The organism is Mycolicibacterium anyangense, assembly GCF_010731855.1.
GTDB classification, from domain to species: domain Bacteria; phylum Actinomycetota; class Actinomycetes; order Mycobacteriales; family Mycobacteriaceae; genus Mycobacterium; species Mycobacterium anyangense.
In genome coordinates this window covers 2631549-2689219 of the sequence record NZ_AP022620.1, presented here as the reverse complement: position 1 = coordinate 2689219, position 57671 = coordinate 2631549, and the positions used below count along the sequence as shown (strand labels likewise).

Below are 57671 nucleotides of genomic sequence, written 5' to 3'. Positions count from 1 at the left end.
GTGCCCACGACACAGCTGCCCAGGAAGATCAGGCCGCCGATCCCGTTGACCAGGGTGTTGCCGACCAGAATCAATCGGGGATCGGTGGTGACCAGTGCGACGACGAGGCTCAACCCGAATGTCAGCAGCAGGTAAGCGGCGAACGGGTCCAGGCGTCGGGCTCGCACCACGCCATAGATCACCCGAAGTCCCGACACGACGGTCGCCGTCAGCAGCGCGACGTATTCGGACGCCCCCGCCGCGCGCAGGCCGTAGTAGGCGGCCAGTGGCGGCGCCACATCGACCAGGATGGTCTGGAACAGAGGGCGCATGGACGGCCGCTGTGGCTGGTCAGCATCGGTCGCGTCGCCATCGGTCACATCGGCTGACGCTACCGATGCCGGCTGTCGGGATCCTGTGCTAGCTGGCCGGTCCGGGCAGGGCGCCTCGGGCCGGCGGAAGCGGCGCGGCAGGCGCGGCAGGCGCGGCAGGCGCGGATGCTGGAGCCGGCTCAGCTGCCGGTGCGGGCGCCTGCGCCGGGAGCAGCCACGGCGGCTGCCAGGGCTGCGGGGTATCGGCAGGAGTCTCCGGGTTGGCCTCCGGTGCCTGGGGGGCCAGCTGTGAACCCATGCAGATCACCTGGCACGGCTGCTGCGGCAGCATGCCTGCCGGTCCGGGTAGCGGACCGGTGGACAGCTGGCCCGCGGTCTCGGTGTTGCCGAAGGTCATCGGCATCTGCGACAGCGGATCGGTCGACGGCAGGCCGATCGCGTTCAGCGGCATGCCGGGGCCCAGGCCCTCGGGGTTCTCCAGGTGTGCGTCGGCCAGCGCGGGGACCGGCCCGGTGATCGGCGGCAGCGCCACCGGTTCGACACCGGTGGCGTACGCACCGGCCCAGCCCATGACGTTCTGGGCGTAGGCCATCGAGTTGTTGTACCGCAGGATCGCGGTGAGAACCTGCGACTGGTTGCGCAGGTTCAGCCCGCCGCTGCACAGGTAGCGAGCCGCAGCCAGCGCCGCGTCGTAGATGTTCTGCGGGTCGGCTTTGCCGTCGCCGTCGCCGTCGGAGGCGTAGCGCGACCAGGTGCCGGGCAGGAACTGCATCGGCCCCATCGCCCGGGCGTACTCGGCGTGGCCGGCCTGCACGGTCTGCACGATCACCTCGTTGCCGGGCAGCGTGCCGTCCAGCGCGGGTCCGTAGATCGGGGTGACGGCCGTACCGTGGGCATCGGTGGCGCCGCCGTTGGCATGGCCGGACTCGATGCGGCCGATCCCGGCCAGCAGGTTCCAGCTGATCCCGCAGCCCGGGGCGGCCTTGGCCATGATCGACTCGGCGTTGCGGTAGGCGGCCAGCGCGACCGCCGGAATGCGCATGGCGCCAGGGGAATTGACCACGATCGCCGGCGGCGGCGCCGAGACGGTGGCCTCGGCAACCCGGAAGTTGGTGGGCGCTTTGGTCAGCGCGACGACGGTGACGCCGGAGGTGTCCTGCGGTGAGGGTGACACGGCGGCCAGTGGGGTCACATCCGCGCCGTACACCGGCGCGCTCTGGCGCCCGGGGGCGGCGGCGACGGCGCCGGCCAGGACGATCGGTGTGAGCATCGCGATACCGAAAGCAGGGGTCCGCACCACCCTGCCCACGCGGTTACCTATGCCCACTCGTCCGTCCTCAACAGACTCGTCCGTCCTTCACCAGAAAAAATCCGTGCTTGTGAACCAAGTCACCATACATACCTTAGAGACCACAGTGGTATCCAATGGTCACCTTGGTCACGAACCGGATTCCTCGTCCTCGGGCTCGATTACCGGTCGGGCCTTCTTGGCCTTGTCCTTCTTGACCTTGCCGCCGTTGTCGGCTTGAGCCGCTTCCAGCAACTCCCGGATCTCCTCGAGTTCGCGCCGCAGGTAATCGCGGGTGGCCACCTCTCCGACGGCCAGTCGCAACGCCGCGAGTTCGCGAGCCAGGAACTCGGTGTCGGCCTTGGTCTGCTGGGCCCGCCTGCGGTCCTCCTCCAGCGCGACCTTGTCGCGGTTCTCCTGGCGGTTCTGCGCCAGCAGGATCAACGGGGCGGCATAGGCCGCCTGGGTGGAGAACGCCAGGTTCAGCAGGATGAAGGGGTAGGGATCCCAGCGCCACTGCACCGCGAACAGGTTCAGCGCGATCCAGACGATGACGATGATCGTCTGCCAGGCCAGGTAGCGCCCGGTCCCCAGGAACCGGGCGATGGACTCGCTGAACCGGCCGACGGCCTCGGGATCGACGTTGAACGCCAGCCGACGTGAGGTGCGCGGGGTGTCGAGCCGCTGACGTGCCGACAGCTCGCTCACGTCGTCCCCTCCGTGCCCGCCCGCTCGAACCGCGGTTCCTCATAGTCGTCGCGCCAGTCGTGGGGTAGCAGATGGTCGAGGACGTCGTCGACGGTCACCGCCCCGAGCAGATGGTTCTCCTCGTCGACCACCGGTCCGCAGACCAGATTGTAGGCAGCGAAATACCGGGTCAGCGCACCCAGCGAGGTGGTCGGCGTCAGGCTGGGCAGGTCGGTGTCGACGATGCCGCTGACCAGGTTGGCCGGCGGTTCGCGCAGCAGTGCCTGCAGGTGGACGCAACCCAGGTAGCGCCCGGTCGGGGTGGCCGTCGGCGGGCGCACCACGAACACCAGCGAGGACAGCGCCGGGGTCAGGTCCGGGTCGCGCGCCCGGGCCAGCGCTTCGGCGACGGTGGTGTCCGGGGCCAGCACCACGGGTTCGGAGGTCATCAGACCGCCGGCGGTGTCGGGGGAGTGGGCCAGCAGGCGGCGCACCGGCTCGGAGTCCTCCGGGTCCATCCGGCGCAGCAGCACCTCGGCCTCGGTCGGGTTCATCACGCCCAGCAGGTCGGCCGCGTCGTCGGGATCCATCGCCTCGAGTACGTCGGCGGCCCGCTCGGTGTCCAACTGCATCAGCAGTACGGTCTGGTCGTCCTCGGGCAGCTCCTGGAGGATGTCGGCCAGCCGCTCGTCGTCGAGGGCGTTGATCACCTCGGTGCGGCGCTTGGCCGGCAGATCACGCAGCGCGTCGGCCACCTCGATGGGCCGCTGCCCCTCGAACTGGTGCAGGAGCTGGGCCACGCCCTGGCCGGGCATCGCCAGCGCCGAGGGCGTGAGTCCCTGGACGTTCTGCCAGTCGACCACCTGCACGGTGGAGCGGCGGCCCAGTCGGCGCATGCTGCGCACCGCGACGCGGGTCACCAACCAGTCGCGGGTGCGGGTCTGCTCGATGCCGAGGTCGACCACCACCACGTCGATGCCGCCGAGCTGCGGCAGCTCCGGGTCGTTGACCCGGACCCGCGAATCCAGCACCTGGCCCAGCACCAGCACCTCGCCTGGCCGTTGGGCGAAGCGGCGCAGCGACACGTTGCCGGTGTTGAGCGTGACGGCGTTGGGTTCGATCGCGGTGACGCGCAGAATGGGAACGAAAATCCTTCTGCGCGTTAGCAATTCGACGACCAGACCGAGCACTCGGGGCTGCTGGCGGACGATGCTCATGCTGATCACGACATCGCGCACGCGACCCAGTGATTCCCCGTCCGGACCGAGGACCGCCATACCTGCCAGCCGCGCCGCGTAGACCCTGTTCACCGACGCCATGCATCAAAGAGTAGGAGTGTAGGCGTGGACAACGCGTATCGACCCCGCAGAACGTGCCTCTCGGTTCCCGGCAGCAGCCCCAAGATGATCGAGAAGGCCAAGGGCCTGGCCGCTGACGAGGTGTTCCTGGACCTCGAGGATGCCGTCGCACCAGATGCCAAGGCGCAGGCCCGCACCCAGGTCGCCGCGGCGCTGGCCGGCCCCGGCTGGGCGGGTCAGTTGCGCGGCGTACGGGTCAACGACTGGACCACACCGTGGACGCACAGCGACGTCATCGACGTGGTGTCGGCGGCCGGCGCGCACCTCGACGTGATCGTGCTGCCGAAGGTGACCGACGCCAGCCACGTCCACGCCCTGGACCTGTTGCTCACCCAGCTCGAACTCACCCACGGATTGCCGGTCGGGCGCATCGGGATCGACGCCCAGATCGAGGACGCCAAAGGGTTGCGCAATATCGACGAGATCGCCGCCGCGCCCCGGGTGCAGGCCCTGGTGCTCGGGCCGGCCGATCTGATGGCGAGCCTGAACATGCGCACCCTGGTGGTCGGGGAGCAGCCCGAGGGCTACGACGTCGGCGACGCCTATCACCACGTGCTGATGACGATCCTGATCGCCGCGCGGGCGCATGGGGTGGCCGCCGTCGACGGGCCGTACCTGAAGGTGCGCGACGTCGAGGCGTTCCGCCGCGTCGCCGGCCGCTCGGCAGCGCTGGGCTATGACGGCAAGTGGGTGCTGCACCCGGACCAGATCGCCGCCGGAAACGAGATCTTCAGCCCACGCCAGCAGGAGTACGACCACGCCGAGCTGATCCTCGAGGCCTACGAGTGGCACACCTCGACGGCCGGCGGCGCCCGCGGTGCGGTGATGCTCGGCGACGAGATGATCGACGAGGCCAGCCGCAAGATGGCGCTGGTGATCGCAGGCAAGGGCCGCGCCGCCGGGATGACCCGCGGCGGGCAGCGGTTCGTCCCGCCGGCCTAGAGGTTCTCGTAGGAGCTGGTGCTGGTCACGATGAAGACCATGAACAGCACGTAGAGCAGTGCCAGTGCGACGATGGCCGCGCCGATCGCCACCCCGGCGACGGCCAGGCCGAAGCCGTCCTGCCCGGTGCGCTTGGTCTCGCGCATCGCGACGATGCCCAGGATCACCCCGGCGATCGAGGGCAGACCGCAGAACACCATCCCGGCCAGCGAACAGACCAGCGCGGCGATGGCCTTGCCGTTGGTGCCCGGCGGCTTGAGCGGCCGGTACGGATCGTAGGGGTCACCGGGATAGGGCGGGTACGGATAACCGGCCAGCGGGTATGGCGCCGGGTACACCGGCGGCGGCAGCGGCGGATAGTTCGCCGGGTAGTCGACCGGCGCATACGGGTCCGGCGCGGCGCCCTCGAACGGCGGCGGGGGGTTGGTCATGGGTCAGTTGATCGCGTAGATCATCCAGATCAGGCTGATGACCAGGCTCGCGACACCGACCACGATTCCGGCGACCGCCAGACCGTAGCCACCCTGGCGGGTCTGCTTGATCTGGTTGAGGGCCACCACGCCCAGCACGATGCCGATGATCGAGCCGACACCGCAGAGCAGACCCACCACCGAGGCCACCAGCGAGCCGATCGCCAGGGTGTTGGTGCCGCTGGCCGGGGCCGGGTAGCCGTAGCCGGCACCCGGGTATGGGGGCGCACCGAATTGCTGCGGCGGCGGCGGGGGCGGCGGGTAGCCCGGCTGGGTGTAGTCGCCGGGCGGTGGTCCGGCCGGCGGCGGATAGCCCGGCTGCGGGGGGTAGCTCGGCGGCGGGTAACTGGGCGGTGGGTAGCTCGGCGGCGGGTAGCCGCCCGGTGCCTCATACCCGGTGTAGGCGGGCGGTGAGGGCGGAGCCTCGAATCCCGACGGGGCCTGGCCGGCTTCGATGGGCGGGGCCTCGTAGGCGCCGCCGGGAACCCCGTGTTCGCCCTCGTTCTGCGGCTTTTCGCCGGAGTCGCCGCCGGAAGCTGTCATGCTGTTCAACCTAGCGTATGTGCTGGTGGCGCGGGGCTGGCTCGCCGGGAGTCCGGTAGCGGAAACCATCGTCGTCCGCACGTCGTTGAACGTGACAGACGACCTGTACGACAGCAGAATGAGGAGTCATGACCAGCCCCTTCTCGTCCGGACCCAATCCTGGCACCACGCCCGCGGGCGCTGCGGCGGGCTCGCGCCGCGGCCCGGTCGGTCTGCCGACGCCCCCGAAGGGCTGGCCGATCGGTTCCTATCCCACCTACGCCGAGGCCCAGAAGGCCGTCGACTACCTGTCCGACCAGCAGTTCCCGGTGCAGCAGGTGACCATCGTCGGCGTCGACCTGATGCAGGTCGAGCGCGTCACCGGGCGGCTGACGTGGCCCAAGGTGCTCGGCGGCGGTGTCATCACCGGTGCCTGGCTGGGCATCTTCATCGGCCTGGTGCTGGGTTTCTTCAGCCCCAATCCGTGGGCGTCGCTGATCACCGGTGTGGTCGCCGGCGTGATCTTCGGGCTCATCACTTCCTCGGTGCCGTACGCCATGGCTCGCGGCACAAGGGATTTCAGCTCCACCATGCAGTTGGTGGCCGGGCGCTACGACGTGCTGTGCGACCCGCAGAACGCCGAGAAGGCCCGGGACCTGCTGGCGCGCTTGACGATCTAGGGGTCACGATTGCGCCGCGTGCGGCGCGGCAGTGTTGCACATCACCCACCTGGGGTTCTACGGTTTGCCCGCGGGACAAACCCCGCCGTAGACGACGGGAGGCGGTGTCGTGGCAAGCCCTGGCGCACGCGCTCGGCGGGTGGGCGCCGCCGCGGTAGCCGCACTGACCACCGCCTCGCTGATATCGGCATGTGGTTCCACTGACGACGGGCTGGTGGTCAGCCTCTACACCCCGGCCAGTGAGACGGCGACGTTCACCGCGGTGGCCAAGCGGTGCAACGAGCAACTCGGCAGTCGCTTCCGCATCGAACAGCGCAGCCTGCCCAAGGCTGCCGACGATCAGCGCCTGCAGCTCGCGCGCCGGCTGACCGGCAATGACCGCACGCTGGACCTGATGGCCCTCGACGTGGTGTGGACCGCGGAGTTCGCCGAGGCCGGCTGGGCGTTGCCGCTCTCCGATGACCCGGCGGGCCAGGCCGAAGCCGACGCGAAGGCCGACACCCTGCCCGGACCGCTGGAGACCGCGAAGTGGCAGGGCAAGCTGTACGCCGCGCCGGTCACCACGAACACCCAATTACTCTGGTACCGAGCCGATCTCGTCGCACCCCCGCCGGACACCTGGGACGGCATGATCGCCGAGGCCACCCGACTGCACGCCGAGGGCAAGCCCAGCTGGATCGCCGTGCAGGCCAAGCAGTACGAAGGCCTGGTGGTGTGGTTCAACACCTTGCTGGAAAGTGCTGGGGGACAGGTGCTTTCCGATGACGGCAAGCGTGTCACGCTGACCGACACCCCGGAGCACCGGGCGGCGACGGTCAAGGCACTCCAGATCATCAAGTCCGTCGCCACCGCGCCGGGCGCCGACCCGTCGGTGACCCAGACCGACGAGGGCACCGCGCGCCTTGCCCTGGAGCAGGGCAAGGCGGCCCTGGAGGTCAACTGGCCCTTCGTATTCGCCTCGATGCTGGAGAACGCGGTCAAGGGCGGTGTGCCGTTCCTGCCGCTGAACGACAAGCCGGAGCTGGCCGGCAGCATCAACGACGCGGGCACCTTCTCGCCGACCGACGACCAGTTCACGGTGGCCTTCGACGCTGCCAAAGAAGTGTTCGGGTTCGCGCCGTACCCCGGTGTGATCCCCGGACAGCCGACCCGGGTGACATTGGGCGGACTGAACATCGCGGTGGCCAAGACCACCCGGCATCCCGCCGAGTCGTTCGAGGCGATCCGTTGCATCCGCAATCTGGAGAACCAGAAGTACACCTCGATCGAAGGTGGCCTGCCGGCGGTGCGCACCTCGCTTTACTCCGATCCGGACTTCCAGAAGAAGTACCCGCAGTACGCGATCATCCGCGATCAGCTCACCACCGCGGCGGTGCGCCCGGCGACCCCGAATTATCAGGCGGTATCGACGCGGATCTCGGCGACGCTGGCGCCGATCACCCAGATCGACCCGGACAAGACGGCCGACGAACTCACCGAACAGGTGCAAAAAGCCATCGACGGAAAGGGTTTGATCCCGTGACCGCCGCCGTCTCGCGCACTCCGGCCGATGCTGCGGCTCGCAGCGATGACAAGCGCTCGCAGCGCCGGCTGGCCTATCTGCTGATCGCGCCGGCCGTCATCCTCATGCTGGCCGTGACGGCCTACCCGATCATCTACGCCTTCTGGCTCAGCCTGCAGCGCTACAACCTGGCCAGCCCCGCCGACACGAAGTTCATCTGGTTCCAGAACTACGCCACCATCCTCACCGATCGGTACTGGTGGACGGCGTTCGTCATCACCGCGGTGATCACGGTGATCTCGGTGGCCATCGAGTTCGTGCTCGGCATGGCGCTGGCCCTGGTCATGCACCGCACCATCTTCGGCAAGGGGTTGGTGCGCACCGCAATTCTCATTCCCTACGGCATCGTCACCGTCGCGGCCTCCTACAGCTGGTACTACGCCTGGACGCCGGGCACCGGCTATCTGGCCAACCTGCTGCCCGACGGCAGTGCCCCACTGACACAACAGATTCCATCGCTGGGCATCATCATCGTGGCCGAGGTGTGGAAGACCACGCCGTTCATGGCCCTGCTGCTGCTGGCCGGGCTGGCGCTGGTACCCGAGGATCTGATGCGTGCCGCCCAGGTGGACGGTGCCGGACCCTGGAAGCGCCTGATCAAGGTGACGCTGCCGCTGATCAAGCCCGCCATCCTGGTGGCGCTGCTGTTCCGCACCCTGGACGCATTCCGTATCTTCGACAATATCTACGTGTTGACCGGCGGCTCCAACGACACCGCCTCGGTGTCGATCCTGGGCTACGACAACCTGTTCAAGGCGTTCAACATCGGCCTGGGGTCGGCGATCAGCGTGCTGGTCTTCCTATCGGTGGCCGCCATCGCGTTCATCTTCATCAAGCTGTTCGGCGCCTCGGCGCCCGGCACGGACAACGAGGTGCGGTGATGAGCGAGCGGATCGGAGCACGCCGCGCCACCACCTGGACGGTCATCAATGTGCTCGTGGTGGTGTACGCGCTGTTCCCGGTGTTGTGGATCCTGAGCCTGTCGCTCAAGCCGACCTCGTCGGTCAAGGACGGCAAGCTGATCCCCTCGGAGATCACCTTCGACAACTACAAGGGGATCTTCACCGGGGACGCCTTCTCCTCGGCGCTGATCAACTCGATCGGTATCGGGCTGATCACCACCGTCATCGCCGTGGTGGTCGGCGGGATGGCCGCCTACGCTGTCGCTCGCCTGGACTTTCCCGGCAAGAAGCTGCTCATCGGCGCCGCCCTGCTGATCGCGATGTTCCCCCAGATCTCTTTGGTCACACCGCTATTCAACATCGAGCGGCGGATCGGCCTGTTCGATACCTGGCCGGGCCTGATCATCCCCTACATCACGTTCGCGCTGCCGCTGGCGATCTACACCCTCTCGGCGTTCTTCCGGGAGATTCCCTGGGATCTGGAGAAGGCCGCCAAGATGGACGGCGCCACCCCGGGCCAGGCGTTTCGCCGGGTGATCGCTCCGCTGGCCGCGCCGGGCATCGTCACCGCCGCGATCCTGGTCTTCATCTTCGCCTGGAACGACCTGCTGCTGGCCCTGTCGCTGACAGCCACCAAGGCCGCGATCACCGCCCCGGTGGCGATCGCGAACTTCACCGGCAGTTCGCAATTCGAGGAGCCGACGGGGTCGATCGCCGCCGGCGCGATGGTGATCACGATCCCGATCATCGTGTTTGTTCTGATCTTCCAACGACGGATAGTCGCCGGGCTGACCTCCGGTGCGGTGAAGGGGTAGGGATGGCTGAGATCGTCCTGGACCGGGTGACCAAGAGTTACCCCGACGGTTCGGTGGCCGTGAAGGACCTGAGCCTGACGATCGCCGACGGTGAGTTCGTGATCCTGGTCGGCCCGTCCGGGTGCGGAAAGTCCACCACACTCAACATGATTGCCGGTCTGGAGGACATCACCTCCGGCGAGCTGCGGATCGGCGGCGAGCGGGTCAACGAGAAGGCGCCGCGCGACCGCGACATCGCCATGGTGTTCCAGTCCTATGCGCTCTATCCGCATATGACAGTTCGGCAGAACATCGCCTTCCCGCTGACGCTGGCCAAACTCAAGAAGGACGAGATCGCCCGCAAGGTCGACGAGACCGCGAAAATCCTTGACCTGAGCGACTTCCTGGACCGCAAGCCCGCACAGTTGTCCGGCGGCCAGCGCCAGCGCGTCGCCATGGGCCGCGCCATCGTGCGCAACCCCAAGGCATTCCTCATGGACGAGCCGTTGAGCAACCTCGACGCCAAGCTGCGGGTGCAGATGCGCGGTGAGATCGCCCGGCTGCAGAACCGGCTGGGCACCACCACCGTTTACGTCACCCACGACCAGACCGAGGCGATGACCCTCGGTGACCGGGTCGTGGTGCTGCGGGCCGGGCAGGCCCAGCAGATCGGCAGCCCGCAGGAGTTGTACGACAAGCCGGCCAACCTGTTCGTCGCCGGGTTCATCGGCTCGCCGGCCATGAACTTCTTTCCCGCCAGCCTCACCGAGGTCGGGGTGCGGTTGCCGTTCGGTGAGGTGACGCTGGCCCCGGAGGTCTTCGACGTGGTCCGCAGCCATCCCACTCCGGGCAACGTGATCGTCGGCGTGCGACCCGAACACATCGAGGACGCCTCGTTGATCGACGCCTACGAGCGCATCCGGGCGCTGACCTTCCAGACCACCGTGGATCTCGTCGAGTCGCTGGGGGCGGACAAGTACGTTTATTTCGCGACCTCCGGGGACAGCGCCCGCTCGGTCCAGCTGGCCGAACTGGCCGCCGAATCCGGTACCGGCGAAAACGAGTTCGTGGCGAGGCTTTCCGCTGAGTCCAAGGCGGCCGCCGGGCAGACCGTGGAGCTGGCGCTGGACACCACCAAGCTGCACATCTTCGATGCCGACAGCGGTGTCAACCTCACCCTGGCACCCCAGGCATAAGTGAGCTCACCGCTGCAGCAGGTCCGCGATCATCTGCGCGGCCACTTCGCCGGCGCCGGTATCGATGCCGAGCCGGACTCGGCCAGCGTCACGTTCCTCGGTGTCGAGCGGATGGAGATCCTACGGTTCGGGCCGAGCCCGGACGGGGTGGCCCACTATGTGTCGGTGGGGTGTTCGCGTCATCCGATGACCGACCCGTCGGACGTGGCGGCCGACCCGTTGCGCGGTCCGCGGGCCGAGGTCGTCATGAGCTTGCGGCAGACCGCACCGACACCCGGTCTGGCCCGCAGCCTGGCGGTGGTCGCCGCGACGCCTGCTGTCGAGGGTGTGGTGCTGGTTGCCGATGCGCTGATCGATCTGTCTGGGCCGCTCTGGGATTCGGCTCCGTTCACCGCAGTGCTGTTGGGGCCGTCCGACATCGCGGACCTAGCACTGGAGCCGCCGATGGATCCGGTGGTGTTGCTCTCGGCGGTGCCGATCACCGCGACCGAGGCGGCCTGGGTGCGGCTCAAGGGTGCGCAGGCCATGCGTCAGGCGTGGCTCGACGACGGGGTCGACGTGCTGGATCCGCGACGGCGAGCGTCGGCGCCGAGCTAGTCCGGCGCCGAGCGTCACACCAGCGTGACGCCCGCGGTGCACTGTCACTCCAGGGTGACGTTCGGTGGAAGACGAGGCTAAAGCCAGTGGTTACGGCGGAAGTTGCGGTACAGGAAGCTGCAGATGCCCACCATCACCAGCACCACCAGGGGATAGCCCCAGCGCCAATGCAATTCGGGCATGTCGTCGAAGTTCATACCGTAGATGCCGGCGATCATGGTCGGCACCGCGGCCATGGCCGCCCATGCGGTGATCTTGCGCATGTCGGTGTTCTGCTGCATGCCCACCTTGGCCAGTGCGGCCTGCACCAGTGACGACAGCATCTCGTCGTAACTGGCGATCCGGTCGGCGGCCTGGGTCTGATGGTCCAGGACGTCGCGCATGTAGCGCAGCAGTTCCTTGGTCATCAGATCCTTGTACTCGGTGTTGAACCTGGCCAGCGCGACCGTGAGAGGCGATACAGCCCTTCGCAATTCGACGACCTCACGCTTGAGCATGTAGATCGGCTCGATGTCGGTCTTGGTCAGCGGGGAGAACGTGTCGGACTCGATGGCGTCGATATCGCATTCCATCAACGCGCTGACGTCGCGGTAGGTGTCCACCACGTGATCGGCGATCGCGTGCATCACCCCGTAGGGACCCAGCGCCAGTTGTTGGTGTTCTTCTTCGAGCTTCTTGCGCAGCCCGGCCAGACCGGTGTGGTCGCCGTGGCGGACGGTCACCACGAAATCGCTGCCGACGAACACCATGATCTCGCCGGTCTCCACGATCTCGCGGGCCAGTGCGACCGACTCGTGCGGAACGTAGATGACGGTCTTGAGGACCAGGAACAGGGTGTCGTCGTAGCGCTCGACCTTGGGCCGCTGGTGGGCGTGCACCGCGTCCTCCACGGCCAGCGGGTGCAGTCCGAAGACCTCGGCCACCGATTGCATCTGGAACTCGTCGGGCTCGTGCAGCCCGATCCACACGAATGCTTGTTGGCCCTCGGCTTCCAGTTCGCGGACACGCTCCAGCGCAGCGGCATGGGTGTACTTACCGGGTAGTCGCTCGCCGTCGACGTAGATCGCGCAGTCGACCGTGGCACGTGCCACCGGGACGTGGATGCGCTTGGCATCGACCTCGGCGGGCCGCGGGCGGTTCACCCCCAGCAGTGAGGGTGGACGAGCGCGGAACGTCGCCATATCGGGCCTCCCCTCGTACGCACTGCGACCCCGGTGGGTCCGACCGGAAATGCTACGCGCCGGGCGCTCTGCGGGCTTCCCGCCAACTGGCGGAACCTCATTCTTCCCGGCCTGCTGGGCGAGTACCCTGACGCCGTGACCGAAACGGTGCCCAACTCCCGCCTCGTCATCGACGACGAGGAGATCTTTGACGCCCACCACGGCGGCAAGCTGTCCGTCGAGCTCAAGTCGCCGCTGGATACCCAGCGTGCACTGTCGATCGCCTACACCCCGGGGGTAGCCCAGGTCAGCAGGGCGATCGCAGCCGACCACACCCTGGCCGCCCGCTACACGTGGGCCAATCGTCTGGTGGCGGTGATCAGCGACGGCACCGCCGTGCTCGGCCTGGGCGACATCGGTCCGGCCGCCTCACTGCCGGTGATGGAGGGCAAGGCTGCGCTGTTCAAGACCTTCGGCGGCCTGGACTCCATCCCGATCGTGCTCGATACCAAGGATCCCGACGAGATCGTCGAGACGGTGATCCGGCTACGCCCGACCTTCGGGGCGGTCAACCTCGAGGACATCTCGGCGCCGCGTTGTTTCGAGATCGAACGGCGGCTGATCGTGGCGCTGGACTGCCCCGTCATGCACGACGACCAGCACGGCACGGCCATCGTCGTGCTGGCCGCGCTGATGGGCGCCGCCAAGGTGCTCGACCGGGACATCACCACGCTGAAGGTGGTCATCTCCGGGGCGGGTGCCGCCGGTATCGCGTGCGCGAACATCTTGCTCGCCAGCGGCGTCAGCCACCTCACCGTGCTGGATTCGCAGGGCATCGTGCACAGCGGTCGTGACGACCTCAATGCCTTCAAGGCCGAGCTGGCTTCGCGGACCAACCCCGCCGGTCTGACCGGCGGCATGGTCGAGGCGCTGGCCGGTGCCGACGTGTTCATGGGCGTCTCCGCCGGCCTGGTGCCCGAGGAGCTGATCGCGACGATGGCTCCGGGCTGCATCGTGTTCGCCATGTCGAACCCCGACCCGGAGATCCATCCCGAGGTGGCCAAGAAGTACGCCGCGGTGGTGGCGACCGGCCGCAGCGACTTCCCGAATCAGATCAACAACGTGCTGGCCTTCCCGGGGGTGTTCCGCGGAGCGCTCGACGCCGGTGCACGCCGCATCACCGAGAAGATGAAAGTGGCTGCCGCCCAAGCGATCTTCTCCGTCGTCGGTGACGATCTGGCGCCCGACTACATCGTGCCCAGTCCGCTGGATCCGCGCGTCGGCCCCGCCGTCGCGCAGGCGGTGGGTGCGGCGTCGGAAAGCGATTGAGCGCAGCGTTCGTTCGTCGGCTGGCCGGGGTTCTGCTGGCGCTGACGCTGACCGCATGCGGCGCCGCGCCCCCTGGCCCGTCGATGGCGGTCGGCGCCACACCCGATCCGCAGACCACGCTGCTGGCCGAGCTGTATGCCGCCGCGCTGCGCTCCTACGGGACGGCGGGATACGTCAAGACGCTGGATGATCCGTTGTCCGCGTTGGACTCCGGTGCGGTCAGCGTGGTGCCCGGTTTCACCGGGCGGCTGTTGCAGAGGTTCGACCCGGGGTCGGCGGCGCGCTCGGATGCCCAGGTATACCGGGCGATGATCGGCGCGCTGCCCGAAGGAGTGGCCGCCGGTGACTACGCCACATCGGCAGAGGACAAGCCTGCGCTGGCCGTCACCGATGCGACCGCGGCGAGCTGGGGGAGCCGTGACCTGAGTGCGCTGGTGACCCACTGCACGGGGCTCATCCTCGGTGCGGTGGCCGGGGTGCGCGGGCTACCCACCTCGGTGGGAGCCTGTGCGCTGCCGCCGGCACGTGAATTTCCGGACGCCGCAACGCTATTCGACGCATTGCGCAAGGGGGTGATCACCGCGGCGTGGACCGGCACCGCCGATGCCGGGGTGCCCAGTGACATCACGGTGCTGGCCGATCGCAAACCCGTTCTGATCCAGGCGGAGAACGTCGTGCCGTTGTACCGGCGCAACGAACTCGACCAGCAGCAGATGCGCGCGGTCAACGAACTCGCCGGCGTCCTGGACACCGGGGCACTGGTGGATCTGCGCCGCCAGGTCGCCGAGGGCGGCGACCCGCGCACGGTGGCCGAGAACTGGCTCTCCGCGCACCCGTTGGGGCGTTAGCGCGTCGGCGGCGACAGCTTGGGCAGCACGCGGGAGAACAGGTCCTGGTAGCCCGAGCCGGTGATCCGCACGATCACGTCGAGGATCTTGGCGTCGGCGCCGACGAGTACCCGGGCCTTCTTCTTGCGGACGGCCTCGAGGATGATCTGTGCCGCCCGCTCCGGTGTGGTGCGGGCCAGCTTCTTGTCGAAGGCTTGGGCCATCGCGGCCTGGTCGAGTCCCTCGGCAACGGTGGAGTTGCGGGCGATGGCGGTCTTGATGCCGCCGGGGTGCACGGTGGTCACCTGCACCGGGTGGTTGGCCAGGATCATCTCCTGGCGCAGAGCCTCGGTGAAGCCGCGCACCGCGAACTTCGCCGAGTTGTAGGCGGCCTGCCCGGGGACGGAAAAGATGCCGAACAGGCTGGAGATGTTGACCACGTGGCCGTCGCCGGACTCGATCAGGTAGGGCAGGAACACCTTGGTTCCGTTGACCACACCCCAGAAGTCGACGTCCATGACTCGTTCGATGTCTTTGAACTGGCTGACCTCGACATCGCCGGAGAACGCGATACCGGCGTTGTTGTAGATCTGGTTGACCTTGCCGAAGTGCGCCTTGACCTCATCGGCGTAGGCGCTGAACGCCTCGCGCTCGGTGACGTTGAGGCGATCGGCTTTGACGTTGACCCCGATGGCCTTGAGGCGTTCCTCGGTGACGGCCAGACCTTCGGTGTCGACATCGCTGATCGCGACGCTGGCACCCGATCGGCCCAGTTCGATGGCCAATGCCTGGCCGATACCCGACCCGGCGCCGGTGACGACGGCGACCTTCCCGGCGAACCCCTGCATGAGTGCTCCTCTTGTTAGACGTGTGTCGAACGCGGCCCACGTTAGCCGGTCCCCGGACCGCCGGTAACGGCGGCCTGCCGATGCACGATGCTGTAAGCATGATGTTCCGTCAGATGACGACCGCCGCGGTGGCTGCGGGCCTGCTCGCCGGTGCTGCGGCGTTCGCCGCGCCCGCGCACGCCGACACCACGGCCGACGACTTCCTGGGTGCCCTCAGCGCCGCCGGTATCGACAACCTCGATCCCGGCCAGGCCGTCGAGTTGGGTCAGTCGGTGTGCCCGCTGCTGGCTCAGCGCAGTCAGAACACCGCCGACATCGCCTCGACCGTCGCCGACCGGCTGGGCCGTCCGCTGGGCCCGGCCACCATGTTCACCGGTATCGCGGTGTCGTTCTTCTGCCCGCGCGCGGTGCAGGATCTGGCTAACGGCAATTCGCCCATCCCGCTGCCGTTCCTCAACAACCTCGGCTTCTAGGGCGTCGACTCCGCGAGTGTGGGGCCTATGTACGCGATCCGGCGATGTGGCGTACATAAGGCCCACAGTCGCGCCGTTCTAGCCGAACGACTGGTCGATGATCTCCTGCTGCTCGACCGCGTGCACCTTCGACGAGCCCGATGACGGCGCCGACATCGCGCGTCGCGAGATCCGCTTGATGCCGGTCAGCTTCTCCGGCAACAGCTCCGGCAATGTCAGCCCGAAGGTCGGCCATGCGCCCTGGTTGGCCGGCTCCTCCTGCACCCAGAAGAACTCCTTGGCATTGGGGTAGGAGTCCAAGGTGTTGCCCAGCCGGCGCTTGGGCAGCGGGGCGAGCTGCTCGACGCGCACGATCGCGACGTCCTCGCGCTTGTCCTTCTCCTTGCGCGCGGCCAGTTCGTAGTAGATCTTGCCGCTGGTCAACAGGATTCGGGTGACCTTGCTGCGGTCGCCGTCACCGTCGGTGTAGGTCGGCTCCTCCATGATCGAGCGGAACTTCTGCTCGGTGAAGTCCCGGATGTCGCTGACCGCAGCCTTGTTGCGCAGCATCGACTTCGGCGTGAAGACGATCAACGGCCGGTGCACCCCGTCCAGACCGTGCCGGCGCAGCAGATGGAAATAGTTTGCCGGTGTGGACGGCATCGCGATGGTCATCGATCCCTCGGCCCACAGCTGCAGGAACCGCTCGATGCGGCCCGAGGTGTGGTCGGGGCCCTGACCCTCGTGGCCGTGCGGCAGCAGCAGCACCACGTCGGACAGCTGGCCCCACTTGGCCTCACCGGAGCTGATGAACTCGTCGATGATCGACTGCGCACCGTTGACGAAGTCGCCGAACTGCGCCTCCCACAACACCAACGCGTCCGGGTTGCCCACCGAGTAGCCGTATTCGAAGCCGACGGCGGCGTACTCCGACAGCGCCGAGTCGTACACCAGGAACCGGCCTCCGGTCGGCGTACCGTCCGGGTTGATCGTCAGCAGATCCAGCGGGGTGAACTCCTCGCCGGTCTTGCGGTCGATCACCACGGCGTGGCGCTGGGTGAAGGTGCCGCGCCGGGTGTCCTGGCCGGACATCCGGATCAGCTTGCCCTCGGCCAGGAAGGTTCCCAGCGCCAGCAGCTCGCCGAAGGCCCAGTCCACCTTGCCCTCGTAGGCCATCTCGCGGCGCTTCTCCAGTACCGGCTTGACCCGCGGGTGCACGTTGAAGCCGTCCGGGAACGCCAGGTGCGCGTCGCCGATGCGGGCCAGCAGCGCCTTGTCCACCGCGGTGGTCATCCCGCGCGGGATCATCTGGTCGGCTTCCACCGACTCACTGGGCTCGACCGCGACCTTCTCCAGCTCGCGGACTTCGTTGAACACCCGTTCCAGCTGACCCTGGTAGTCGCGCAGCGCGTCCTCGGCCTCTTTCATCGAGATGTCGCCGCGCCCGATCAGGGCTTCGGTGTAAGTCTTGCGGACACCGCGCTTGGTGTCGATGACGTCGTACATGTAGGGCTGGGTCATCGACGGGTCGTCGCCCTCGTTGTGCCCGCGGCGGCGGTAGCACAGCATGTCGATGACGACGTCCTTCTTGAACTTCTGTCGGAAGTCGACGGCCAGCCGGGACACCCACACGCAGGCTTCCGGGTCGTCGCCGTTGACGTGGAAGATCGGCGCACCAATCATTTTCGCGACGTCGGTGCAGTACTCGCTGGACCGCGAGTCGTGCGGCGAAGTGGTGAAGCCGATCTGGTTGTTGACGATGATGTGGATGGTGCCGCCGGTGCGATAACCCCGCAGCAGCGCCAGGTTCAGCACCTCGGCCACCACCCCCTGCCCGGCGAACGCAGCGTCGCCGTGCAGCATCAGCGGCATCACGGTGAAGGCCCGGGACTGCTCGGCATCCGTTGAACCCTGTTCCTCCAGCAGGTCCTGCTTGGCGCGCACCAGACCCTCGAGCACCGGGTCGACGGCTTCGAGGTGGGACGGGTTGGCCGTCAGCGACACCTGAATGTCGTTGTCGCCGAACATCTGGATGTAGTTGCCGGTGGCACCGAGGTGGTACTTGACGTCACCGGAGCCGTGCGCCTGCGACGGGTTCAGGTTGCCCTCGAACTCGCTGAAGATCTGCGAGTAGGGCTTGCCGACGATGTTGGCCAGCACGTTGAGCCGGCCGCGGTGCGGCATGCCGATGACGACCTCGTCGAGCGCGTGCTCGGCGGCCTGGTCGATCACCGCATCCATCATCGGGATGACGGTCTCTGCGCCTTCCAGCGAGAAGCGCTTCTGCCCAACGTATTTGGTCTGCAGGAAGGTCTCGAAGGCCTCGGCGGCGTTCAGCTTGCTCAGGATGTATTTCTGCTGGGCCACCGTGGGCTTGTCGTGCTTGACCTCGATGCGCTCCTGCAACCACTTCTGCTGCTCGGGCTCCAGGATGTGGGTGTACTCCACCCCGATGTGCCGGCAGTACGCGTCGCGCAACAGCCCGAGCACGTCGCGCAGCTTCTTGGTCTCCTTGCCCGCGAAGCCCTCGACCTTGAACACCCGGTCCAGATCCCACAGCGTCAGGCCGTGGGTGTTGACGTCGAGGTCGGGGTGGCTGCGGAAGCGGGTCTTGTCCAACCGCAGCGGGTCGATGTCGGCCATCAGGTGACCGCGGTTGCGGTACGCGGCGATCAGCTCCAGGACGCGGGCGTTCTTGTCGACGATCGGATCCGGGTTGTCGGTGCGCCAGCGCACCGGCTCGTACGGAATGCCGAGTTCGAAGAAGATCTCGTCGTAGAAGTCGTCGGAGAGCAGCAGTTCGTGGATGGTGCGCAGGAAGTCGCCCGACTCCGCGCCCTGGATGATGCGGTGGTCGTAGGTCGACGTCAGGGTGATCAGTTTGCCGATACCCAGTTCGGCGATGCGCTCCTCGCTGGCCCCCTGGAACTCTGCGGGGTACTCCATCGCGCCGGCGCCGACGATCGCGCCCTGTCCCGACATCAGTCGCGGCACCGAGTGCACGGTGCCGATGGTGCCCGGGTTGGTCAGGGAGATCGTCACGCCCGAGAAGTCCTCGGCGGTGAGCTTGCCGTCGCGGGCGCGCCGCACGATGTCCTCGTAGGCGGCGATGAACTGGCCGAACCGCATGGCCTCGCAACCCTTGATGGCGGCGACGACCAGCGACCGGCTGCCGTTCTTGCCCTGCAGGTCGATCGCCAGGCCCAGATTGGTGTGCGCGGGGGTGACCGCGTTGGGCTTGCCGTCGATCTCGGCGTAGTGCCGGTTCATGTTCGGGAACTTCTTGACCGCCTGAACGATCGCGTAGCCCAGCAGGTGCGTGAACGACACCTTGCCGCCGCGGGTCCGCTTGAGGTGGTTGTTGACCACGATCCGGTTGTCGATCATCAACTTCGCCGGGATGGCCCGCACGCTGGTGGCGGTCGGGATCTCCAGCGAGGTGTTCATGTTCTTCACGACGGCGGCCGCAGCGCCGCGCAGCACCTGCGTCTCGTCATCGGCAGCCACCGCTACCGGTGCCGCCTTGGGGGCGGCCGGCTTCTCCGGGGCCGGGGGAGCGGGTGCCGCTTTGGGAGCTGGTGCCGCCGCAGCAGCGGGCGTCGCGGCAGGAGCGGGCGCGGGCTCAGCCGGCGCGACCGGAGCCGCGGCAGCGGGCTTGCCGTTACCGACCGCCTCCGTCGTGGGCTCCGGGTTGTAGTCGACGAGGAACTCGTGCCAACTCGGATCCACCGAGGAGGGATCGTCGCGGAACTTGCGGTACATCTCTTCGACCAGCCACTCGTTCTGGCCGAATGGTGAACTCGTACTGCTCACGGCAGGTACTCGCCTCGATTCGTGTCGTCCGGGCAAGCCGTGCTCGTAACGGCCCGCCCCACTGTTGTGCCCGACTCTTCGTCGCCCTAAAGGCTAACGCTTCCCACGCATTCCCGAAGCACGTCAGGGTCATGCTCGGAGGTGGTGAGATAACCGGTGCGGCATCGTCGGCGAACGGTTACCTTGCCGCTACCTCTCGTCTGCCACCGCAGGCAGCAGGTGCAGCATCACCGGCCACCGCGTCCGGGCCGGCCCGAACGCCGCATGGGCGTTGGCGACGATCTTGCGGCCCATCATCCGGTTACCGCCGCCGCCCACCGCGGCGCCGATGCCGACCGGCAACATCTTGCCCAGCGCCATCGCGCTGCGCTTGATCGTGAACCGCTTGACGAAGTAGCGCATCAGCCGGGTGTTCAGCTGTGACACCAGCGGCAGTGGCAGCATCTCGGCGCCCTCGGCCAGCCAGGCGCCGTTGGTACGGCCGGGCCCGACAAGGTCGGCGATGGCGCCCTTGCTGTCGTCGCCGACCAGCACCGCCAACACCAGGGCGCGACGGCGTTCCCGCTCCTCGAGGGGGATGCCGTGCACCTCGGCGACGGCCAGCACGAAGACCGCGGTGGCCTCCAGGAACACCAGGGTCTCGCCGGCCACCGCCGACAGGGCCGCCAACGTTCCGATCCCGGGGAAGGCCGCGGCCGAGCCGACGGCGGCACCGCTGGCCATCACGGCGGCCAGATAACGCTTCTCCAGTTTGGTGACGATCTCGGCCGGGCTGGCCTCGGGATTGAGCCGTCTCAGCCGCGCGACGTAGGCCCGGACCGCTGGCGCCTGGACCCGGGTACCGCGCTCGAGGATCTGCGAGAGCACCCGCGCCGACATCGCCGGATCGTCGTCGATCCGAGCTGGCAGGTTCTCCTCTGCCGTGCCCCGTCTGCGGAGTTTCATGCGGGTGCCTTCCTGCCTGGTGCGTGACTTCAGGCTAACGAACGAGGACCGTCCGAACGTGCCCGCCGTGATCCCGGTCACCACTCGTCGGATCGGCCCAGGAGGAACAAATATTCGGACAGCGGTGCTGTCGAAGAGCATGGCAGCATCCCGGGCAGTGACCACGACACGAAACACCGCCACTGCCGCGGCCACGGCGGCGCCCAACCGGGCCCGGATGATCGTGATCCTGGGCGCGCTGGTGGCGCTCGGCCCGCTGACCATCGACATGTATCTGCCTGCGCTGCCGCGCATCGCTACCGAGCTCGGGGTGTCGTCGTCGGTGGCGCAGCTGACGCTGACCGGAACGCTGGCGGGCCTGGCGCTGGGCCAGCTCGTGGTCGGTCCGCTGTCGGATTCGCTGGGCCGGCGCCGCCCGCTGATTGCCGGGATCCTGCTGCACATGGTGGCCTCGCTGGTCTGCCTGCTGGCCCCGAACATGGCGGTGCTCGGCATCGCCCGCAGCGTGCAGGGGATGGGCGCGGCCGCCGCGATGGTGGTCGCCGTCGCGGTGGTGGGCGATCTGTTCACCGACTCGGTGGCGGCCACGGTGATGTCGCGGCTGATGCTGGTGCTCGGTGTCGCGCCGGTGCTGGCGCCGTCGCTGGGCGCGGCTGTTCTGCTGCACGCCAGCTGGCACTGGGTCTTCGCGGCGTTGATCGTGCTGGCCGGGGGACTGTTGATGATCGCCGTGCTGGCACTGCCGGAGACGCTGCCGCCGGCACACCGCCGTCCGCTGAAATTGCGGTCGATCCTGGGCACCTATGCCGAGCTCTTCGGTGATGTGCGCTTCGTCGTCCTGGTTCTGGTCGGCGCGCTGGGCATGTCGGGTCTGTTCGCCTACATCTCGGCGGCCTCGTTCGTGCTGCAGGGCCGGCACGGCCTGGATCAGCAGAGCTTCGCGCTGGTGTTCGGCGCGGGCGCGATCGCGCTGATTGCGGCCACCCAGTTCAACGTGGTGCTGCTGCGCCGGTTTCGCCCGCAGCCCATCATGGTCACCGCACTGGTGGCGTCGACGCTGGCCGGAACGGTGTTCATCGGGCTGGCCGCCACCCACACCGGCGGCCTGCTGGGCTTCGTGCTGCCGGTGTGGGCGGTGCTGGCGTTGCTCGGTTTCGTGATGCCCAACGCACCCGCGGTCGCGCTGTCGCGGCACCCCGACGCCGCGGGCACCGCGGCCGCGCTGTTGGGTGCCGCGCAGTTCACCACCGGTGCGGTGATCGCGCCGGTGGTGGGGCTGCTGGGCAATGACGAGGTGGCGCTGGCCGTGGTGATGACGGCAGGCGTGTCGATCGCGCTGGTGGCGCTGCTGTGCGTCGGCAGCGGGGATTAGCCCGCGGAACTCATCTCGGCGTACCGCAGGACCGCGGCGACGCCGTCGGCCGGACTGATCCGTTCGTCGGTGCGCACCAGCGCCGCGCCGGTCGTCACCGCCAGCAGCGGCAGGGCCTCGTCGGCGCGCAGGGTCCGCTCGGGTGCGCCACCGAGGTCCGAAAGGGTGTCGGCGTCCGGCGCGATCAGCGTCAGATCGGTGTCGGCGACCACGGTGGCCGCTCCGATCTCACCGATGATCAGGGTGTCCACCGCGCCGTCGCGCAGCGCGGCGGTCACCGCGGCCAGACCCTCCACAGCCAGCCCGGTGCCCTGACCGGCCGCGAACCGCTGGGCGGCGTCGTCGATGGTGGCCAGCCGCCGCTTGAGGAATTCCTGACCGATCTCGTGGTGCACCTCGGCTTGGTCGGTGCCCTCGGTGCGCCCGCCGCTGTGCAGCGCGACCGCGATACCGGCCACCCGCTCGGGCAGGGCTGCGGTGAGTTCGGCGCGCGCACTTGCCTCGCCCTCGATGAAGACCAGTTCGGCGCCGGTCTCGTCGACCAGCTGGGTGACGCGGTCGGCGACGTCGCGGATGTTGCGGCGCACCGCCTCATCGACCTTGCCCTGTGCGGTGCCGTACTCGTGATGCTCGGCGGATTTGGCCTTGTGCACGGGGCGGTGATCGCCGTCGACGGTCTCCGAGCGGGTGGTGCCCGACCGGTGCACCGTGATGTCGGCGCCGGTGTGGTCCACGGCCACCAGCAGATAGGTCGTGTGCAGCAGGCCGTGCTCGACGATCGGGATCAGATAGGGCAACTCCGAGACCCGCAACTCGGTGGTGGCCGGTGGCCGGATCAAGTGCTCGTCGGTGACGATCGAGCCGCTCGCGGCGATCACCGCGCGCCCGCTTCGGCCCACCGGCGGATGAGCGGCGCGCACCGCGGTGTCGATCTCCTCGATCATCGCGGTCTCCACCGACCGCTCCTCGAGGTGTTTGCGGATATCGCGCAGTCGGGCGTCGAGTTGAGCTGCGGCGTCCTGGGTGTCGTGCGAGTCGTCGAAGTAGATCGAGACGAACGGTCCGGTGGCGTCGAGCAGGGGGCGAAAACGGTCGGAAAGCATGGCTACTCCTCAGCTGTATGTCGGTCCTGTGTCGGTTCTCCACGGGGACCTATTCCCCCGACAGCTGTCCGTATCCAACCTACGCCCGACCACCGCCGTGGCGACGGGTCCGGGGCGGTCGATAGTCTCGATCGGGCACCGCAGTTGTTCTGCTGCATCGACGATGACGTCTGCCGATGGCCCTATTCCGTCGCGGGGAACCGAAACGAGGTGTGGAGATGACCAGGAGCATGGCCGGCGAGGAGCCGGACGTGGACTTGGCCGACCCACCGGCAACCTCGGCGAATCCGTGGCGTGCGCTGTGGGCCATGATGGTCGGCTTCTTCATGATCCTGGTCGACTCGACGATCGTCGCGGTCGCCAACCCCAGCATCATGGACGCGCTGAGGATCACCGACTACGACACGGTCATCTGGGTGACCAGTTCCTACCTGTTGGCGTATGCGGTGCCGCTGCTGCTGGCCGGCCGCCTGGGGGATCGCTACGGACCCAAGTACCTGTACCTGGCCGGGCTGGCGCTGTTCACGCTGTCCTCGCTGTGGTGCGGTCTGTCCGGGTCCGTCGAGATGCTCATCGTCGCGCGCGCCGTGCAGGGGCTGGGTGCCGCGCTGCTCACCCCGCAGACGCTGTCGACGATCACCCGCATCTTCCCGGCCCAACGCCGGGGCGTGGCGATGAGCGTGTGGGGCGCCACCGCCGGGGTGGCCACCCTGGTGGGCCCGCTGGCCGGTGGTGTGCTCGTCGACCACCTGGGCTGGGAATGGATCTTCTTCGTCAACGTGCCCATCGGCGTCATCGGTCTGGTGCTGGCGGCGTGGCTGGTGCCCACGCTGCCCACCCATAAGCATCGATTCGACCTGCTTGGGGTCGCGCTCTCCGGGATCGGCATGTTCCTGGTCGTGTTCGGGCTGCAGGAAGGCCAGGGGCAGCACTGGGCGGCCTGGATCTGGGCCGTGATCGTCGCCGGGATCGGGTTCTTCGCCGCCTTCGTCTACTGGCAGTCGATCAACCGCAACGAGCCGCTGATCCCGCTGGAGATCTTCGCCGACCGCGACTTCAGCCTGTCCAACCTCGGTGTCGCCGTCATCGGGTTCGTCGTCACCGCAATGGTGTTGCCGGTGATGTTCTACGCCCAGGTGGTGTGCGGTCTGACGCCGACGCGTTCGGCCCTGTTGGTCGCACCGATGGCGGTGACCAGCGGTGTGCTGGCGCCGGTCGTGGGCCGCATCGTCGACAGCACGCACCCGCGCTCGATCATCGGATTCGGGTTCTCGTTGGTGGCGATCGCGCTGACCTGGTTGTCCGTCGAGATGGCACCGGCCACGCCGATCTGGCGGTTGGTGCTGCCGTTGACGGCGATGGGCGCGGGCATGGCGTTCATCTGGGCGCCGTTGGCCACCACCGCGACCCGCAACCTGCCGCCGCGACTGGCTGGCGCCGGGTCCGGTGTGTACAACGCCACCCGCCAGGTCGGCTCGGTACTGGGCAGTGCAGGCATGGCCGCGCTGATGGCCGCACGGATCAACGACGAACTGCCCGCCGCGCCGGGTAACACCCCGGCCGGTGACGTCGCGGTGCTGAAGCTTCCGGCGTTCCTGCACGTGCCGTTCGCCGCCGCGCTGTCACAGTCGGTGCTACTGCCGGCGTTCGTCGCGCTGTTCGGGATCATCGCGGCGCTGTTCATGATCGGCGGACTGGGCCGGCGGGTCGAGGGCCCCAGCAGTGCGGATGACGACGAGATCACCGATCGGCTCCCGCTCTACTACGACGACGACGACTATCTGGAGTACGAGGTCGATCGGGAGGCCGACTTCGCCGGGCTGCCCGAGGTGGTCGACGACGAGACCGAGCAGATCGTGTGGCGGCGTCCGGAGCCGGAGCACGTCGTGCCGATTGTCGAGCCGATCGGATTCGCACACAACGGTTTCCACGTCGGTTTCCAGGCCGGCTTCCAAGCCGAGGACGACGAACCGGCCACCATCGTCGAAGACGTCTCGTTGTGGACGGTGCCGGAAGCCGGTGGCTTCGAGGAGTCAGAGCCCGAGTCCGAGTCCGAACCCGAGCCTGAACCCTTCTCCCGCCATCGGCTGAGTGACGAGGGTGAACCCCGGCGCCCACGGCATTACCGCGAGGACTCCGACGAAGTGGAAGGCTACGGCCGCCATTCGATGCGCCGGGACTGACGAGGACGTGGGTGATGCCCGCGCCGACAGTAACCTGGCGGCGGTTATCCGCTCGTTTTTCCGCCGCGTGGTTACTGTCGCGGCTCAGTCGAACAGCACGGCCGGATTCAGGTAGCCGGTCGGGTCGAACGCCGCCTTGATGGTGCGCATCGCGGCGATGTCGGCGGGTTCCCGCGACATCCCGAGGTAGGCGCGCTTGCGGCTGCCGATACCGTGCTCGGAGCTGACGTTGCCACCATGGGCGGCAATGAGTTTCATCATGGCCGCGTACAGGTGGCTCTCCTGCTCGGAACCGCAGCGCAGCACGTTGAGGTGCAGGTTGCCCTCACCGATATGGCCGAACAGGATCGGGATGGCATCCGGGGCATGCTCGGCGACCAGCGCGGCCGAGTCCTCAGCGAACGACGCGATGGCCGACAACGGCAGCGACACATCGAATTTCAGCGGCGGCCCGAACAGGCCCACGATCTCGGCGGTCGACTCGCGCACCTGCCAGAGCCGCTGCTGAGATCCCGCGTCTATTCCGACGGCAGGCTCACCGGCGAGTTCGGCGTCCTGGAGTGCGTCGGCCAGCCGCTCGGTCAGGTCGATATCGCCGGCCAGTTCGACCAACAGCAGCCAGTCACCGTCGACTGGTACCGGCACATCGAGATGGTCGGCGGCCAGGGTGGCGGCCCTGGCGTCGATCATCTCCAGGGCCGCCACCGATTCGGTGTCGCGCAGCACCCGGCCGGTAGCCACCAGCGCCTCGAGATCGGCGAACCCACAGACCGCGGTCACCCGATGCGCGGGTGTGGGGTGCAGGCGCAGGTCCAGCCCGGTGATCACCCCGAGCGTGCCTTCGGCGCCGACGAACAATGCCGCCAGGTCGTAACCGGTGTTGTCGGCCCTGACCTGGCTGTGCCGGTGCACCACCGAACCGTCCGGTAGTGCGACGTCCAGGCCGATCACCTGTTCGCCCATGTTCCCGTACCGCACGGTCCGCAAGCCGCCGGCATTCGTCGAGGCCATCCCGCCGACGGTCGCCGAGTCGCGGGCCGCCAGATCCACCCCGAACAGCAGGCCCGCCGCGGCGGCGGCGCGCTGCACAGCGGCCAGCGTCACCCCGGAGCCCACCCGAACCCGGCGCTCGGTCACGTCGATCTCGCCGATCTCGGTCAGCCGCTCGGTGGACAGCAGTACGTCGTCGTGTTCGGGCACAGTGCCCGCGACCAGGGAGGTGCGCCCGCCCTGGACGGTCACCGACACCCCGGCCGCACGGCATTCCCGCAGCACCGCGGCCACCTCGTCGGCCGAACCGGGCCGCACGAGAGCGCTGGCGGTGCCCCGGTAGCGCCCGGTGTAGTCGACACTGCGCCCGGCCAGGACGTCGGCGTCGGTGACGACATGTGCGCTGCCTACGATGGCCGCCAACTGCTGTGTCAGCGTTGTGCTCATAGCGAGGGTCTATCACACATGGCCAGGAATGCCCCCAGCTCCACCACGCCGTCGGGTGTCGAGGGCAGATAGTCGGTGAGCATTGCCGAGCGGACGATCACCGCCGCATACTTGGCCCGGCTCACCGCGACGTTGAGACGATTCCGGTTGAGCAGGAACGAGATTCCCCGGGGCACATCGGCGATCGACGAGGCCACCAGCGACACGAACACCAGCGGGGCCTGGCGGCCCTGGAACTTGTCGACCGTCCCGACCTGCACCTCGGCCAGCCCCGCCTCGTCGAGCAGCCGGCGCAGCAGCACCACCTGGGCGTTGTAGGGGGTCACGATCAAGACGTCGGGTGGGCCCAGCGGCCGGGTGCCGTGCTCGTCGGTCCACGTCGTGCCGAGCACCGCGGCGATCGCGGCGACAATCGCCACCGCCTCCTCGGGGCTTTCCGTCGAGTTACCGTCATGGTCGATCGCCAGCACGTGGACGCCCGGCTCCATCCCGTCGAGGCGGCGGGCCGCGGTGGTCGATTCCACCGAGTGCAGCCGCCCGTCGTAGCTCAGCCGCGACACCGCGGCACAGACTGACGGGTGCATCCGATACGAGCGGTCCAGGAAGTAGCCGAGTTGTTCGGGCAGCGTGTGCGCGCCGTCGACCAGCCAGCCCAGCGCCGAGGAGTCGACCGGCTCGGGGTGGGTGCCCTGGCTGACCTGGGGCAGCTGTTGGGGATCACCCAGCAGCAGCAGGTTGCGCGCTGCCGGGGCGACGGCGATGGTGTTGGCCAGACAGAATTGGCCGGCTTCCTCGATGACCAACAGGTCCAGGCTGGCCGCGGGGACACGGTTGCGGTTGGTGAAATCCCATGCGGTGCCGCCGATCACGCATCCTGCGTTGTCGGCGATGAACATCGGATAGGCCGATTCGCCGAGATCGGTCCACAGACCGCTGCCGCTGGGCTTCTTCGCGACGACGGCCGCATCCACCCCGGCGCCGATGATGTCCCGAAACAGGTTCTCCACCACCGCATGTGACTGTGCCACCACGCCGATGCGCCAGTGCTGGTCGTTGACCAGGCTGGCGATCACCCGGGCGGCGGTGTGCGTCTTGCCGGTGCCTGGCGGGCCGTGCACGGCGACGTACGAGCAGTCCAGCGCCCGCAGTGCGGCGGTGATGTCGGCGACGGTGTCACCGGTGCGTGGCAGCGGGCCGCCGGTACGCGGCGGGCGGCGCAGCAGCATGTCGATGACCGCCGAGTGAGGCAGTGCGGGAAGTCCGTTGGCGATCTCGGTGGCTGCAGCATCGAGTGACTCGCGCAGGGCCTTGGTGGAGAACGGCGGACCCGGGGTCAGCGCGAACGGCAGCCGGTCGTAGGTGCCGCCGGTCTTGGGCTCACGCTCGAACATCAGGATCTCGGTGGGTGCCGCCGGGTCGTCACACTCCAGGACGGTCACCGAGGCGTAGGCGCGGCGTTCCGGATCGTCGGACAACCCCGCCGGGGTGGGCGGATCGTAGAGCGCATACATGTCGCGGCTCAGCTCACCGGCGGCCATGGATCCGGTCAGCAGCAGCCGGCGCTGCGGCTTACGGGCCCGGGCCGGCAGGTGCCAGTCGGTGTCGATCGTCACCTCGTCGACCAGGAAAACGCCTGCGGTATCGCCCCATTCGTCGAGAGGACTGTTCAGCCGGTCGAAATGCCCCCACCAGAACGGCTTGTCCTCACGGCGGTGATACCCGCGGGCTGCCGCGACCATCGCGACGGCCCGCTGCTCGGGGGTGCGCGCGCTCACGTCGTCACCGGCGAATCGGGCCATCCGGATGGCGACCTCGTCGTCGACCTCCATCAGCGCGCCGTCGGAGACTGGCTGAGGGCCCTGCGGGGGGACACCGGATTCGAAGGCGCGCTGCAGCAGCCAGTCCCGCAGTTTGCGGGTGGAGCGGCAGTCGTAGAGGTTGTAGTCCTCGATCTCCTTGAGCACGGTGGCGGCTTCGTCGTCGCGGCCCTCGGCATGCAGCTCGCCGTAGCGGGCGTACATGGTGATCGAATCCGTCGCCGTCGTGACATCGCCGGTGCGCAGTTCCGAGCCCATGTACAGCGGTTCCAGCGACTTGAGGCTGTAGTTACCGGTGCCCACCCGAATGCTCTTGCGTACCAAGGGGTACAAGTCCACCAGCACACCGTTGCGCAGCAGATCGTCGACCTCGTCCTCACCTTCGCCGTACCGGCCGGCGAGCCGCAGCAGTGCCGTCTTCTCGTACGGTGCGTAGTGGTAGATGTGCATTTTCGGAAAACGCTTGCGCCGCTTGCGCACCATCGTCAGGAAGTCGCGCAGGGCCTTGCGTTCCGCGCCGCGGTCATGCGCCCACAGCGGCCGGAACTCTTGTTCGGCCCCCAGCACGCCGAACAGGTACTCCAGGCCCCAGTCCCGGCCGTCGGCCGTCCACAGCGGGTCACCCTCGAAGTCGAAGAACAGGTCGCCCTTGTCGTGATCGGGCAGCAGCATCAGCGGCTGCGGGTCGACCACCTCGTAGGGTGGCTTGCCGTCCTGGCGGGGTGCGATCTGCAGCCGGGCCTGGCTGCCCAGCGCGGTGACGGCGCGGGCGGGCAGATCCGGCACCGTGCCCTCGAATGCGGCCAGCTCTGTCATGGTGGTGATCCCGGCGTCGATCAGCCGGGCCCGCTGGCCGACCCGCATTCCGGCGACCAGCAGCAGGTCATCGGTGGCGCGCACTTGCTGTTCGCACTCCGGGCAGCGCATACAGGCGCGGACGGCCTCGTCGGTCCAGGAGACCGCCGCCCCGGCGGCGTAGTGGCGGTCCAGCAGCTGCTGCAGGGCGGCCCGCCGCAGCCGGTAGACGCCAAGCAGTTCGTCGACCCGGTAGCGCGCGGTGGTCTGGTTGCCCAGCACCAGCTCCACCTCGTCGTGTACCGGCACCCCGTCGGCATTCAGGGTCTCGGCGTAGGCGGCCAGCTGCAGCAGCGCCTCCACCTTCACCGAGCGCGCCAGCTTGGTGTCCCGCAGCCGATAGCGGTCGCCGTCGAGCACCAGGAAATCGGCGAATCCGGCGAATCGGCCGTCGAACATCGCCGCCTGGTAGATCACGGGTGCCCGCTGCTCGACGGCGCGGCGGGTGGCGTCGGTGGCCGCGGTCAGCCCGGCCAGCGAGTAGGCCGGCCGCCCGATGACGGCCACGTCGGCGCGCTCCCGTAGCGCGTCGAGATGGCGCTGCTCGTGGGCGTCACCGAGTTCGGCGGTACGGGCCAGCAGCTCGTCGGTACCCGAGACCGCCGGGCCCCGACCGAGTTTCGCGTCGAACGAGCGCAGCAGCGCGTACTCGCAGCGGGCGGCCGCGGCGAGGTCGGAGGCGCTGTAGACCACCAGGCCCTCGATGACGAACACAGCACCACTGTAGGCGTGCGGTCCGACAGGTCAGTGACGCGCCGAGGTCGACGAGATGGCGGGTTCCGCTCGCACTTCCTCACCCAATCGTCGGTTTGGGCGAGGTGGGGTAAGCAGGGCGTCGATTTCCTCGGCGGTCAGCGGCGGGGAGAAGTAGTTGCCCTGGCAGAAGGTGCAGCCCAAGGACCGCAGCCGGGCGATCTCCTCGGCGTTCTCGGCGCCCTCGGCGACCACCTCCATCCCGAGGCTGCGGGCCAGCACCACGATCGTCTTGACGATCTGCAGGCTCTCCATGTTCGTCTCCATCCGGGAGATGAACGAGCGGTCGATCTTGAGCACCTGCAACGGGAAGCGATGCAGATAGCTCAGACACGAGAAGCCGGTGCCGAAATCGTCCATGCTCAGCTGAATTCCCAACGCCCGCAACCGGTTCAACACATCCGCGGCGTACTCGGCGTCGTCCATCGTCATGGTCTCGGTGATCTCCAGGCGCAGCTGCTCGGGCTGCACACCGGTCTCGGTGAGGATGGCGCTGACCCGTTCCACCAGATCGGGCTGGGTGAACTGGCGCGGCGAGAGGTTCACCCCGACGGTCAATGACGGGCGGTCTCCGTGGCCGTCGTTCCAGCGGCGCGCGGCCAGACAGGCCTGGCGCAGCACCCACATTCCCAGCGGGACGATGAGCCCGGTCTCCTCGGCGATGCGGATGAACTCGTCGGGGTAGCGCAGCGTGGTCGGCGACGTGCGCCACCGCACCAGCGCCTCCACGCCGACCACCTGGTCATCGGCCAGCGATACCACCGGTTGGTAGTGCAATTCGAAGGCTTCGGCGCGCACCGCGGCCCGCAGTTCGGCCTGCAGATCCAACGTGCGGGTCGCCGAGGTCTGCATCCCGTCGTCGTACAACTCGGTGCGGCCCTTGCCCCGCGACTTCGCTTCGTACATCGCCATATCCGCGTGGCGGACCAGTTCGTCGGCCGAGCAGTGCTCGGCGGTACTCATGGCGATGCCGATGCTGGCGCTGGTGACCACCTCGTGGCCCTCGACGCGGAACGGGTTACCCAGCACCGCGTGGATGCGGTCGGCGATCGCGACGGCGTCCTGGCTGGTGGCCACCCCGCGCACCAGGATGGTGAACTCGTCACCGCCCATCCGTGCCAGCAGCGCTTCGGGCGTGGAGTCACCCGTGTGGCCGGTGAAGTCCTTGGCCCGGACCGAGGCCATCAGCCGGGCGCCGACCTGAGTGATCAGCGCATCGCCTGCCGCGTGGCCGAGGCTGTCGTTGACCAGTTTGAACCGTTCGAGGTCGATGAACATGACGCAGAACCCGGTGTTGCGGTCCAGGGATGACTCGCGGAACGCCTCGTCCACCTCGCGCAGGAAGTGCGGCCGGTTGGGCAGGCCGGTGAGGGCGTCGTGCAAGGCGTCGTGCATGCCGTCGTTGGCGCGGTCGCGTTCGATGACGCGGCCCAGTTGGGTGCCCGCTTGACGGATCATCCGGGTCAGCGCGGGGTCTTCGGGCATCGGGTTGGGGCCGAAGAACTCCAGCGCTGCCACTACATCCGGGCCGATCAGCAACGGAACCCCGAAGCCGGCCCGCAACCCACAGCGCAGTGCCGCCTCGCGGCGCACGAATCCCGACTTCACGAAGTCGTCGACCCAGACCGGTGCCGCCGCCGCCCACACTCGGCCGGGCAATCCTTCGCCTTCCGCGAAAATTGATCCCGCCGTGGCGGTTTGGAACTCCGTGAGATCAACTCCGGGGGCGCCGTACCAGATGTTGGACGGCCACATCCGCAGGGTCGGGCCGTGCCCGGCGACGATGTAGGCGTGTGCTGCCGACCATCCGGTGAACCGGCACATGTACTCCAGCGCATCCTTGAGCACTTCCTGGGCCGAACCACCCTGGTTGGCCATGATCGTGATCTGCGAGAGGAATTCGAGTTCGCGCTGCTTCTGGTAGAGGTCGCGCAACCCGTGCTCGGCAATGTCCTCGGCGGTGCGGCGAATCTTGACCTCGCGCTCCAGGCGACGGCGCAGCCGCGCGTTCTCCTGCGCCAGTTCGGTGGCCACGCTTCTCAGTTCGTCATCACCCCCGGTGTCCACGGTGCCCCTTATGCCGCCGCGACCGCGACCAGACAGCGGCTGGAACCGTGGTGCATGCACTCGACGTGCTCGACCGTCAGCGCCTCGCCGTAGTGGTCACCTGACCCGAGGATGAAGCCGTGGGCCAGGCCGCACAGCCGCCGTGGGGATCGGTATCCGATCAGCAGTGATCCGTCCGCGGGTGAGGTGAACTCGAAATGCGGGCAGTAGGCGCCGGTGTAGAGCTTGCGGACCTCGGGGTGGATCACGTCGTTGAGACTGCGCAGGAAGGGGATCGTGTGCTCGTGGGCGGTGAAATAGTCGGGCCAGCGTTTCACCATGTGCGGGATGGCATGGCGGCCGAACCAGCGCAACACCTCGTCGTCGGGCAGTTCCAGCGCCGCCCCGGCAGCCGATACCAACCGGGTCATGTCCCGGTCGTCGTAGCTGCCCAGCGACGTGTAGACGCCGTCCGAGTGGGCGGCATCCAACAGGTCATCCCAGGTCTGGTCGCCGTAGCTGTCGACCACGACCTCCTCCAGCAAATTGAAGATGACGCCCTTCACGGACCCTCCGATACCGGGCTGCTTCCTTAACCCGATAGCCAATCTACGCCACGAGATCTGTTTGCCACAGCTTTTGATTCACACCGAAGGGCCAGGAAAAACCGGCAAAAGGTCAAATCGGGGCGAATGCTGGCGTCAGCCGGCGTTGCCGATCAGCTCCACGCCGGCGCCATTCCAGCGGAACTTGACCACGCTCTGCAGGCCGAGTGGGTTGAGGTACACCAGCGCGACGGTGTCACCCGTGCTCTGGTTGGCGTCGACGGCGTTGAAGCCGAACGTGTCGGGCACCCCGGTCGGGATGTATTTGCCGAGGTGGAACATCACCGCGCGGGTGTTCGGGTTCTCGGCGTTGGTATTGGCCTTGACGATCACCGCCGACAGCTGGGCGCACTCGTTGAAGTTGCCGGCGATCGGTTCCGGGTTCCAGGCCTGGCCGCTGCGTGGGTCGCGCGGAAGTTCGGACACAGCCTGTGCGATGGCGGGCGCGGCCAGGTTGACCGCGCACGGGTCGGGCGGTGGCGCAGTGGTCGGTGCGGGCGGCGCCGGTGCCGGCGTACTCGGTGGTGGGGCGGTCGACGACGCCGCTGAAGGGGGCTCGGTGGGCCCGGGAGTCTTGGCCACCGTCGAGTCCCCGGAGCCGCAACCGGCCAGCACCAGGGCCGCCGCAGGTATCACCAACCGATGCCACACATCCGCCGACGGTACCGGCCTGCGCTGCATGAAGGGGGTTTCGCCGCGCTCGGGCATTAGACTGCAGGTCAATGACACTCCCGGAAGACGCCGGATCCGACTCCGCCGTTAGCTCGCCCCAGACTTTCGCCGACCTGCAGATTCACCCCGCCGTGCTGCAGGCAGTCTCCGACGTCGGCTACGAGACGCCCTCGGCCATCCAGGCGGAAACCATCCCGGCGTTGCTCGCCGGCGCCGACGTCGTCGGCCTGGCCCAGACCGGCACCGGCAAGACGGCGGCCTTCGCCATCCCGATCCTGTCCAAGATCGACACCGACAGCCGCACCACCCAGGCGCTGGTGCTGGCCCCGACCCGCGAGCTGGCGCTGCAGGTCGCCGAGGCGTTCAGCCGCTACGGCGCGCATCTGAAGGTCAACGTGCTGCCCATTTACGGCGGCTCGTCGTATGTGCCGCAGTTGGCCGGCCTCAAGCGCGGCGCGCAGATCGTCGTCGGCACGCCCGGGCGTGTCATCGACCATCTGGAGAAGGGCAGCCTGGACCTGTCCCACCTGGACTACCTGGTGCTCGACGAAGCCGACGAGATGCTGCAGATGGGCTTCGCCGAGGACGTCGAACGCATCCTCGCCGACACCCCGGAGTACAAGCAGGTCGCGCTGTTCTCGGCCACCATGCCGCCGGCCATCCGCAAGATCACCTCGAAATACCTGCATGATCCGGTCGAGGTCACCGTCAAGGCCAAGACCCAGACCGCCGAGAACATCACCCAGCGCTATTTCCTGGTGTCCTATCCGCGCAAGATGGACGCGCTGACCCGGCTGCTCGAGGTCGAGCAGGGCGACGCGATGATCGTGTTCGTCCGCACCAAGCAGGCCACCGAGGAGGTCGCCGAGAAGCTGCGCGCCCGCGGGTTCGCGGCGGCGGCGATCAACGGCGACATTCCGCAGGCCGTGCGCGAGCGGACGATCAGCCAGCTCAAGGACGGCACGATCGACATCCTGGTCGCCACCGACGTGGCCGCCCGCGGCCTGGATGTCGAGCGCATCTCGCATGTGGTGAACTTCGACATTCCGCACGACCCCGAGTCCTATGTGCACCGCATCGGGCGTACCGGTCGCGCCGGGCGTTCCGGCACCGCACTGCTGTTCGTCACTCCGCGGGAACGTCACCTGCTCAACTCGATCGAACGGGTCACCCGCAAGAAACTGATCGAGGACCAGCTGCCCAGCGTCGAGGACGTCAACGCCCAGCGGGTGCAGAAGTTCCGCGACTCGATCACCGATGCGCTCAATGCGCCGGGGTTCGAGATGTTCCGCCGGCTGATCGAAGACTACGAGCGCGACAATGACGTGCCGATGGTCGATATCGCCGCGGCGCTGGCCCTGCAGTCGCGCGACGGTGCGGAGTTCCTGCTGACCGAGCCGCCGCCGGAAAAGCATCGCGAACGTCCGGAGCGTCCGGAGCGGGAACGCGACCGCGCGCCCCGCAAGACCCGTGACGACCTGGCCACCTACCGCATCGCGGTGGGCAAGCGGCACAAGGTGAACCCCGGTGCGATCGTCGGCGCCATTGCCAACGAGGGCGGCCTGCACCGCAGCGACTTCGGCCACATCAGCATCAAGGTCGACCATTCGCTCGTCGAACTGCCCGCCAGGCTTCCCAAGGAGACCTGGAAGAAATTGGAGAACACCCGCATTCAGGGTGTGCTGATCGATTTGAAGCCCGACCGCGGTGGGCATTCGTATGATTCGCGTCCCTCCGGCGGGAAGCCCCGGCGCAAGCACACATGACCGCGTCCCGCGAGGTCGACCAGGGCGGGTTGGAGGCGGTCTCGACCGTAGACCGGGTGGCCTCGCTGACCGGTGTTCGTGCCGTGGCGGCCCTGCTGGTGCTGGGTACCCACGCCGCCTACACCACCGGCAAGTACACCCATGGCTTTGTCGGGCTGGTGTATTCGCGGATGGAGATCGGGGTGCCGATCTTCTTCGTGCTGTCCGGTTACCTGTTGTTCGGTCCGTGGGTGCGGGCAGCGGCCGGCGGGACGGACGCGCCCTCGATCGGGCGCTACGCATGGCACCGGGTGCGGCGCATCATGCCCGCCTATGTCATCACCGTGCTGGCGGCTTTCCTGATCTACCACTTCCGCGACGGCGGTCCCAACCCCGGCCACACCTGGGTGGGGCTGCTGCGCAACCTCACCCTGACCCAGATCTACACCAACAATTACGCGTTCAATGGCTATCTGCACCAAGGGCTTACGCAGATGTGGAGCCTGGCCGTCGAGGTGTCGTTCTACGTGGCGTTGCCGGTCCTGGCCTGGCTGCTGCTGGTGGTGGTGTGCCGCAGGCGGTGGCGCCCAGGGCTGCTGCTGACCGGGCTGGCCGGGCTGGCGTTGATCAGTCCGTTGTGGATGCTGGTGGTACACAGCACCCACTTCCTGCCCGACGGCGCCCGGCTGTGGTTGCCCGGCTACCTGGCCTGGTTCGTCGGTGGGATGCTGCTGGCGGTGTTGGCGGCCATGGGGATTCGGATGTACGGCTTCGTCGCCGTACCGTTGGCGGTGATCTGCTATCTGATCGCCTCGACGCCGATCGCGGGGGAACCGACGACGTCACCGACCGGTGTTGGTGAGGCTCTGGTGAAGACGGCGTTCTACGCGGTGATCGCCACGCTGGTGGTCGCACCGCTGGCGCTGGGCAACCGGGGCTGGTACGCGCGGCTGCTGGCCACCCGGCCGATGGTGTGGCTTGGCGAGATCTCCTACGAGATCTTCCTGGTGCACCTGGTGGTCATGGAGATCGCGATGGTCGAGGTGCTGGGTTGGCCGGTCTATACCGGTTCGGCGCCGGTGCTGTTCGTCGTGACGCTGGTCCTGACGATCCCGGTGGCGTGGCTGCTGCACCGGTTCACCCGGGTGCGCACCTAGGTGGTGGGCGGTGGGGGCTGGCTAGCTCCACTGGGAAAGAGCGCGGGCGCGCCGCAGGACTGCCTCGTCCACCATGCGGCCGTCGCGGCCGCGCCGCGCACCGTGGGTGCTCGATTTCTCCGACTCGAGTAGTTCACGGGCCCATGCGATGTCATCCGCGCTGGGGGTGAACACCTCCTGCGCGACGGCCACCTGCGCGGGGTGGATGCAGGCTCGCCCGACGAAGCCCATTCTGGCGAGCGCCTCAGTGGTCGCCCGAAAATGGGCGAGGTCGTCGATGACGGCGTCCACTGGCGCAACGGGAGGGGAGATCTGAGCTGCCCGACTCGCCAGCACCACCATCGACCGGCTGTGGTGCAGTTCTGCGCCATCGGCTCCCGGGGAGGCTCCGATGTCGGCGGCGAGATCAAGTTCCCCTAGGTGGAGCACCTCCACCCGCGGTGCCGCGGCGATCTCCCTGACTGCCAGTACGCCGGCGGCCGATTCGATGAGTGGCGCCAGCCGGAGCGGTGAACCGATCCCGCTCAATTGGTCGGCGACCTCTTCGACATCGCCCGGAGAGTCAGCTTTGGCCAGTACCAGCCCAGTCACGTGCGGTGCATCGGCGATCGCCCGAATGTCGTCATTGCGCTCAGGTCCGGCGTTGACACGGATCCACACCGGAGTGTGGGTCGAGCCGAGTCCGGCAAGCCAGTCGGCCACGTTGCGTCGCGCATCGGCCTTGGACGCCGAAGGCACGGCGTCCTCGAGGTCGACGATCAGCGCGTCAGCTCCCCGAGACATGGCCTTGGCCAACCGATCCGGGCGATCACCGGGGACGTAGAGGTAGCTCCTGATGTGGTTCATCGGGTGTCCCCGGCAGGCAAGGACCGGACTACGACGGTCACGAGTCACATCCTTTCGTGCACGGTCGTCGCTTCGGGCGGTGTGGCGTCCCGGCCCCTGCTGCGCCCGTCAGGCCAGAAAGCTGAATGCTCCACCGTTGCCAACCTTCATCCCAACTCCCTTGAGGCGCAGGAACTCTTCGATGCCTCGGCGGCCGCCTTCCTTACCCATACCGCTCAGTCCGAACCCGCCGAAGGGGCGGTTGACGAGCAGGTTCTGCGAGCCGTTGACGAGGATCTCACCCGCAACCAATTCATCGGCGACCCGATGCGCCCGGGCAACATCCCGGGTGCTGATGTAGGCGGCTAGGCCGTAGGCTGTGCCGTTGGCGATGGCGATCGCTTCTTCCTCGGTGTCGAAGGGCGTTACTGCCAAGACCGGACCGAACACCTCGTGCTGGGCGAGATGTGACGATGGGTCGACGTCGGCGAAGATCGTGGGCTCGATGTAGTAGCCCGTCGCCAATTCACCACCGACGCGGTTACCGCCGGTGACGAGCCGGGCCCCGTCGTTCTTGGCTTGTTCGATCGTTGCCAGGATGCGATCGACCGCGGCCGCATTGATAACCGGCCCGACCACGTTTCCGGGTGTCCAGGGATCGCCGATCGGGAAGCTCTTTGCGACTGCTGCAACGCGTTCGATCACCTCGTCGTAGATCGGACGCTGAACAAGCAGACGGGTGGGGAACGTACATCCCTGTCCTGAGAGGAAGCCGACGGACATCATGGCGGCATGCGGGCAGGTGATGTCGAGGTCGGCATCCTCGAACACGAGATTGGCCGACTTTCCGCCGAGTTCCAGGACCGCAGGCTTCATGGACGTCGCGCACGATTGGAGGATGCGTTGGCCGGTGGCGGTGCCTCCGGTGAAGGTGACCTTCTTGACCAACGGGTGATCGACCAGGGCCTGACCAGCCTCGGCGGCGCCCGGCAGAATGTTCACGACCCCTGGTGGGAAGCCGGCCTCTTTCACGATTCTGGCGAAGACCTCGGCTCCGAAGGGACCGACCTCCGGCGGCTTGATGACGACCGTGTTGCCGGCCGCGAGTGCGGCTGGAACCTTCATGCCGATCGAACCGATGGGGCCATTCCACGTGAGGATCACCCCGACGACGCCGTAGGGCTGTCCGAGTGTGTAGGAGAACTCGCCACCTGCCATCGGCGAGGCAACCACTTCGCTGGTCAGCTTGTCGGCCCAACCGGCGTAGTACCTGATCCAGTCGGACACCATCGGTACCACCGGCATGTACGGCATGGCGCAGTCGAGTGTGACCGTACGCCCAAATTCGGCTTGGTTCTCCTCGAACAGGTCGGCAAGGCGAAGGAGTAGTCGACGCTTCTCGGTGGCAGGCACCCGACGCCAGCTCAGGTAGGCCTCGTGTGCGGCCCGCACCGCGGCATCGACATCGGCCGCGCCGGCGAGCGGGATCTCCGCGTGCACTTGCCCGGTAACCGGGTCATGGCGTTGGAACGTGCCGCCGGTACCCCGGTCCAACACCCGCTCACCAATGTGCAGGTGCACGGGTATCGGAGACCGGTCGACCTCTGCGGTGGCGGTCATTGCTTCAGTGGCCACGGAACACTCCTGGGATTGGGTCGGAAACTGACTGGCGCCCCACGGTGGCGCCGATGTAAACGTCTGCGCTGTATGCACTCAGGCCGTGGGCCCTCGCTGCCGAGCGATCCCTGACCGCGCCGAGCAAGCTTGTTCGCGACGAGAACTACTGGTAGCCAACGGATGCTGGTGCACATCCGAGTGGGACGCTAACACCCCGCACACCGCGCGGACAATGGGTAATGCGTTAGAAGATATCTCCTTGTTCGACGCGGCTCAGCGACCACCAGAGGTCAACCGCGTCGGCGCGATCCGAGCACCGGTAGCGGTCTAGCGGCCTTCCAGAACCAGTAATATACACCGTAACGTGACCCGTCGGATAGAGATATCGGGCTCGGATCACGCTGGATATCTGTTGAGCCACCTCCGACGACTGGGCACTCTCTTTGCTATTTCGTTGTGCAGCAGTCGAATCACGCGCGCCATCTCCAAGTTGAAGGCCCCTCAGCGGTAGGCGTTCAGTCTCGCGATGGTGGCAACTCTTCCGTCGGCGCCCCTGGCGCGCGCGTCGATCACTGCACTTCGGCGACCCTTGTGGATCACCGAAGCCTCGTACATGGCCTCGGCCCGGTTCCGTTCGGAACCCGCCAGCGCTGCGAGAAAGTGCACCGTCATTGAAGACGTCCGAAACTGCGGCACCTGACCAGCATTCACCGCGGTTGTTCCGGCGAGTTCGAGGGCGGCGGCGACCACTCCGCCATGGACTGTGCCAATGACGTTGGTCAACAGCGGATTCCACTCCTGAGCTAGGACAGCCGCTCCGTCGCCAACTGACCGCAGGGACAAGGCGAGCCGTTGTGACAATGCGCGTCGGGTGCCCGTGTCGTCATCGCTGAATGGTGGTGGCGGGGTCTGCGGAACCACGCCTGCCGGAATCGTCAGCGAGCGAACCGAACCCTCTCCGAGCAGCGTCGAACCTGCGTAGATCTGGCACCTCGAGAGTGCCATCGAATCGTCTGCCCGAATGAGCCCCGCTGTGGCACGGACGGATTTCGCCAGCGCCCAGTCGACGCCCGGTGTCATGATGAGGCTCAGTTCCGTGGATACGGTCCAGAATTTCTGCTCGTACGGCAGGTGGTTCACCGTGCCGCCCACGGCATCGACCAGGACAGCCAACGGAGCCAGCGTCGGCTCCTCGGTTTCCGGATCCCAAAGTCCCGTCAGCGGCATTTCCATGGTGGCCAACGAATTCCGTCGATCGATGGACGTCCGCTGTATTCCGAACCGACACTGTACGGTGCTGAGCTTGTCGAGGTCATTGCTCGCTTCATGAGTCTCGGTCATCGTGTGTCACGAAACCTCGATCACCATGGCCGCCCCCATACCGCCACCCGCGCACATGGACACAACTCCGACTCCGCCGCCGCGACGGCGGAGCTCGTAAATGGATGAGGCCACCATGCGAGCTCCGGTGGCGGCAATCGGGTGACCGAGGCTGATTCCGGAGCCGTAGACGTTGACCATCTCTTCGTCCAGATCGAGTGCTCTGGTACAGGCGACGGCCTGGGCGGCAAAGGCCTCGTTGATCTCGAAGACGCTCACGTCCTTCAGGGTGAGCCCGGCCAGCGCGAGTGCCTTCGGGATGGCTTCGATCGGCCCGCTCCCGGTGCGATTGGGAGCAACGCCCACCTGAGCCCACGACAGGACGTGCGCGAGCGCTTCAGGATGATCCGCGCCGGCCAGGGCGACTACTGCCGCGGCATCGTTCATGCCGGACGAATTGCCTGCGGTGACGCTGAAGTCGGGGATCTCCGGGTGCAGCACTTTCAGACCGCCGAGGGCCTCCATGGTGGTGCCTGGTCGGGGGTGCTCGTCGGCGCTGAACCAGACTGTGGATCCGTCGGCCTGCGGCACCTCGACGGGCACGATCTCCTCCGCAAAGAACCCGTCTTCGCGCGCTCTGACCGCTCGCTGGTGGCTGCGAACCGCCCACTCGTCTTGATCACTTCGCGAGATTCCATATTGCACATTGCAGTTGTGGGCCACGGTGATCGACATGTCCATGGCCGGTGCATCAGGGGTCGGCGGATGAGAGAAGGAGAGCCATGGGTCGTCGTATTCGTCGACCGTGAACGGTTTACGCTTCCGCACGACTGGCGTCGTCGACAGCGATTCCATGCCGCCTGCGAGCACTGCCGAACTCATACCCGAGGCGATCTGCGCGGCCCCGATGGCCACCGCGGACAAACTCGACGCACACTGCCGGTTTACTGCCAGACCCGGGATAGCGGTGAGACCCAGGTCGACCGCGATGTAGCGGGCTGAGTCGCCCCCGCCCTGCATGACTTCGGCGAGGACGAAGTCGTCGATCTCGGCGGAGGACAGGCCGGACCGTTCGATGACGGCCGACACCACCGGTTTTGCGATCTCCGCGGCCGGCATGTTGGCCAGCGTGCCCTTGCGCGCAGTACCGATTGCGCTGCGGCCGACGGCGAGTATGGATGCTTTGGATCGTTGTGACACGTCACTCCCACGGTTCGATCTTGTCAACGCGTTAAGCGGTCGCCGACAGACTATACGCTATACAGTATCCTTTATAGGGGTCGCCCTGGCTGGATCGCATCTTCCGCGGTGCCCCGATGGGACGAGCCTGTCAGCGGTGTCGGGGCTAGTGGTCCTTGGCTTCGCCGATGACGGGTTGAGTCGTGAGTCCGGACGTGTCGACACCGTGCCAGAACGCTTCCCACTTCGGTGAGCTCTCGGGGAGCGACGGCCGCGGCGGAGCTGACTGCCAATCGTGGAAGGCGACGGACTGAGGTCGGTCCAGTACGTCGGCTTCGTACCAATGGTGGTCGCGCCGCGCGCTGAAGTGCCAGGCGCCGTTGACCTTTCGGTACTCGTCGTCGTACCGCACCGGAATCACGACCCAGCGCTGGCCTACTTCGTGCTCGGCCCGGCAATACACGTTTCCGATCGCCCGGTCTTCGTCCTGGAGAATCACCCGGTGGCCGCAGATCAGGTGGATGGACCGGTAGAACAGTCGCAGCTGGGGTTCGAGGACCGCGCGTAGCTCATCACGGCCCGAGCGACCCCGGCCCACCCGGACGTCGGGCACGAATAGCTCTAGCAACTGGTCGATGTCACGGGCGTCTACCGCAGTCGCGTATCGGACGGCGAGCTGCTGGATCTCGAGCTGGTCCTCGAGTACCTGAATCCGCTTGGCAAGATCGTGGTTCGGTGCCTGGGTCATGATTCCTCCGTCGCAATGGCCGACATGTTGATCAGCCTCTCGTCGTCTCGACGGTACGTGACTTCGGGGTCGCTACCGGCGAGTCCGTTCCGAAGTGACGTCGCAGGCTGTTGTACACCCTTTTGAGGCTACTAATTAACGAGGCAACCATATCAGTGCACTTATTGGATCGGTTTGATCGCTTCCGAGATCAAGCTCGCGTCGCGCAGGACCGGCTGGCATTGGGAGCTGACGAATAGCTATGGCACAGTGGCTTTCGCCGCGCTGGCGTGCTGTTCTGTCGATCGTCGGACCCGCTGATGTCGGGTGACAACCGCCCTGTGTTGACGGTTCGGCGAATATGTACACGTATCCCCGGAGCCATTGTTGGCCGCCACGATACCCATTCCAGTCGTCCAATATGGCAATTCCCTAGCCTCGATTTTGGGGGCGGAATTAGGCCACGATAATTGTGGATCAATGAGCAAACAGAGATTCCCGGTGGCTGTCCTGAGATCGTTTGACTCAGGACAGGGCAACCCAAATAGCCTCGGAGAGACCACTTCCGTACCAGGTCAACACCCCTCATGAGAGAGCGTCGGACTGCCCCGTGGAAGACTCGGGTCGCGAGCGGCGCACGTTGGCAAGCGTGGTTGAAAATGCGTGCTCAATGGCCGACCACCTGCGGTAATCGATGAGCGATCTGCTATTCGACGGAACCTTGCTGGCGATTCCCTTTATAGTGTACTCTTCAGCCGCAATGCGACCTGGAGCACACCATCTGTCGAGGGTGATCCAGGTCATGGTGGTGCTACAGCAGAAGGACAACGTGCTGATGTCAGGTACTTGTGAGCGGGCCTGTCCATGTCGATGACGGTGCCTGCCACTGCGCTCAAGCCCGTGCGAGCGGTCGGTGAGTTCTTCGCCATGACGCTCGACACTCTGGTGGCGATTCCGAGACGACCCTTCGCCTTCCGAGAGTTCGTTCTCCAGACCTGGTTCGTCGCCCGCGTCTCGTTGTTGCCGACGACTCTGCTGGCCATCCCGTTCACGACGTTGGTCGTGTTCATGCTCAACATTCTCTTGGGCGAGGTCGGCGCGCGTGACGGCTCCGGGGCGGCCGCAGCGATTGCTTCGGTCAATCAGATTGGTCCGATCGTGACGGTCGTCGTGGTTGCAGGTGCTGCAGCCACTGCGATGTGTGCGGACCTGGGGTCGCGGACGATCAGGGAGGAACTGGATGCGATGCGAGTGCTTGGCATCGATCCGATTCAGCGGCTGGTGGTTCCCCGGGTGTTGGCCGGCACTCTGGTCGCGGTGATGCTCAATGCGGTGGTGACCATGGTCGGTCTCGTCGGCTCCTTCTTGTTCTCGGTGTTCGTCCAGCACGTCACTCCGGGCGCCTTCGCCGCAAGCCTGACGATCCTGGTCGGTCTGCCCGATGTGATTGTGGCGATGGTCAAGGCGTTGATGTTCGGGTTGGCTGCCAGCCTGGTGGCTTGCTACAAGGGTATTTCGGTGGGCGGCGGTGCTCAGGGCGTCGGCAACGCGGTCAATGAAACGGTGGTCTACACGTTCATGGCTCTCTTTGTTATCAACGTGCTCGCCACGGTAATCGGCATCAAGGTCACCGCACGATGAGCGCCGGATCTCCGAGCCGCCGATTCGGGCGAGTCGAGCGGTGGGGTAAGAGCCTCGCCAAGGACTGGAACAATCTGGGCAAGCAAGCCCAGTTCTACGCGAAGACAATGACTTCCATCGGCGACGTCGTTGTGAACTACCGTATCGAGTTGATCCGGGCGATCGCGGGAATGAGCCTGGGGACCGGTGCATTGCTACTCATCGGCGGCACTGTGGTCATCGTCGCCTTCCTGACGATGTTCGCCGGCGCGGTGACCGCGGTACAGGGTTACAACTCACTGCTGACGGTCGGGCTCGACGCACTCACGGGATTTACTGCGGCTTTTGTCAATACGCGGCTGTCTGCACCGCTGATCGCCACGGTCGGCCTGGCCGCCACAATCGGCGCGGGTGCAACGGCTCAGATCGGGGCGATGAGGATCAACGAGGAGATCGACGCACTCGAGGTGATTGGAGTGCGTTCCATTGCCTACCTTGCCTCGAGCAGGGTCCTGGCCGGGGTGATCGTCGTCATTCCGTTGTTCTGCGTCTCAGTGCTCACGTCCTACTGGGCGGCGAAATTCACCACCATCCTGTACGGGCAATCTCCTGGTGTGTACAACCACTACTTCAACACCTTTCTCAATCCTGTCGACCTGCTGTGGTCCTTCGCGGTGGTCATCGTGTCGGCCGTCATCGTCATGCTGGTGCACACGTACTACGGCTACAACGCGACCGGTGGCCCAGCCGGGGTGGGTGAGGCCGTTGGTCGGGCGGTGCGTACCTCGCTCGTCTTCGCTGTGTTTGCGAATCTCTTCGTGTCGCTGGCTATTTACGGCCCCACCGGCAACTTCCACTTCTCCGGGTGATCGGCATGCATCCCCGCAAAGGTGAGTACCGAATCGCACCAGGCTGGTGGGCCCTCGGTCTGGTCGTCGCTATCGTCGCGGGAATCGCGACGTCGTGGGCCATCTACAACCGAGACTTCACGACATACGCGCCGATAACCGTCACCGCTGAGCGGTCCGGGCTGTCGATGGAACCGGGAAACCCGGTGAAGATGCGCGGAGTGCAGATCGGCCAGGTGAAGGCTGTGACCGGCGGCGACAAGCCGGTTAGCCTTGCCCTCGACATCGACCCCGCCGAGCTGAAATACATTCCGGCCAACGTCCAGGCTCAGATCACCGCCAGTACGGCGTTCGGGCCGAAGTACGTCGAGTTGCTCTATCCGAGCAATCCGAGCGCGGCGCGGTTGGCCGCCGGCGCAGTCGTGCGGTCCAACAATGTCGCAACAGAGGTCAACACCGTGTTCGAGAACCTGGTCGACGTGTTGCACCACGTGGATCCCGCCAAGCTGAATGCAGTGCTGAGCACTTTCGCAGAAGGCCTCCGTGGGAAGGGCCCGGCGATCGGACAGGCGATCAGCGATGGTAACGAAGTCTTGGCCGCGCTGAACGTGCGCAATGGGACGATCCGACAGGACTTCCGGTCCCTCGCCGACGCCAGCGACACATATGCGAATGCGGCGCCCGATCTCATCAGGACCCTGCAAGCTGTGACGACGACGAGCGCCACGATCACCGCACATGCTGGTGATCTCGATCGATTGCTGCTCAGCGCCGCTGGATTCGCGCAATCAGGCGTCGACTTGCTTGGACAGACCACCGAGACACTGCCTGGGGCCATCAACATCTTGGAGCCCACCACCTCCTTGCTGCTGAAGTACAACCCGGAGTACACCTGCCTGTTGGTGGGCAGCCAGGTCTACCTGCAAGATGCCTACGTTGTCGGTGGTGGGCTCAATGGCCACTCGATCATGGCGGATGCCGGCCTGTTGCCCGGCAAGGATCCCTACGTCTACCCGGACAACCTGCCGATCGTCGCTGCCAAGGGTGGCCCCGGCGGTAAGCCCGGCTGTGGATCGCTACCGGATGTGTCGAAGAACTTCCCGGTACGACAACTGGTCACGAACACCGGTTGGGGGACAGGCATGGATATCCGGCCGAACCCGGGCCTCGGCCATCCCTGCTTCGGAAACTACTTCCCAGTCACCAGGGCGGTGCCCCAGCCGGACACCTATCGCTGTGTCGGTCCGCCGTCACCGGGCCTCGTCACACCGCCGACCGGCCCGCTGCCGTTCGCGGCGCCTGCACCCGCCGACCCTGCCGGGCCGCCTCCGCCCGGACCGGCGGGGCCACCCCCACCCGGCCCGGCGGTGCCATGACATCCGTGATAGGAGGAAGAAGACGATGAAGGAAGACCTTCGGGGCACACTGTGGCGAGTCGCCGCGTTCCTGCTCCTGTGTTTCCTCGGCATCTTCGCCATCGTCGCGGTGTTCGGACAGATCAGGTTCGATTCGCACAAGACCTACAACGCCCTGTTCGCCAACGTGAGTGGGCTGCGCGAAGGTGACTTCGTGCGCATCGCGGGCATCGAGGTCGGCAAGGTCAAAACTATTCAGGTGCAGAGGGACTCAACTGTCATGGTCCAGTTCGGAGTGGACTCCTCAGTTGTCCTCACCGATGGTGACCGTGCGGTGGTTCGGTACCAGGACTTGGTCGGTAACCGGTACCTGGCCATCGACGCGGGTCCTGGCGGTCTGAAGAGGCTCAATCCTGGGTCAACCATCCCCTTGGACCGCACCGAGCCGGCACTGGACGTCAACGCGTTGATCGGCGGCTTCCGGCCTCTGTTCAAAGCACTGAACCCCGACCAGGTGAATGCGTTGAGCGGCCAGTTGATTCAGGTGCTACAAGGCCAAGGTGACGTCATTGACGCCTTTCTGACTCAAACTGCCTCTTTGACAAGCACTTTGGCCGACCGTGATCAGCTTATCGGGCAGGTGATCGACAACTTGAACACCGTGCTCGGCACGTTGAGCAGCCAGAGCAAGCAGATGGACTCTGCCGTAGATTCCATCGCCCAACTGGTTCAGAAGCTGGCCGATCGCAAGCAGGAGGTGAGCAATGGACTGGCCTACATCAACTCGGCCGCCGGGTCCCTGGCAGACCTGTTGACCCAGGCTCGTGAGCCGTTGAACAACACGATTGTGCAACTAGACAGGGCCAGCGGAGCCGTCGCATCCGAACGCGACTACCTGGACGGAATCCTCAAAGCGTTGCCGGAGAAGTATCAATTGCTGGCGCGCCAGGGCCTTTACGGCGATTTCTTCAGCTTCTACCTCTGCGACATGGTCCTCAAGGTCAACGGTAAAGGTGGACAACCGGTTTACGTGAAGATCGCCAGTCAGACCACGGGACGGTGCACGCCGCAATGAAACGGTTCTCAGAACGAAATCCGATCATCATCGGAGCGGTGTCGATCGCGGTCATCGCGGCATTGGTCCTCTTCGGCCTGACCTACGACAAGTTGCCGTTTCTCGGCGGAGAACGCACCTACAGCGCCTACTTCGCCGATGCAGCAGCCCTGAGAACCGGTGCCGACGTCGAGGTCTCCGGATCGAAGGTCGGTAAGGTCACGGCTGTCTCCCTTGACGGGAGCAAGGCCCGCGTCGAGTTCACCGTTAGTCGAGACATCTCACTGGGGGACCGTACCGAGGCTGCCATCAAGACCGAGACGCTGCTGGGGACAAAGGTTGTGGCCATCACTCCTCGCGGTACGGGCGCCCTGGCCGCCACTATTCCCCTGGAGCGCACGACTTCTCCGTACCTTCTGCCCGCCGCGCTCGGCGATCTGACCAAGACGATCAGCGGGCTCAACACCAACGAGCTTTCCGACTCGCTGAAGACACTGTCAGAGGTCTTCCAGAACACACCGCCCGAACTACGCGCAGCAGTCGACGGTGTGTCGCGGCTGTCGCAGACGATCAACAATCGTGATGAGCAGTTGCGGAACCTGCTCAGCAGTGCCCACACAGCCACCGGCGTGCTGCGCCAACGCACCGATCAGATAGTTGGTTTGGTCCGGAACGGGAACGCCCTTCTTACCGAGTTGCGGGCACAAAGCGGCGCGCTGGACCAGATCTCGACCAATATCTCGGCGATGGCGCGGGCACTCTCGACGGTGATCGACGACAACAGAACGCAGTTGCCGCCCATGCTGGACAAGCTGAACACAGTCTTGGCCGTGATCGAAAAGCATAAGCAGGACTTGCAGCGGTCCATCAAGCTGAACATCGCGTATGCGTTGTCGCTCGGTGAATCCGTGAGCTCGGGCCCGTTCTTCAACGCCTACTTGGTCAATCTGCTGCCAGGGCAGTTCATCCAGCCGTTCGTCGATGCAGCGTTCTCTGACCTGGGTCTGGACCCGAGCACACTGCTGCCGTCCCAGCTGGTCGATCCGCAGACGGGGCAGCAAGCAACCCCGGCATTGCCGGTGCCCTTCCCCCGCACCGGTCAGGGCGGCGAGCCGCATCTCAACCTGCCTGACGCGATCACCGGCAAGCCGGGTGATCCGCGCTACCCGTATCGCGAACCCCTGCCGGCTCCGCCACCGGGTGGGCCACCGCCCGGTCCGCCGGCACAACCAGCGCCCTCCGTCGGCGGTGCCACTGATCCGACTGGACCTCAGCCCGTCTTCCAGCCGGCCCCCAATGAGGTCCCGGCCACGCCGCAGGCAACCGCTTCGGCACCGAGTCCACAGCAGCCGGCGTCGGAGGAGGGTCGATGAAACTGACGAGAACTACTGCCAGGATGGCTCTTTCCGCTGTTCTCGCGGCCACGCTCGCTGTTGGCGGGTTCATGGCCTGGCGGGTGCTGGGGTCCGGCGACCAGACTGTCGTGGTCGCATACTTCGACAACAGCAACGGGATCTACGTCGGTGACGATGTGCTCATCGCAGGAGTGCGAGTGGGAAAGATCGACAAGATCGAACCGCAACCGCTGGATGCCAAGATCACCTTCTCACTCGACAACAAGTACAGAGTTCCCGCTGACGTCAATGCCGTGATCTTGACTCCGGCCCTGGTATCGGCCCGAGCCATTCAGCTGACGCCCACCTACAGCAGCGGGCCTGTGCTGAGTAGCGGCGCGGTGATACCCCGAGAGCGCACGGCGGTACCGATGGAATGGGACGACTTGCGCAAGCAACTGGAGAAGCTGACAGCAGCTCTGCAGCCCACTGAGCCCGGTGGGGTGAGCACCTTGGGCAGCTTCATCAATACCGCGGCCGATAACGTGCGTGGTCAGGGCGCCAATATCCGCGAGGCATTGATTCAGGCCTCCCAGGTGTTTTCGGCCCTCGGAGATCACAAAGACGACATCTTTGCTTCGGTGAAGAACCTTTCCACCTTGGTCGCTGCGCTGAATACTACCAACGACGTCATACGGCAACTCAACGACAATTTCGCGGCTGTCACGGGCGTATTCGACAACGATCCCAATGAAGTGGCCGGCGCGGTAAAGGATCTCAACGACGTTGTCGTGAAGGCGCAGCGGTTCGTCGCCGACAATCGGGAGGCCGTTGGCGCAGCGGCCGACAAGCTCGCACCGGTGACCCAGGCGCTCATCGAGAGCATCGACGACATCAAACAGCTACTTCATGTCGCGCCCAACTCGTTGGCCAACTTCACATCGATCTACGAGCCCGCAGGCGGCGCTCTGACCGGCGCACTGGCTGTGAACAACTTCTCCAATCCCATCCAGTTCCTGTGTGGGGCAATCCAAGCTGCTTCCCGCCTGGGCAGTGAGCAGGCAGCGAAGCTGTGTGTCCAGTACTTGGCGCCGATAGTCAAGAACCGCCAATTCAACTTCCCGCCGTTCGGTGCGAATCCGTTCGTCGGTGCGCAGGCGCGCCCCAACGAGGTGACCTTCAGTGAGGACTGGCTGCGCCCGCTGACCGAGGCAGGTCGGGTCCGTGACTTCTACGAAGGGACACCGCAACCGGCTGCTGCGCCGGATGTTCCGTCGCCCACCCCCATGCCGGGTGCGGCCGAGGCGTCGACGCCAACCGCGGGCGAGCCCGCGCAGACCGATCCCAACTCCGGTTTGGCCGGGATGATGCTGCCCGCTGGAGGGGGTTCATGAGACTGCGCAGCGTTGTTGCATTGCTTGTGGTCACGTCGGCCCTCATGACGGGCTGTGAGTGGCGTGGGGTGAACTCGCTCAAGTTGCCGGGTACGGCGGGCGGTGGTCCGGGGTCCTACAGCATTCAGGTGCAGCTACCGGACGCGGTGAATATCGAGCCTAATTCTCGGGTTCGCGTGAACGATGTGACGGTCGGCAATGTGACCAGGGTGCAGTTGCAGGACCGGCACGCACTGCTCACCATTCGGCTCTCAGGAGACGTGGATCTTCCGGCGAACGCCGTCGCGAGTCTGGGTCAGACCAGCCTGCTGGGCTCACTTCACGTCGAGCTGTCCGCGCCCAAGGGGGTCGCGCCCGAAGGGCGACTTCACGAGGGGTCGCTGATTCCGTTGTCCTCGGCAAAGGCCTCACCCACGACAGAACAGACGCTGTCTGCGATGTCGTTGTTGCTCAACGGAGGTGGCCTGGGCAATATTCAGGACATCACGCAGTCGCTGAGTACCGCGATGACCGGTCGGGAACAGGACGCACGGCAGTTGCTCGCACAGATGAATGAGTTTGTCGGGTACCTCAACGACCAGACCGACGACATCATCAAGGCAACTACGAGTCTGAACAACGTCTCCGGCCAGTTCGCTGCTGCCAAGCCAGTCTTGGAGAAGGCGCTGCAGACTGCACCCGGTGCATTGGAAACCCTCAAACAGCAACGCGAGCACCTCACGGATGCGGTCACCCGACTCGGGCAGCTCAGCGCATTGAGCGCCGATCAACTGGACCGAAGCAAGGACAACCTGGTCAACGAGCTTCGACAGCTCGCACCGGTGCTCGAGTCATTTGGCAATGCGGGCAAGGCTTTCCCGCACTCACTGAGCACGCTTGCCACATTTCCGTGGCCGGTCGAGACGCTCGAGAAGTGGGTCCGTGGTGACTATGCGAACCTGACTGCCACCATCGACCTGACCCTGAGCCGCATTGATGCGGACTTCTTCACCGGCACACGGTGGGAGGGCAAGTTGACGGAGCTCGAGATGCAGTGGGGCCGAACCATCGGTCAGTTGCCGAGTCCGTATACCGCGGGCAATCCGCTGGTCGCTCCCTACAACTGGAATCAGGGGCGGTGAGATGGACCAGCTGACCAGAACCGTCAAGATCCAGATCGTGGTGTTCATCGTGATCGCCCTCGCCTCAACTGTGGCAGTGGGACTGAACTACATGCACCTGCCGTCCTTACTGTTCGGCGCGGGCCGCTACACCGTGAGCTTGGAGCTGCCGCAATCGGGAAATCTTTATGCCACCGGCAATGTCACCTACCGAGGCACCGAGGTGGGGCGTGTGACGTCGGTGCATCTGACGGAGACCGGCGTGCAAGCCGAGCTGAGTCTGAAGTCGGGGATTGCGATTCCCAGTGACCTGAAAGCTGAAGTCCACAGCCAGAATGCTGTCGGCGAGCAGTATGTTGCGTTGCTTCCGCAGGATGGCGCATCGCCACCTTTGAAGGACGGTGACGTCATACCGGTGAGTCGAACGAGCGTTCCGCCCAACCTGAACGGATTGCTCGACGCGACGAACAGAGGCCTCGAGGCCATTCCGAATGACAATCTCAAGACCCTGATCGATGAGAGCTACACGGCATTCGGTGGTCTGGGGCCGGAGTTCTCCCGCTTTGTCAGTAGTGCCACGGCGCTCGCCACCGGCGCCAAGGAGAATATCGGTGACCTTACCGGCCTTGTCGACAACGCGGCCCCGGTGCTGGATGCGCAGGCTGACTCCTCGGATTCCATCCAGGCGTGGGCGTCACACCTCGCTTCCATCACCGGCCAACTTCAAACGCAGGACCCGGCGGTATCGGGCATATTGGCGCATGGGGGATCGGCCGCCGAGGATGCCCGCGCTCTTGTCGACCGGCTGAAGCCAACTCTGCCGGTGATCCTTGCCAACATGGTCACGTTGGGCAACGTGGCCGTGGTCTACCAGGCCGACATCGAACAATTGCTGGTGCTCCTTCCGCAGGCCGTCGCGATGATGCAAGGCGGGCTGGTGGCCAACAAGAACAGCAAGCACCCAGGGTTGTTCCTGGATTTCAATCTCAACATCAACCTACCGCCGCCCTGCACCACCGGCTTCTTGCCCGCCCAACAAATGCGTCCGCCCTCCGCGCTCGACGTTCCTGATCGTCCTGCCGGTGAGGTCTACTGCCGCAGACCGCAGGACTCGATCTGGAATGTTCGCGGTGCGCGGAACATCCCGTGCGAGACAAGGCCGGGTAAACGTGCCGCCACGGTCAAAGAGTGCGAGAGCGATGAGCCCTACGTGCCTCTCAACGACGGGATGAACTGGAAAGGCGATCCCAACGCGACCTCGTCCGGGCAGGATATTCCTCAGGTGCCGCCCTCGCCGGCCTCGCCGGCGCCTCCGGTGCCTGGGATCGCTGCAGCGCAATATGACCCAGCGACGGGCACCTTCATCGGACCGGACGGGAAGGCTTACACCCAGACCAATCTCGCCGCCGAAGGCCCCAAGGAGCACACGTGGCAGTCCATGCTGATGCCGTCGCCGCTGCCCTGACGCGCCGATGAGTCGAGCCGTAGAAAGACGGGCCGACGCTGGCGTGTCTGGTGTTCCATTCCACCGTGGTCGGACTGATCTCCGACGTCTCAGATAGTGAGAGGTCCAACGTGATTCGTCGGCTTTCCGGCATCGTCGGCGTCGCAATGCTGGTGTCGCTTGCGGCACTGGGGGTCTCACCCGCTGCGCGGGCCGACAACAAGCGGCTGAATGACTCTGTCGTGGCGAACGTATACACAGTGCAGCATCAACACGGATGTTCGAACAATGTGACGAGTGATCCACAGCTGCGGCTGGCGGCCCAGTGGCACAGCGACGACCTCCTGGCAAATCACGCGCTGGACGGTGACATCGGCTCCGACGGCTCGACAGTGCAGGACCGCGCCCGCGCCGCCGGCTATCTGGGTGTTGTCAGCGAGACGGTGGCGATCAATCCGGCGCTGGCGATCAACGGGATTGACGTCCTGAGACAGTGGTTCTCTCGGCCTGACTATCTCGCGACCATGTCCACCTGTGCCAATACTCAGATCGGGGTGTGGTCAGAGAACAGCCTGGACCGCTCGGTGGTTGTGGCCGTGTACGGCCAGCCTCGCACATCCTGATCGTTCTTTCGACGTGTCATGCGCTCTCCCAGCACCATGTCGACTCTCAATGAACTGGTGAGCACACAGAAGGGAAATCTCGGATGGGATTGTTGGACGGCAAGGTCGCTTTCGTCACCGGAGTCGCACGTGGACAGGGCCGCAGTCACGCGATCCGGCTGGCCCGCGAAGGCGCCAAGGTGATCGGGATCGACATCGCAGGGCCGGTTAGTGAATACAACGGATATCGCCCTGCCGCGGCGGCGGACCTGAAGGAGACAGATGGGCTGCTGCGTGCGGAGGGAGCCGTGTTCGTCCTCGCGACTGCGGATGTGCGGGATTCGGCTGCGATGGACGATGTCTTGTCCAGTGCGGTCGCTGAGTTCGGCGGACGGCTGGACGTCGTGGTTGCGAACGCCGGCATCAGCAACTGGAACCGATTCTGGGAGATGCCCGACGATCAGTGGCTAGAGATGATCGACATCAATCTGACCGGAGTTTGGCGAACTCTGAAGACGGCTGTACCGCACATGATTGCGGCTGGCAACGGCGGCTCCATCATTACTGTCAGTTCGGTCGCCGGTATCAAATCACTTCCAGCTCAGGCCCATTACAGCGCTGCTAAGCATGGCGTCGTCGGGCTCACGAAGGCAGCTGCCGCGGAGCTCGGCGAGTACGGCATCCGGGTGAACTCGATCCATCCGTGGGGAGTGATGACGACCATGGTCGAGGACCCCAAAATGGCGGAGGCGCTCAGTGCTCACCCCGGCTACGGCGCCTGGTACGCCAGCATCCTGCATTCGGTGCCGATAGCTGACCCGGACGATATCTCCAACGGCGTGGTGTGGTTGGCATCGGATTTGGCCCGGTCCGTCACTGGTACGCAGTTCACGATGGACATGGGAGCTACCAAGGTGTGAGAGTCGGCAATAGGCGAAACGCCCGGCCATCCTTGGATGGCCGGGCGTTTCGCTCGCTTCTGGTGGTCGCGGCAGCTGCAGGTCAGTGGATAACCAGCGGAAGGTACTCGGCAGCCCGAACGGGCACGTTGGCGTAGCGAACCTCGTCATCGGGGGCGATGCTGTAGTTGGGCATTCTCTTGTGGAGCTCCTCGAGAGCCACCCGTAGCTCCATGCGGGCGAGGTTCGAACCGAGGCAGCGGTGGGTGCCGCTCGCGAACGCGATATGCATGTGGCGAGGTCTGTCGATGTTCACCGTCAACGGGTCGGTGTGGACTGCCGGATCGAGATTCGCCGTCGCCCACGAAGCAACGACGGCCTCGCCGGCCTTGAGTACAAGTCCGTCGCCAAGGTCGACATCCTCTGTGGGATAACGGGTTCCGATGGGAACGGGGCTCTCGTAGCGGAGCATCTCTTCGACGAAGCCGCGCAGCAGCGAGGGGTCGCTGACGACGCGCTGGCGCTGTTCCGGGTTGCGGGCGAGCCAGTCGATCATCAGCGACACAGAAGATGTGACGGTGTCCAGTCCGGCGAACATCAACAACATGATGACGTTGAGCAGTTCTTCGTCGCTGACCGGAGCCCCGTCGATCTCGACCGCCATCAAGGTGCCGAGAACGTCATCCTTCGGCGACTCTGCCCGCCGCTTGGCAAGGAGGTCGTGGAAATAGGCGATGAGTTGCCCGGCCGCACCGACCATGGCCTCTTTCTTTTCCTCGGCGGTGTCGCCGGCAGGACGGAGCATGTTCTCGGTGTAGGACAGGAAGAAGGGCAGATCTTCAGCCGGTGCACCAAAAAGCCGCAGGAACGTGAGGCACGGCAACGGCACGCAGAACTGTGTGTACATTTCGACGACGTCCTGGGCTGCGAACTGGTCGACGAGTTCGGCTGTGAGCGCGCGGATCGAGTCTTCGAGCTTGGCCACCTGCTTGGGGGCGAAAAGCGGATCCATCAACTTGCGCCACTTCACGTGGTCAGCGCCGTCGATCTCGAGTGGGATCAGCGGGGAGGGCGCTCCGAATGCGCTGCCCCGCCCGCCGACTCCGAGAATCCGGGGGTCACGGTTGACCTTGATGATGTCCTCGTGACGGTAGAGGTACACCACTCCCTCTTCGATTCGCTCGAACCGGGTGGTCGCCACCTTCTCTGCCAAGTACGGCTGGGGATGGGTCAACGCATCGGTCACCCGCGCGTACTCGGACAAGCGGAAATCGAAAGGCTCTTTCGCGGTGTCCATCAGCTCGCCACTCGTCATTGTCACTCTCCTGGATCTCGTGATGCGTCGCTGCGCCGGACGACTGTATTGGCGCGCACGCGGGCCTCCGGCTCCGTGACCGCCATCACTCATCGTCGGCATTGTGTGGGTAATCATTGCACTGAATTTGATCTGGAGGTTACTCCGATCACAGGACCGGTGCAAGCACCAACGGCCTACAGAAAGCCCACCAGAGAGTACTCTTTTCGCCGTCTGCCCAGCCGTGGTTTGGCGATCTCGCCCAACGCGGGAGGGTTCAGTGCGGGGCATCTGCTGCTGTCCAACCGATGATGGCACTTATCCAGGCTGATTGACGTGCGCAAATGCCGGGGAGGTGCAGGGTGGAGGCCGCGTGGTCGGCGATACTCGAGGAATTCCGAGGGGGTCGCGAGATGCCCTGTGTCGTCAATCACACCATTTCGATCTAGGGTGAATGGAGGATACTCTATTCACGACGCCGGGGCTGGTGCGCGTCAGTAGTCAGAGCAGCAGGCACGCAATCTTTCGGGAGGATCGGTATACGTGAAAGCCGAAGCCACTGCGCTGTGGTTGCGCGACCCTGTCGCGGACTGGATCACGGGAAGCATCGGCGAGGTCTTACGTCGCCGTGCCGACGAAGGCGGTGATCACCCCGCGCTGCACTGGATGGATGCGGCCGGGACGATCACGACGCTGAATTACCGGGAGTTATATGCCGCGTCGCGCGAGCGCGCCAGCGCGCTGTTGAGCCTGGCGGCCCCCGGCGACGCGGTCGCGGTGTTCGCGCCGAATTCACGTGAGTGGCTACTGGTCGAGCTCGGGTCCGCCCTGGCGGGAACGGTTCTGGTGCCGATCAATCCGGCCATGCCCGACGATGAGGTCGAGCACATCCTTGATCTCACCCAGGCCCGCGTTGTGCTCACCGTCGAGAGCTACCGCGGCCAACGGCTTGAAGAGCGGATGCGCGCGCTGGCGGCGACGCGTTCTGACCCGCTGGTCGTGCTGAATCTGTCCAGCTGGGCACAGGAGGTGCGAGGGGGAGCGGACATATCACCGGTCAAGTCTGACCATCCCTTCATCATCCAGTACACCTCTGGCACGACCGGACGGCCCAAGGGGGCACTGCACACTCACGAGTCGGCCCTCAACGCCGGGGCGATCTGGTGTAGGGACTGGGGTCACGGCGCCGGGGACGTATTGGCCACCGCGGCACCGCTGTTCCATGTCGGTGGTTCGATCACCATCGTGCTCGGCACGATCGCGGTCGGCGCGTCGGTTGCGCTGATGGCCAGTTACGAGCCGAGTCTGCTCCTTCGGCTATTGGCTGAAACAGAGGCGACAGTGTTGGCGGCGGTGCCGACCGTTCTGTTCGACCTCCTCGAGCAGCCGGAATTCAGCCGGGAGCAGCTTCCTCGACTTCACACCGTGATGGGTGGCGGGGCCGATGTCTCGCCGGAGACTATTCGCTCGATCGAAGAAGGGTTCGGTGTCCGTTGTGTGGTGACCTACGGACAAAGTGAAGCGCCGGCGGTGCTGCAGACTCGACGCGATGATCCCCTCGAGATGAAAGCAACGCGGCTGGGAAGGCCGCTGCCCGGGCGCGACGTCCGGATCGCCCGCTCGGACGGGTCGACGGCTGATGACGACGAAGTCGGGCAGATCTGTACTCGCTCCGCGATGCGGATGGTCGAATACTTCGGGCAGCCTATGGAGACAGCCCAAGTCGTCGATTCCGAGGGCTGGTTGTATACCGGTGATCTCGGCGCGATGGACGCCACCGGATACGTTTCTTCCCATGGTCGCGCCCGCGACGTCATCATCCGCGGCGGAGAGAACATCTACCCGGAGGAAGTCGAACGGGTTTTTCGGCAGCATGACAGCGTCGTCGACGTCGCCGTTGTCGCTGCCCCTGACTCCCGCTGGGGCGAGGTTCCCGCCGGATTCGTACAGCCTGCCCCCGGTTGTCAGGTGGACACCGCCGATCTGGTTTCCTTCGGCAGAGCGAGGTTGGCAAGCTTCAAGGTTCCGCGCCAATGGGTCGTTGTGGAGGAATTCCCGCGGACCGCCACCGGCAAGATCCGCAAGGCTGACCTGCGTGGGCGACTGTCCAATTCCAGCGCAACGAAAGAGGCTCATGGTTCAAAGCTCTGAAGGCCTGCTGGTCGACATTCGTGAGGACGGGGTATGTGTCCTCACGTTGAATCGACCCGAGCAGTCCAACGGCGTCAACCTTCCCCTGCATCTGCGACTGCAGAGCGTTTGGGAAGAGTTGGCACTCGACGCCCGTGTGCGCGCTGTGATTGTCACGGGGGCTGGTGAGACATTCTGTGCCGGAGGCGATTTCAATCGGATGCTCGACAACAGTCAAGATCCGACCGCGCCGGCGAGCATGATGCGGCGGGCCCGGGAGTTGATCACCGAGATGGTCCGCTTTCCAGCCCCCATCATCGCCGCGATCAACGGTCCAGCCGTTGGGCTGGGGGCGAACCTCGCGATCCTTACCGACATCATTCTCATCGCCGACAGTGCCTATATCGCTGACCCGCACATCAGGATAGGGCTGGCGTGCGGGGATGGGGGAGCGGCGGTGTGGCCCGCGGTGATGTCGCTGCCGGCGGCAAAGCGCTATCTG

48 protein-coding genes (2 of these 48 cut by a window edge) are annotated in these 57671 nt (G+C 66.0%); 26 read left to right on the top strand and 22 right to left on the bottom strand.

All coding sequences use genetic code 11. The annotated features are described in order from the left end of the window. The 4 genes from G6N35_RS12470 to G6N35_RS12455 all read right to left on the bottom strand — a co-directional run. A protein-coding gene (locus tag G6N35_RS12470; protein WP_163804530.1) for a VC0807 family protein crosses the window boundary here: on the bottom strand, positions 1-359 show its 5' portion. The gene continues 325 nt to the left of window position 1, outside the view; only the first 359 of its 684 coding nucleotides appear in the window; its start codon is at positions 357-359; its stop codon lies beyond the left edge, outside the window. 40 nt (positions 360-399) lie between these two features. Next, the gene (locus G6N35_RS12465; protein ID WP_163807644.1) at positions 400-1581 is read right to left on the bottom strand and encodes a lytic transglycosylase domain-containing protein; all 1182 of its coding nucleotides are present in this window, start codon (positions 1579-1581) and stop codon (positions 400-402) included. Between the two features lie 168 nt (positions 1582-1749). Continuing rightward, on the bottom strand, positions 1750-2307 hold the full coding sequence (locus G6N35_RS12460; RefSeq protein ID WP_163804529.1) for a DUF1003 domain-containing protein: 558 nt from the start codon (positions 2305-2307) through the stop codon (positions 1750-1752). After that, positions 2304-3605, bottom strand: a complete 1302-nt coding sequence (locus tag G6N35_RS12455) for a magnesium transporter MgtE N-terminal domain-containing protein (RefSeq protein ID WP_163804528.1) — start codon at positions 3603-3605, stop codon at positions 2304-2306. The genes G6N35_RS12460 and G6N35_RS12455 overlap by 4 nt, the downstream gene beginning before the upstream one ends. A 24-nt stretch (positions 3606-3629) precedes the next feature. On the opposite strand from G6N35_RS12455, the gene G6N35_RS12450 reads away from it, so the two are divergent. Further along, positions 3630-4586, top strand: coding sequence for an HpcH/HpaI aldolase/citrate lyase family protein (locus G6N35_RS12450; RefSeq protein ID WP_163804527.1), 957 nt, complete (start codon positions 3630-3632; stop codon positions 4584-4586). Here G6N35_RS12450 and G6N35_RS12445 read toward each other — a convergent pair. Together G6N35_RS12445 and G6N35_RS12440 are read right to left on the bottom strand one after the other, a co-directional pair. Continuing rightward, a complete protein-coding gene (locus tag G6N35_RS12445) occupies positions 4583-5017 on the bottom strand; it encodes a DUF4190 domain-containing protein (protein ID WP_163804526.1) in 435 nt (144 codons plus the stop codon). The two genes, G6N35_RS12450 and G6N35_RS12445, sit on opposite strands and share 4 nt — an antisense overlap. 3 nt (positions 5018-5020) lie before the next feature. Beyond that, on the bottom strand, positions 5021-5599 hold the full coding sequence (locus tag G6N35_RS12440; RefSeq protein WP_163804525.1) for a DUF4190 domain-containing protein: 579 nt from the start codon (positions 5597-5599) through the stop codon (positions 5021-5023). A gap of 128 nt (positions 5600-5727) precedes the next feature. Between G6N35_RS12440 and G6N35_RS12435 the strand changes: the two genes are divergently transcribed. The 6 genes from G6N35_RS12435 (at position 5728) to G6N35_RS12410 (ending at position 11308) form a co-directional block, all read left to right on the top strand. Further along, complete coding sequence (locus G6N35_RS12435) at positions 5728-6258, top strand: general stress protein (protein ID WP_163804524.1); 531 nt, start codon at positions 5728-5730, stop codon at positions 6256-6258. 109 nt (positions 6259-6367) lie between these two features. Next, positions 6368-7780, top strand: coding sequence for an ABC transporter substrate-binding protein (locus G6N35_RS12430; protein ID WP_163804523.1), 1413 nt, complete (start codon positions 6368-6370; stop codon positions 7778-7780). Continuing rightward, positions 7777-8700 carry a carbohydrate ABC transporter permease gene (locus tag G6N35_RS12425; protein WP_163804522.1) on the top strand — a complete coding sequence of 308 codons (924 nt, stop codon included), beginning with the start codon at positions 7777-7779 and terminating at the stop codon, positions 8698-8700. The genes G6N35_RS12430 and G6N35_RS12425 overlap by 4 nt, the downstream gene beginning before the upstream one ends. A gap of 11 nt (positions 8701-8711) precedes the next feature. Then, positions 8712-9536 carry a carbohydrate ABC transporter permease gene (locus G6N35_RS12420; protein ID WP_179967461.1) on the top strand — a complete coding sequence of 275 codons (825 nt, stop codon included), beginning with the start codon at positions 8712-8714 and terminating at the stop codon, positions 9534-9536. A gap of 2 nt (positions 9537-9538) precedes the next feature. After that, positions 9539-10711, top strand: a complete 1173-nt coding sequence (locus G6N35_RS12415; protein WP_163804520.1) for an ABC transporter ATP-binding protein — start codon at positions 9539-9541, stop codon at positions 10709-10711. Further along, the gene (locus G6N35_RS12410; RefSeq protein ID WP_179967350.1) at positions 10712-11308 is read left to right on the top strand and encodes a suppressor of fused domain protein; all 597 of its coding nucleotides are present in this window, start codon (positions 10712-10714) and stop codon (positions 11306-11308) included. 77 nt (positions 11309-11385) lie between these two features. Here the strand turns inward: G6N35_RS12410 and corA are convergent, their stop codons facing one another. After that, on the bottom strand, positions 11386-12489 hold the full coding sequence (gene corA / locus G6N35_RS12405) for a magnesium/cobalt transporter CorA (RefSeq protein WP_163804519.1): 1104 nt from the start codon (positions 12487-12489) through the stop codon (positions 11386-11388). Between the two features lie 135 nt (positions 12490-12624). On the opposite strand from corA, the gene G6N35_RS12400 reads away from it, so the two are divergent. Both G6N35_RS12400 and G6N35_RS12395 read left to right on the top strand, forming a co-directional pair. Then, entirely contained in the window at positions 12625-13797 is a 1173-nt protein-coding gene (locus tag G6N35_RS12400) for an NAD(P)-dependent malic enzyme (RefSeq protein WP_163804518.1), read from the top strand. Further along, positions 13794-14645: a glycine betaine ABC transporter substrate-binding protein gene (locus G6N35_RS12395; RefSeq protein ID WP_407664544.1), complete on the top strand. Its 852-nt coding sequence runs from the start codon at positions 13794-13796 to the stop codon at positions 14643-14645. The genes G6N35_RS12400 and G6N35_RS12395 overlap by 4 nt, the downstream gene beginning before the upstream one ends. On the opposite strand, the gene G6N35_RS12390 is transcribed toward G6N35_RS12395, so the two are convergent. Next, a complete protein-coding gene (locus tag G6N35_RS12390; RefSeq protein ID WP_163804517.1) occupies positions 14642-15472 on the bottom strand; it encodes an SDR family NAD(P)-dependent oxidoreductase in 831 nt (276 codons plus the stop codon). The two genes, G6N35_RS12395 and G6N35_RS12390, sit on opposite strands and share 4 nt — an antisense overlap. A 101-nt stretch (positions 15473-15573) precedes the next feature. Here G6N35_RS12390 and G6N35_RS12385 point away from each other — a divergent pair, with 101 nt between their 5' ends. Next, positions 15574-15945, top strand: a complete 372-nt coding sequence (locus G6N35_RS12385; RefSeq protein WP_407664620.1) for a DUF732 domain-containing protein — start codon at positions 15574-15576, stop codon at positions 15943-15945. A 78-nt stretch (positions 15946-16023) separates the two neighbouring features. Here G6N35_RS12385 and G6N35_RS12380 read toward each other — a convergent pair whose 3' ends face one another. Together G6N35_RS12380 and G6N35_RS12375 are read right to left on the bottom strand one after the other, a co-directional pair. Continuing rightward, on the bottom strand, positions 16024-19737 hold the full coding sequence (locus G6N35_RS12380; protein WP_163804515.1) for a multifunctional oxoglutarate decarboxylase/oxoglutarate dehydrogenase thiamine pyrophosphate-binding subunit/dihydrolipoyllysine-residue succinyltransferase subunit: 3714 nt from the start codon (positions 19735-19737) through the stop codon (positions 16024-16026). A 189-nt stretch (positions 19738-19926) separates the two neighbouring features. Next, positions 19927-20682, bottom strand: a complete 756-nt coding sequence (locus tag G6N35_RS12375) for a hypothetical protein (protein ID WP_163804514.1) — start codon at positions 20680-20682, stop codon at positions 19927-19929. A gap of 139 nt (positions 20683-20821) precedes the next feature. Here G6N35_RS12375 and G6N35_RS12370 point away from each other — a divergent pair, with 139 nt between their 5' ends. Further along, positions 20822-22054 (top strand): multidrug effflux MFS transporter, encoded by a 1233-nt coding sequence (locus G6N35_RS12370; protein ID WP_163804513.1) that lies wholly within the window; start codon positions 20822-20824, stop codon positions 22052-22054. Here G6N35_RS12370 and G6N35_RS12365 read toward each other — a convergent pair. Continuing rightward, positions 22051-23157: an Rv2629 family ribosome hibernation factor gene (locus G6N35_RS12365; protein ID WP_163804512.1), complete on the bottom strand. Its 1107-nt coding sequence runs from the start codon at positions 23155-23157 to the stop codon at positions 22051-22053. The genes G6N35_RS12370 and G6N35_RS12365 overlap by 4 nt on opposite strands. A 218-nt stretch (positions 23158-23375) precedes the next feature. Between G6N35_RS12365 and G6N35_RS12360 the strand changes: the two genes are divergently transcribed. Then, complete coding sequence (locus G6N35_RS12360; RefSeq protein WP_163804511.1) at positions 23376-25340, top strand: MFS transporter; 1965 nt, start codon at positions 23376-23378, stop codon at positions 25338-25340. Between the two features lie 84 nt (positions 25341-25424). On the opposite strand, the gene G6N35_RS12355 is transcribed toward G6N35_RS12360, so the two are convergent. The 5 genes from G6N35_RS12355 to G6N35_RS12335 all read right to left on the bottom strand — a co-directional run bounded on the left by G6N35_RS12355 (position 25425) and on the right by G6N35_RS12335 (position 33534). Then, entirely contained in the window at positions 25425-26777 is a 1353-nt protein-coding gene (locus G6N35_RS12355; RefSeq protein WP_163804510.1) for an FAD-binding oxidoreductase, read from the bottom strand. Beyond that, the gene (locus G6N35_RS12350) at positions 26774-30163 is read right to left on the bottom strand and encodes a TM0106 family RecB-like putative nuclease (protein ID WP_163804509.1); all 3390 of its coding nucleotides are present in this window, start codon (positions 30161-30163) and stop codon (positions 26774-26776) included. Before G6N35_RS12350 ends, G6N35_RS12355 begins: the two co-directional genes overlap by 4 nt. A gap of 30 nt (positions 30164-30193) precedes the next feature. Further along, positions 30194-32269 (bottom strand): putative bifunctional diguanylate cyclase/phosphodiesterase, encoded by a 2076-nt coding sequence (locus G6N35_RS12345; RefSeq protein ID WP_163804508.1) that lies wholly within the window; start codon positions 32267-32269, stop codon positions 30194-30196. 8 nt (positions 32270-32277) lie between these two features. Next, complete coding sequence (locus tag G6N35_RS12340) at positions 32278-32814, bottom strand: heme NO-binding domain-containing protein (RefSeq protein ID WP_163804507.1); 537 nt, start codon at positions 32812-32814, stop codon at positions 32278-32280. Between the two features lie 135 nt (positions 32815-32949). After that, positions 32950-33534 carry an LppP/LprE family lipoprotein gene (locus G6N35_RS12335; RefSeq protein ID WP_163807641.1) on the bottom strand — a complete coding sequence of 195 codons (585 nt, stop codon included), beginning with the start codon at positions 33532-33534 and terminating at the stop codon, positions 32950-32952. Between the two features lie 41 nt (positions 33535-33575). Here G6N35_RS12335 and G6N35_RS12330 point away from each other — a divergent pair, with 41 nt between their 5' ends. Together G6N35_RS12330 and G6N35_RS12325 are read left to right on the top strand one after the other, a co-directional pair. Then, the gene (locus tag G6N35_RS12330; protein WP_163804506.1) at positions 33576-35291 is read left to right on the top strand and encodes a DEAD/DEAH box helicase; all 1716 of its coding nucleotides are present in this window, start codon (positions 33576-33578) and stop codon (positions 35289-35291) included. Then, positions 35288-36427, top strand: coding sequence for an acyltransferase family protein (locus G6N35_RS12325; RefSeq protein WP_163804505.1), 1140 nt, complete (start codon positions 35288-35290; stop codon positions 36425-36427). Before G6N35_RS12330 ends, G6N35_RS12325 begins: the two co-directional genes overlap by 4 nt. A 21-nt stretch (positions 36428-36448) precedes the next feature. On the opposite strand, the gene G6N35_RS12320 is transcribed toward G6N35_RS12325, so the two are convergent. From G6N35_RS12320 to G6N35_RS12300, 5 genes are all read right to left on the bottom strand, one after another. Next, positions 36449-37273: an HpcH/HpaI aldolase/citrate lyase family protein gene (locus G6N35_RS12320; RefSeq protein WP_163804504.1), complete on the bottom strand. Its 825-nt coding sequence runs from the start codon at positions 37271-37273 to the stop codon at positions 36449-36451. 108 nt (positions 37274-37381) lie between these two features. Then, complete coding sequence (locus G6N35_RS12315; protein ID WP_322790600.1) at positions 37382-38887, bottom strand: aldehyde dehydrogenase family protein; 1506 nt, start codon at positions 38885-38887, stop codon at positions 37382-37384. 483 nt (positions 38888-39370) lie between these two features. Next, complete coding sequence (locus tag G6N35_RS12310) at positions 39371-40102, bottom strand: PaaI family thioesterase (protein ID WP_220098505.1); 732 nt, start codon at positions 40100-40102, stop codon at positions 39371-39373. A gap of 114 nt (positions 40103-40216) precedes the next feature. After that, the gene (locus G6N35_RS12305) at positions 40217-41389 is read right to left on the bottom strand and encodes a thiolase family protein (RefSeq protein WP_163804502.1); all 1173 of its coding nucleotides are present in this window, start codon (positions 41387-41389) and stop codon (positions 40217-40219) included. 145 nt (positions 41390-41534) lie between these two features. Continuing rightward, positions 41535-42116: a nuclear transport factor 2 family protein gene (locus G6N35_RS12300; protein ID WP_163804501.1), complete on the bottom strand. Its 582-nt coding sequence runs from the start codon at positions 42114-42116 to the stop codon at positions 41535-41537. Between the two features lie 849 nt (positions 42117-42965). Between G6N35_RS12300 and G6N35_RS12295 the strand changes: the two genes are divergently transcribed. The 10 genes from G6N35_RS12295 (at position 42966) to G6N35_RS12250 (ending at position 53766) form a co-directional block, all read left to right on the top strand. Then, entirely contained in the window at positions 42966-43736 is a 771-nt protein-coding gene (locus G6N35_RS12295) for an MlaE family ABC transporter permease (protein ID WP_407664619.1), read from the top strand. After that, positions 43733-44584, top strand: a complete 852-nt coding sequence (locus G6N35_RS12290; RefSeq protein ID WP_163804500.1) for an ABC transporter permease — start codon at positions 43733-43735, stop codon at positions 44582-44584. Before G6N35_RS12295 ends, G6N35_RS12290 begins: the two co-directional genes overlap by 4 nt. 5 nt (positions 44585-44589) lie before the next feature. Beyond that, positions 44590-45939 (top strand): MCE family protein, encoded by a 1350-nt coding sequence (locus G6N35_RS12285; RefSeq protein ID WP_163804499.1) that lies wholly within the window; start codon positions 44590-44592, stop codon positions 45937-45939. Between the two features lie 25 nt (positions 45940-45964). Continuing rightward, on the top strand, positions 45965-46993 hold the full coding sequence (locus G6N35_RS12280; protein ID WP_163804498.1) for an MCE family protein: 1029 nt from the start codon (positions 45965-45967) through the stop codon (positions 46991-46993). Further along, the gene (locus G6N35_RS12275) at positions 46990-48345 is read left to right on the top strand and encodes an MCE family protein (protein ID WP_163804497.1); all 1356 of its coding nucleotides are present in this window, start codon (positions 46990-46992) and stop codon (positions 48343-48345) included. The genes G6N35_RS12280 and G6N35_RS12275 overlap by 4 nt, the downstream gene beginning before the upstream one ends. Continuing rightward, the gene (locus G6N35_RS12270) at positions 48342-49700 is read left to right on the top strand and encodes an MCE family protein (protein ID WP_163804496.1); all 1359 of its coding nucleotides are present in this window, start codon (positions 48342-48344) and stop codon (positions 49698-49700) included. Before G6N35_RS12275 ends, G6N35_RS12270 begins: the two co-directional genes overlap by 4 nt. Further along, a complete protein-coding gene (locus G6N35_RS12265; protein ID WP_163804495.1) occupies positions 49697-50821 on the top strand; it encodes an MCE family protein in 1125 nt (374 codons plus the stop codon). The genes G6N35_RS12270 and G6N35_RS12265 overlap by 4 nt, the downstream gene beginning before the upstream one ends. 1 nt (position 50822) lies before the next feature. Then, positions 50823-52265, top strand: a complete 1443-nt coding sequence (locus tag G6N35_RS12260; protein ID WP_163804494.1) for an MCE family protein — start codon at positions 50823-50825, stop codon at positions 52263-52265. 146 nt (positions 52266-52411) lie between these two features. Continuing rightward, on the top strand, positions 52412-52867 hold the full coding sequence (locus G6N35_RS12255; protein ID WP_163807638.1) for a CAP domain-containing protein: 456 nt from the start codon (positions 52412-52414) through the stop codon (positions 52865-52867). 83 nt (positions 52868-52950) lie between these two features. Further along, positions 52951-53766: a mycofactocin-coupled SDR family oxidoreductase gene (locus tag G6N35_RS12250; RefSeq protein ID WP_163804493.1), complete on the top strand. Its 816-nt coding sequence runs from the start codon at positions 52951-52953 to the stop codon at positions 53764-53766. An 82-nt stretch (positions 53767-53848) separates the two neighbouring features. Here the strand turns inward: G6N35_RS12250 and G6N35_RS12245 are convergent, their stop codons facing one another. Next, on the bottom strand, positions 53849-55060 hold the full coding sequence (locus G6N35_RS12245) for a cytochrome P450 (protein WP_246224291.1): 1212 nt from the start codon (positions 55058-55060) through the stop codon (positions 53849-53851). 522 nt (positions 55061-55582) lie between these two features. Here G6N35_RS12245 and G6N35_RS12240 point away from each other — a divergent pair. Continuing rightward, positions 55583-57190, top strand: a complete 1608-nt coding sequence (locus tag G6N35_RS12240) for a class I adenylate-forming enzyme family protein (RefSeq protein WP_163804492.1) — start codon at positions 55583-55585, stop codon at positions 57188-57190. After that, positions 57174-57671, top strand: the 5' portion of a protein-coding gene (locus G6N35_RS12235; protein WP_163804491.1) for an enoyl-CoA hydratase/isomerase family protein. It continues 318 nt past the right edge of the window; 498 of the gene's 816 nt are visible here — the first part of the coding sequence; it begins with the start codon at positions 57174-57176; the stop codon falls past the right edge of the window. Before G6N35_RS12240 ends, G6N35_RS12235 begins: the two co-directional genes overlap by 17 nt.

Excerpts from the sequence above, each read along its gene's own strand:
- G6N35_RS12265 (WP_163804495.1), top strand. The coding sequence starts at position 49,697 with ATGAGACTGCGCAGCGTTGTTGCATTGCTTGTGGTCACGTCGGCCCTC.
- G6N35_RS12260 (WP_163804494.1), top strand. The coding sequence starts at position 50,823 with ATGGACCAGCTGACCAGAACCGTCAAGATCCAGATCGTGGTGTTCATC.
- G6N35_RS12465 (WP_163807644.1), bottom strand. The coding sequence starts at position 1,581 with ATGCTCACACCGATCGTCCTGGCCGGCGCCGTCGCCGCCGCCCCCGGG.
- G6N35_RS12365 (WP_163804512.1), bottom strand. The coding sequence starts at position 23,157 with ATGCTTTCCGACCGTTTTCGCCCCCTGCTCGACGCCACCGGACCGTTC.
- G6N35_RS12335 (WP_163807641.1), bottom strand. The coding sequence starts at position 33,534 with ATGCAGCGCAGGCCGGTACCGTCGGCGGATGTGTGGCATCGGTTGGTG.
- G6N35_RS12270 (WP_163804496.1), top strand. The coding sequence starts at position 48,342 with ATGAAACTGACGAGAACTACTGCCAGGATGGCTCTTTCCGCTGTTCTC.
- G6N35_RS12415 (WP_163804520.1), top strand. The coding sequence starts at position 9,539 with ATGGCTGAGATCGTCCTGGACCGGGTGACCAAGAGTTACCCCGACGGT.
- G6N35_RS12355 (WP_163804510.1), bottom strand. The coding sequence starts at position 26,777 with ATGAGCACAACGCTGACACAGCAGTTGGCGGCCATCGTAGGCAGCGCA.
- G6N35_RS12275 (WP_163804497.1), top strand. The coding sequence starts at position 46,990 with ATGAAACGGTTCTCAGAACGAAATCCGATCATCATCGGAGCGGTGTCG.
- G6N35_RS12440 (WP_163804525.1), bottom strand. The coding sequence starts at position 5,599 with ATGACAGCTTCCGGCGGCGACTCCGGCGAAAAGCCGCAGAACGAGGGC.
- G6N35_RS12320 (WP_163804504.1), bottom strand. The coding sequence starts at position 37,273 with ATGAACCACATCAGGAGCTACCTCTACGTCCCCGGTGATCGCCCGGAT.
- G6N35_RS12330 (WP_163804506.1), top strand. The coding sequence starts at position 33,576 with ATGACACTCCCGGAAGACGCCGGATCCGACTCCGCCGTTAGCTCGCCC.
- G6N35_RS12385 (WP_407664620.1), top strand. The coding sequence starts at position 15,574 with ATGTTCCGTCAGATGACGACCGCCGCGGTGGCTGCGGGCCTGCTCGCC.
- corA (WP_163804519.1), bottom strand. The coding sequence starts at position 12,489 with ATGGCGACGTTCCGCGCTCGTCCACCCTCACTGCTGGGGGTGAACCGC.
- G6N35_RS12455 (WP_163804528.1), bottom strand. The coding sequence starts at position 3,605 with ATGGCGTCGGTGAACAGGGTCTACGCGGCGCGGCTGGCAGGTATGGCG.
- G6N35_RS12290 (WP_163804500.1), top strand. The coding sequence starts at position 43,733 with ATGAGCGCCGGATCTCCGAGCCGCCGATTCGGGCGAGTCGAGCGGTGG.
- G6N35_RS12245 (WP_246224291.1), bottom strand. The coding sequence starts at position 55,060 with ATGACGAGTGGCGAGCTGATGGACACCGCGAAAGAGCCTTTCGATTTC.
- G6N35_RS12435 (WP_163804524.1), top strand. The coding sequence starts at position 5,728 with ATGACCAGCCCCTTCTCGTCCGGACCCAATCCTGGCACCACGCCCGCG.
- G6N35_RS12370 (WP_163804513.1), top strand. The coding sequence starts at position 20,822 with ATGGCAGCATCCCGGGCAGTGACCACGACACGAAACACCGCCACTGCC.
- G6N35_RS12295 (WP_407664619.1), top strand. The coding sequence starts at position 42,966 with ATGACGGTGCCTGCCACTGCGCTCAAGCCCGTGCGAGCGGTCGGTGAG.
- G6N35_RS12445 (WP_163804526.1), bottom strand. The coding sequence starts at position 5,017 with ATGACCAACCCCCCGCCGCCGTTCGAGGGCGCCGCGCCGGACCCGTAT.
- G6N35_RS12360 (WP_163804511.1), top strand. The coding sequence starts at position 23,376 with ATGACCAGGAGCATGGCCGGCGAGGAGCCGGACGTGGACTTGGCCGAC.
- G6N35_RS12285 (WP_163804499.1), top strand. The coding sequence starts at position 44,590 with ATGCATCCCCGCAAAGGTGAGTACCGAATCGCACCAGGCTGGTGGGCC.
- G6N35_RS12250 (WP_163804493.1), top strand. The coding sequence starts at position 52,951 with ATGGGATTGTTGGACGGCAAGGTCGCTTTCGTCACCGGAGTCGCACGT.
- G6N35_RS12300 (WP_163804501.1), bottom strand. The coding sequence starts at position 42,116 with ATGACCCAGGCACCGAACCACGATCTTGCCAAGCGGATTCAGGTACTC.
- G6N35_RS12310 (WP_220098505.1), bottom strand. The coding sequence starts at position 40,102 with ATGGAAATGCCGCTGACGGGACTTTGGGATCCGGAAACCGAGGAGCCG.
- G6N35_RS12390 (WP_163804517.1), bottom strand. The coding sequence starts at position 15,472 with ATGCAGGGGTTCGCCGGGAAGGTCGCCGTCGTCACCGGCGCCGGGTCG.
- G6N35_RS12375 (WP_163804514.1), bottom strand. The coding sequence starts at position 20,682 with ATGAAACTCCGCAGACGGGGCACGGCAGAGGAGAACCTGCCAGCTCGG.
- G6N35_RS12325 (WP_163804505.1), top strand. The coding sequence starts at position 35,288 with ATGACCGCGTCCCGCGAGGTCGACCAGGGCGGGTTGGAGGCGGTCTCG.
- G6N35_RS12255 (WP_163807638.1), top strand. The coding sequence starts at position 52,412 with ATGCTGGTGTCGCTTGCGGCACTGGGGGTCTCACCCGCTGCGCGGGCC.
- G6N35_RS12280 (WP_163804498.1), top strand. The coding sequence starts at position 45,965 with ATGAAGGAAGACCTTCGGGGCACACTGTGGCGAGTCGCCGCGTTCCTG.